The 56717-nt window shown below is 56.1% G+C and carries 54 protein-coding genes, 4 tRNA genes and 1 pseudogene (1 of these 59 running past the window's edge); 25 read left to right on the top strand and 34 right to left on the bottom strand.

Annotation, left to right across the window (positions count from 1 at the left end):
- The 3 genes from E8M78_RS08125 to E8M78_RS08115 all read right to left on the bottom strand — a co-directional run.
- Positions 1-342, bottom strand: partial view of an RNA methyltransferase gene (locus E8M78_RS08125; RefSeq protein ID WP_137134593.1) — the beginning only. It extends 486 nt beyond the left edge of the window; 342 of the gene's 828 nt are visible here — the first part of the coding sequence; its start codon is at positions 340-342; the stop codon falls past the left edge of the window.
- A gap of 87 nt (positions 343-429) precedes the next feature.
- A complete protein-coding gene (locus E8M78_RS08120; protein ID WP_137134592.1) occupies positions 430-942 on the bottom strand; it encodes a hypothetical protein in 513 nt (170 codons plus the stop codon).
- A gap of 101 nt (positions 943-1043) precedes the next feature.
- Positions 1044-1574 (bottom strand): hypothetical protein, encoded by a 531-nt coding sequence (locus E8M78_RS08115; protein ID WP_137134591.1) that lies wholly within the window; start codon positions 1572-1574, stop codon positions 1044-1046.
- Positions 1575-1746: 172 nt separating this feature from the next.
- Between E8M78_RS08115 and E8M78_RS08110 the strand changes: the two genes are divergently transcribed.
- The 3 genes from E8M78_RS08110 to trmFO all read left to right on the top strand — a co-directional run bounded on the left by E8M78_RS08110 (position 1747) and on the right by trmFO (position 5245).
- Positions 1747-2961: an NADP-dependent isocitrate dehydrogenase gene (locus E8M78_RS08110; protein WP_137134590.1), complete on the top strand. Its 1215-nt coding sequence runs from the start codon at positions 1747-1749 to the stop codon at positions 2959-2961.
- Positions 2962-3097: 136 nt separating this feature from the next.
- On the top strand, positions 3098-3724 hold the full coding sequence (locus tag E8M78_RS08105; protein WP_137134589.1) for a glutathione S-transferase family protein: 627 nt from the start codon (positions 3098-3100) through the stop codon (positions 3722-3724).
- A 66-nt stretch (positions 3725-3790) separates the two neighbouring features.
- The gene (trmFO, locus tag E8M78_RS08100; RefSeq protein ID WP_137134588.1) at positions 3791-5245 is read left to right on the top strand and encodes a methylenetetrahydrofolate--tRNA-(uracil(54)-C(5))-methyltransferase (FADH(2)-oxidizing) TrmFO; all 1455 of its coding nucleotides are present in this window, start codon (positions 3791-3793) and stop codon (positions 5243-5245) included.
- Here the strand turns inward: trmFO and E8M78_RS08095 are convergent.
- From E8M78_RS08095 to yajC, 5 genes are all read right to left on the bottom strand, one after another.
- Positions 5207-5677 (bottom strand): hypothetical protein, encoded by a 471-nt coding sequence (locus E8M78_RS08095; protein WP_348640111.1) that lies wholly within the window; start codon positions 5675-5677, stop codon positions 5207-5209. The genes trmFO and E8M78_RS08095 overlap by 39 nt on opposite strands.
- Positions 5678-5788: 111 nt before the next feature.
- A complete protein-coding gene (locus tag E8M78_RS08090; RefSeq protein WP_137134587.1) occupies positions 5789-6631 on the bottom strand; it encodes a phytoene/squalene synthase family protein in 843 nt (280 codons plus the stop codon).
- Between the two features lie 31 nt (positions 6632-6662).
- Positions 6663-7049, bottom strand: coding sequence for an Mth938-like domain-containing protein (locus E8M78_RS08085; protein WP_137134586.1), 387 nt, complete (start codon positions 7047-7049; stop codon positions 6663-6665).
- A 2-nt stretch (positions 7050-7051) separates the two neighbouring features.
- Positions 7052-9619: a protein translocase subunit SecDF gene (secDF, locus tag E8M78_RS08080; protein WP_137134585.1), complete on the bottom strand. Its 2568-nt coding sequence runs from the start codon at positions 9617-9619 to the stop codon at positions 7052-7054.
- 72 nt (positions 9620-9691) lie between these two features.
- Positions 9692-10042: a preprotein translocase subunit YajC gene (gene yajC / locus E8M78_RS08075; RefSeq protein ID WP_137134584.1), complete on the bottom strand. Its 351-nt coding sequence runs from the start codon at positions 10040-10042 to the stop codon at positions 9692-9694.
- 198 nt (positions 10043-10240) lie between these two features.
- On the opposite strand from yajC, the gene E8M78_RS08070 reads away from it, so the two are divergent.
- Positions 10241-11113 (top strand): ATP-binding protein, encoded by an 873-nt coding sequence (locus tag E8M78_RS08070; protein WP_137134583.1) that lies wholly within the window; start codon positions 10241-10243, stop codon positions 11111-11113.
- 63 nt (positions 11114-11176) lie between these two features.
- Here E8M78_RS08070 and E8M78_RS08065 read toward each other — a convergent pair whose 3' ends face one another.
- From E8M78_RS08065 to E8M78_RS08000, 14 genes are all read right to left on the bottom strand, one after another.
- Entirely contained in the window at positions 11177-12742 is a 1566-nt protein-coding gene (locus tag E8M78_RS08065) for a peptidoglycan DD-metalloendopeptidase family protein (protein WP_246658268.1), read from the bottom strand.
- Between the two features lie 195 nt (positions 12743-12937).
- The gene (locus E8M78_RS08060; protein ID WP_170973365.1) at positions 12938-13579 is read right to left on the bottom strand and encodes a protein-L-isoaspartate(D-aspartate) O-methyltransferase; all 642 of its coding nucleotides are present in this window, start codon (positions 13577-13579) and stop codon (positions 12938-12940) included.
- Positions 13580-13587: 8 nt separating this feature from the next.
- Positions 13588-14355 (bottom strand): 5'/3'-nucleotidase SurE, encoded by a 768-nt coding sequence (surE, locus tag E8M78_RS08055; RefSeq protein ID WP_137134580.1) that lies wholly within the window; start codon positions 14353-14355, stop codon positions 13588-13590.
- 3 nt (positions 14356-14358) lie between these two features.
- Positions 14359-15642 carry a serine--tRNA ligase gene (serS, locus tag E8M78_RS08050; protein ID WP_137134579.1) on the bottom strand — a complete coding sequence of 428 codons (1284 nt, stop codon included), beginning with the start codon at positions 15640-15642 and terminating at the stop codon, positions 14359-14361.
- Positions 15643-15739: 97 nt separating this feature from the next.
- The gene (gene tatC / locus E8M78_RS08045) at positions 15740-16570 is read right to left on the bottom strand and encodes a twin-arginine translocase subunit TatC (protein WP_137134578.1); all 831 of its coding nucleotides are present in this window, start codon (positions 16568-16570) and stop codon (positions 15740-15742) included.
- Positions 16567-17469, bottom strand: coding sequence for a Sec-independent protein translocase protein TatB (gene tatB, locus E8M78_RS08040; RefSeq protein WP_137134577.1), 903 nt, complete (start codon positions 17467-17469; stop codon positions 16567-16569). The genes tatC and tatB overlap by 4 nt, the downstream gene beginning before the upstream one ends.
- 42 nt (positions 17470-17511) lie before the next feature.
- Positions 17512-17721, bottom strand: coding sequence for a twin-arginine translocase TatA/TatE family subunit (locus tag E8M78_RS08035; RefSeq protein ID WP_062554642.1), 210 nt, complete (start codon positions 17719-17721; stop codon positions 17512-17514).
- Between the two features lie 41 nt (positions 17722-17762).
- Positions 17763-18875, bottom strand: a complete 1113-nt coding sequence (locus E8M78_RS08030) for an ABC transporter ATP-binding protein (protein WP_137134576.1) — start codon at positions 18873-18875, stop codon at positions 17763-17765.
- Between the two features lie 29 nt (positions 18876-18904).
- Positions 18905-19597 carry an SMC-Scp complex subunit ScpB gene (scpB, locus tag E8M78_RS08025; protein ID WP_246658272.1) on the bottom strand — a complete coding sequence of 231 codons (693 nt, stop codon included), beginning with the start codon at positions 19595-19597 and terminating at the stop codon, positions 18905-18907.
- Positions 19598-19604: 7 nt separating this feature from the next.
- Complete coding sequence (locus E8M78_RS08020; RefSeq protein WP_170973364.1) at positions 19605-20450, bottom strand: ScpA family protein; 846 nt, start codon at positions 20448-20450, stop codon at positions 19605-19607.
- 70 nt (positions 20451-20520) lie between these two features.
- Positions 20521-21537 (bottom strand): beta-N-acetylhexosaminidase, encoded by a 1017-nt coding sequence (gene nagZ, locus E8M78_RS08015; protein WP_137134574.1) that lies wholly within the window; start codon positions 21535-21537, stop codon positions 20521-20523.
- Between the two features lie 213 nt (positions 21538-21750).
- The gene (locus tag E8M78_RS08010; RefSeq protein WP_137134573.1) at positions 21751-24663 is read right to left on the bottom strand and encodes an SPOR domain-containing protein; all 2913 of its coding nucleotides are present in this window, start codon (positions 24661-24663) and stop codon (positions 21751-21753) included.
- A 67-nt stretch (positions 24664-24730) separates the two neighbouring features.
- Entirely contained in the window at positions 24731-26488 is a 1758-nt protein-coding gene (gene argS / locus E8M78_RS08005; protein ID WP_137134572.1) for an arginine--tRNA ligase, read from the bottom strand.
- A 61-nt stretch (positions 26489-26549) separates the two neighbouring features.
- Positions 26550-27767 (bottom strand): deoxyguanosinetriphosphate triphosphohydrolase, encoded by a 1218-nt coding sequence (locus E8M78_RS08000; protein WP_137134571.1) that lies wholly within the window; start codon positions 27765-27767, stop codon positions 26550-26552.
- A 143-nt stretch (positions 27768-27910) separates the two neighbouring features.
- Between E8M78_RS08000 and erpA the strand changes: the two genes are divergently transcribed.
- Together erpA and xth are read left to right on the top strand one after the other, a co-directional pair.
- Positions 27911-28243 (top strand): iron-sulfur cluster insertion protein ErpA, encoded by a 333-nt coding sequence (gene erpA, locus E8M78_RS07995; protein ID WP_137134570.1) that lies wholly within the window; start codon positions 27911-27913, stop codon positions 28241-28243.
- Positions 28244-28315: 72 nt separating this feature from the next.
- A complete protein-coding gene (gene xth, locus E8M78_RS07990; protein ID WP_137134569.1) occupies positions 28316-29104 on the top strand; it encodes an exodeoxyribonuclease III in 789 nt (262 codons plus the stop codon).
- Between the two features lie 27 nt (positions 29105-29131).
- Here xth and exoR read toward each other — a convergent pair whose 3' ends face one another.
- The 5 genes from exoR to E8M78_RS07965 form a co-directional block, all read right to left on the bottom strand.
- Entirely contained in the window at positions 29132-29899 is a 768-nt protein-coding gene (exoR, locus tag E8M78_RS07985; RefSeq protein WP_246658271.1) for an exopolysaccharide production regulator ExoR, read from the bottom strand.
- Positions 29900-30539: 640 nt separating this feature from the next.
- Positions 30540-31772: an OmpP1/FadL family transporter gene (locus E8M78_RS07980; protein ID WP_137134567.1), complete on the bottom strand. Its 1233-nt coding sequence runs from the start codon at positions 31770-31772 to the stop codon at positions 30540-30542.
- A gap of 354 nt (positions 31773-32126) precedes the next feature.
- A complete protein-coding gene (locus E8M78_RS07975; protein WP_137134566.1) occupies positions 32127-35042 on the bottom strand; it encodes a valine--tRNA ligase in 2916 nt (971 codons plus the stop codon).
- 109 nt (positions 35043-35151) lie between these two features.
- Positions 35152-35958 carry a DUF2497 domain-containing protein gene (locus E8M78_RS07970; protein WP_137134565.1) on the bottom strand — a complete coding sequence of 269 codons (807 nt, stop codon included), beginning with the start codon at positions 35956-35958 and terminating at the stop codon, positions 35152-35154.
- Positions 35959-36230: 272 nt separating this feature from the next.
- Positions 36231-36884, bottom strand: a complete 654-nt coding sequence (locus tag E8M78_RS07965; protein ID WP_170973363.1) for a protein-L-isoaspartate O-methyltransferase — start codon at positions 36882-36884, stop codon at positions 36231-36233.
- 175 nt (positions 36885-37059) lie between these two features.
- Between E8M78_RS07965 and E8M78_RS07960 the strand changes: the two are divergent.
- The 5 genes and pseudogenes from E8M78_RS07960 to E8M78_RS07940 form a co-directional block, all read left to right on the top strand.
- Positions 37060-37251: pseudogene (locus E8M78_RS07960) on the top strand (hypothetical protein); the annotation flags it as partial.
- A 133-nt stretch (positions 37252-37384) separates the two neighbouring features.
- Positions 37385-37861, top strand: coding sequence for a BA14K family protein (locus tag E8M78_RS07955; RefSeq protein ID WP_137134564.1), 477 nt, complete (start codon positions 37385-37387; stop codon positions 37859-37861).
- Positions 37862-38005: 144 nt separating this feature from the next.
- Positions 38006-38079, top strand: a tRNA-Cys gene (locus E8M78_RS07950).
- A 99-nt stretch (positions 38080-38178) separates the two neighbouring features.
- Positions 38179-38418: a DUF982 domain-containing protein gene (locus E8M78_RS07945; protein WP_062554658.1), complete on the top strand. Its 240-nt coding sequence runs from the start codon at positions 38179-38181 to the stop codon at positions 38416-38418.
- Positions 38419-38738: 320 nt separating this feature from the next.
- Complete coding sequence (locus E8M78_RS07940; protein WP_137134563.1) at positions 38739-39380, top strand: exopolysaccharide biosynthesis protein; 642 nt, start codon at positions 38739-38741, stop codon at positions 39378-39380.
- Between the two features lie 25 nt (positions 39381-39405).
- On the opposite strand, the gene E8M78_RS23790 is transcribed toward E8M78_RS07940, so the two are convergent.
- On the bottom strand, positions 39406-39696 hold the full coding sequence (locus tag E8M78_RS23790) for a hypothetical protein (RefSeq protein ID WP_137134562.1): 291 nt from the start codon (positions 39694-39696) through the stop codon (positions 39406-39408).
- Between the two features lie 235 nt (positions 39697-39931).
- On the opposite strand from E8M78_RS23790, the gene E8M78_RS07930 reads away from it, so the two are divergent.
- The 6 genes from E8M78_RS07930 to sseA all read left to right on the top strand — a co-directional run bounded on the left by E8M78_RS07930 (position 39932) and on the right by sseA (position 44778).
- A tRNA-Asn gene (locus E8M78_RS07930) sits at positions 39932-40006 on the top strand.
- A gap of 201 nt (positions 40007-40207) precedes the next feature.
- Positions 40208-40282 (top strand) — tRNA-Asn (locus E8M78_RS07925).
- Positions 40283-40752: 470 nt separating this feature from the next.
- Positions 40753-40959 carry a hypothetical protein gene (locus E8M78_RS07920; protein WP_137134561.1) on the top strand — a complete coding sequence of 69 codons (207 nt, stop codon included), beginning with the start codon at positions 40753-40755 and terminating at the stop codon, positions 40957-40959.
- A 577-nt stretch (positions 40960-41536) separates the two neighbouring features.
- Positions 41537-42574, top strand: a complete 1038-nt coding sequence (locus E8M78_RS07915) for a cysteine synthase A (RefSeq protein ID WP_137134560.1) — start codon at positions 41537-41539, stop codon at positions 42572-42574.
- Positions 42575-42587: 13 nt separating this feature from the next.
- Positions 42588-43325, top strand: coding sequence for an alanyl-tRNA editing protein (locus E8M78_RS07910; protein WP_137134559.1), 738 nt, complete (start codon positions 42588-42590; stop codon positions 43323-43325).
- Between the two features lie 31 nt (positions 43326-43356).
- Entirely contained in the window at positions 43357-44778 is a 1422-nt protein-coding gene (gene sseA, locus E8M78_RS07905; protein ID WP_137134558.1) for a 3-mercaptopyruvate sulfurtransferase, read from the top strand.
- A gap of 122 nt (positions 44779-44900) precedes the next feature.
- On the opposite strand, the gene ald is transcribed toward sseA, so the two are convergent.
- Positions 44901-46019 carry an alanine dehydrogenase gene (gene ald, locus E8M78_RS07900; protein WP_137134557.1) on the bottom strand — a complete coding sequence of 373 codons (1119 nt, stop codon included), beginning with the start codon at positions 46017-46019 and terminating at the stop codon, positions 44901-44903.
- A gap of 150 nt (positions 46020-46169) precedes the next feature.
- Between ald and E8M78_RS07895 the strand changes: the two genes are divergently transcribed.
- From E8M78_RS07895 to E8M78_RS07880, 4 genes are all read left to right on the top strand, one after another.
- Positions 46170-46631, top strand: coding sequence for an Lrp/AsnC family transcriptional regulator (locus E8M78_RS07895; RefSeq protein WP_137134556.1), 462 nt, complete (start codon positions 46170-46172; stop codon positions 46629-46631).
- A 103-nt stretch (positions 46632-46734) separates the two neighbouring features.
- Positions 46735-47064: a PilZ domain-containing protein gene (locus E8M78_RS07890; protein WP_137134555.1), complete on the top strand. Its 330-nt coding sequence runs from the start codon at positions 46735-46737 to the stop codon at positions 47062-47064.
- A 413-nt stretch (positions 47065-47477) separates the two neighbouring features.
- Positions 47478-47831: a PilZ domain-containing protein gene (locus E8M78_RS07885; protein WP_137134554.1), complete on the top strand. Its 354-nt coding sequence runs from the start codon at positions 47478-47480 to the stop codon at positions 47829-47831.
- A 164-nt stretch (positions 47832-47995) separates the two neighbouring features.
- On the top strand, positions 47996-49984 hold the full coding sequence (locus E8M78_RS07880; protein WP_137134553.1) for a bifunctional 2',3'-cyclic-nucleotide 2'-phosphodiesterase/3'-nucleotidase: 1989 nt from the start codon (positions 47996-47998) through the stop codon (positions 49982-49984).
- A gap of 170 nt (positions 49985-50154) precedes the next feature.
- Here E8M78_RS07880 and E8M78_RS07875 read toward each other — a convergent pair whose 3' ends face one another.
- Positions 50155-51123, bottom strand: a complete 969-nt coding sequence (locus tag E8M78_RS07875; protein ID WP_137134552.1) for a LysR family transcriptional regulator — start codon at positions 51121-51123, stop codon at positions 50155-50157.
- Between the two features lie 123 nt (positions 51124-51246).
- Here E8M78_RS07875 and E8M78_RS07870 point away from each other — a divergent pair, with 123 nt between their 5' ends.
- On the top strand, positions 51247-51861 hold the full coding sequence (locus E8M78_RS07870; RefSeq protein ID WP_137134551.1) for an FMN-dependent NADH-azoreductase: 615 nt from the start codon (positions 51247-51249) through the stop codon (positions 51859-51861).
- Positions 51862-51940: 79 nt separating this feature from the next.
- Here E8M78_RS07870 and E8M78_RS07865 read toward each other — a convergent pair whose 3' ends face one another.
- Positions 51941-52264 carry an HlyU family transcriptional regulator gene (locus tag E8M78_RS07865; RefSeq protein ID WP_137134550.1) on the bottom strand — a complete coding sequence of 108 codons (324 nt, stop codon included), beginning with the start codon at positions 52262-52264 and terminating at the stop codon, positions 51941-51943.
- Between the two features lie 71 nt (positions 52265-52335).
- Positions 52336-53586 (bottom strand): threonine ammonia-lyase, encoded by a 1251-nt coding sequence (ilvA, locus tag E8M78_RS07860; RefSeq protein WP_137134549.1) that lies wholly within the window; start codon positions 53584-53586, stop codon positions 52336-52338.
- 101 nt (positions 53587-53687) lie between these two features.
- On the opposite strand from ilvA, the gene E8M78_RS07855 reads away from it, so the two are divergent.
- On the top strand, positions 53688-55142 hold the full coding sequence (locus E8M78_RS07855) for a TrkH family potassium uptake protein (protein WP_137134548.1): 1455 nt from the start codon (positions 53688-53690) through the stop codon (positions 55140-55142).
- Between the two features lies 1 nt (position 55143).
- Here E8M78_RS07855 and E8M78_RS07850 read toward each other — a convergent pair whose 3' ends face one another.
- Both E8M78_RS07850 and E8M78_RS07845 read right to left on the bottom strand, forming a co-directional pair.
- Positions 55144-55578: a DUF4174 domain-containing protein gene (locus E8M78_RS07850; protein ID WP_170973362.1), complete on the bottom strand. Its 435-nt coding sequence runs from the start codon at positions 55576-55578 to the stop codon at positions 55144-55146.
- Positions 55579-55641: 63 nt separating this feature from the next.
- Positions 55642-55726: transfer RNA gene (locus E8M78_RS07845), tRNA-Leu, on the bottom strand.
- Between the two features lie 152 nt (positions 55727-55878).
- Here E8M78_RS07845 and E8M78_RS07840 point away from each other — a divergent pair.
- Positions 55879-56133 carry a hypothetical protein gene (locus E8M78_RS07840; RefSeq protein WP_137134547.1) on the top strand — a complete coding sequence of 85 codons (255 nt, stop codon included), beginning with the start codon at positions 55879-55881 and terminating at the stop codon, positions 56131-56133.
- Between the two features lie 99 nt (positions 56134-56232).
- Positions 56233-56646 carry a response regulator gene (locus E8M78_RS07835; RefSeq protein WP_246658267.1) on the top strand — a complete coding sequence of 138 codons (414 nt, stop codon included), beginning with the start codon at positions 56233-56235 and terminating at the stop codon, positions 56644-56646.
- Positions 56647-56717 lie beyond the last annotated feature (71 nt).

The raw sequence follows: 56717 nt of genomic DNA, 5'->3' as shown, positions 1-56717 counted from the left end.
CCGCTCCCGCAACATCGTTGCGGCAGTGACTGGTGAACGAACATGTTTGAAGCCGTCCCGCTGGCGAGCTGTTGTTGCAAATACAAAGTTCAGATCCGATACCGCTTCTTCAAGTGTGTCGTAGACCTTCGTGCCTTCGATAACATGGTCTGCCTTGGCAGCAGCGGCCTGCGCTTTCTCACTCGGCCAGCCATCCCGCGGATTGACGAGACGAAGTTCCACCAGACCGAAGTTTGCCATGGCACGCGCAACCATGCCGATGTTTTCGCCCAGTTGAGGCTCAACGAGGATGATAGCCGGGCCTTCTGCCAGAAGTTCGCGCTCGCTGTTTGTGCCTGCCATGGTAACCTTGCCGTGTTGATTTTCCGGCGTTCACTGGCACAAGAAAGCCGGAAAATCAAAGGCAACGATTCAACAAACGCGATTTGCCTAGTTGGCCGCCATTTCCTTCAACTGCTGGCGAAGCGACATCGTGGTCTTTCCGTCCTTCTCGACGTGGCGAATATCATCAACGAAATACCATTGCGTGGGGACGGCATATCCCTCTTGCACGAGATCGAAATCGACACGGCGAATAGACTTGTCACCGAAGCAGCCCATGGCGGAAAACTCCACGCGGACGGTGACTTTCTTGCCCTTCTGCTGGCCTTGCTTGTAGGTCACATTCTTCAGCGGGCAATTGTCCTGGCCGCCGATCACCGGATCGTAATCCAGCAGCATTTCCCCGTCCTTCTCCTTGGTCTTCAGCATGGCCGCCACCATGTCGCGCGTGAAAGCGAGACTGTAGAGCGCCATGAGTGAATTGGGATCGAAGTATTCACCCTTCCCTTTGACAGCGACTTCCATCACCGCCTTGACCGGATCGAGCGGCTCGTTGGCTGAGGCTGCGGCCGCGCATCCAAGAAGCGATGCGGCAACATAAGCAATTCGAAGATAACACATGCAAACTACCCCTGAACTGGCGCCACAGACACCCTTCAGGAACCAAGGCCGATCACATCCAGCGCATGCTGGCTATAACCGGCCTCGCCATGAGCGGCAGATCATTGGCCCTTGGCGATAGCCTGCATCTCTGCAAGGAGTGAGTCCTTCTCGCCATCGCCAATCCGATGGATGTCATCAATCACCGTTTTGCCGTTTTCAGTAATGATGTCAAAGCTGACTTCGCTCACACCGTCCTTAATCTGGGCATCATCAATGCAGGTCCACATCTTGAAGGAAACCTTGACTTCCGTGATGTTGTTTTGCTGCGCAGCGGGTGTGATCTTGATGTCCTGCAGCGGGCAGCCATCTTGCGAATTTGTAATGACATCATAGCCAAAGGGATCTCCCGGCTGATTGTTTTCCGTATCATAGGCCGGATGCTTGGATGCCTCTTTGTAGGCATCCTGGAAGCGCTTGCTGTAGAGCTTCGAAAGCGGCTCCTTGTCGAAGATGTACTTCCACTCCTGATCAACGCTCTCCCAGTTGAACTTGGTCATGTCCATCACCTGCTTCACGGGATCGGTGACATCTGCCGCAAAGACGTTGGTTGCCAAACCGGAGGCGAGCAGGACGATCGGAAGCATGCGCATGAGTAGAGAATCCTAAAAGCAGAAAGATGGCGCACCGTAGCCCTCTTCCACCTTTTGGCAATGGCAAATCGTTTGCCAGCGCTTTGCACTGCGACGCGTCAATGCTATAGCGCACCAGACCCGTTCACCACAGTTGGGAACTTCCGTCTCCCGCAGACAAAGAGGCAGGTATATGAAGAAGATCAAGGTCGCAAATCCAGTCGCTGATCTCGACGGCGATGAAATGACGCGCATCATTTGGCAGCTTATCAAAGACAAGCTGATCCACCCCTATCTCGACCTCGACATCGACTATTACGACCTCTCTGTTGAAAACCGCGACGCGACGAACGACCAGGTTACTGTTGATGCGGCAAATGCCATCAAAAAGTATGGCGTTGGCATCAAGTGCGCAACGATCACGCCTGACGAAGCACGCGTGAAGGAATTCAACCTCAAGGAAATGTGGAAGAGCCCGAACGGCACGATCCGCAACATCCTGGGTGGCGTTATTTTCCGCGAACCTATCATCTGCAAGAACGTTCCGCGCCTTGTTCCGGGCTGGACCCAGCCGATCGTTGTTGGTCGTCACGCCTTTGGTGACCAGTATCGCGCAACGGACTTTAAGTTCCCCGGCAAGGGCAAGCTGACCATCAAGTTCGTCGGTGAAGACGGCACGGTGATCGAGAAGGAAGTGTTCAACGCTCCTGGCGCCGGCGTCGCCATGGCCATGTACAACCTGGATGAGTCGATCCGCGAGTTCGCGCGCGCCTCCATGATGTATGGCCTGATGCGCAAGTGGCCGGTTTACCTGTCCACCAAGAACACGATCCTCAAGGCCTATGACGGTCGCTTCAAGGACATCTTTGAAGAAGTCTATGAGACCGAATTCAAGGATCAGTTCAAGGATGCTGGCATCACCTACGAGCACCGCCTGATCGACGACATGGTTGCTTCCGCTCTCAAGTGGTCCGGTGGCTATGTCTGGGCCTGCAAAAACTATGACGGCGACGTACAGTCCGACACGGTTGCCCAGGGCTTCGGCTCTCTGGGTCTGATGACGTCCGTTCTTCTGACGCCGGATGGCAAGACGGTAGAAGCAGAAGCCGCACACGGTACGGTTACGCGTCACTATCGCCAGCATCAGAAGGGCCAGGAAACGTCGACGAACTCGATCGCCTCGATCTTCGCCTGGACCCGTGGTCTCGCACACCGTGCAAAGCTCGATGACAACGCCGAACTGGCTCGCTTCGCGTCCACGCTGGAAAGCGTTTGCGTGGCCACAGTCGAAGACGGCTTCATGACCAAGGATCTGGCACTGCTCATCGGTCCGGACCAGCCTTGGCTCTCCACCACCGCATTCCTCGACAAGATCGACGAGAACCTGCAGAAGGCCATGGGCGCGTAAGCCCATCCTCTTCGTGGACAAGTTCGGACCCGGTCGCGGCGCGGCCGGGTTTTTTTATGGGCAAAATCGCGCCTTGTCACAGGTTATACTGGCCGATACTATTGGAACATATAAGGAACAAACCTGGAGGATCAACATGGCGGATCTCACTCTCTATACAAACCCGATGTCTCGCGGGCGGATTGCGCGCTGGGCGCTTGAGGAGATCGGCGCTGACTACGATGTCAAGGTCATCGCCTATGGCCCGGATATGAAGGGGCCGGACTATCTGGCGATCAATCCGATGGGCAAAGTGCCAGCACTAAAACACGGCGACACGATCGTAACCGAATGCGCAGCAATTTGCGCCTATCTCGCCGATGCCTTCCCCGCGGCGGCAATTGCGCCAGTACTCTCCAACCGTGGAGACTATTACCGTTGGATGTTTTTTGCAGCCGGTCCGCTGGAAGCGGCGGTCGCCAATCGAAATCTGGGCTTCGAGGTACCGAGCGATAAGGAAGGTATGGTCGGCTACGGCTCCTACACTCTTGTCCTGAACGCACTGGAACAGGTGGTATCCAAATCGCAATATATTGCTGGAGATCAATTCACCGCTGCAGACATCTATATCGGAGCGCATCTGATGTGGGGCATGCAGTTTAATAGCATTGAAAGGCGCCCGGCCTTCGAGGCCTATGTGAAGAACCTGGTGAACCGCGCGGCCTACAAGCGTGCGAACGAACTGGACGATGCACTGGCTGCGCAAACGCAGAAGGCCTCATGATCCATGGAGCGCGACGAGCGCCGTTTCCATTTGGCTCTTGTCGCGCTCCATGATAATGACGCGCCCATGACAAATAGCTCTATTTCTCCTGTTCATGTGGTTGGCGGCGGGCTGGCCGGATCTGAGGCATCGTGGCAACTCGCGCAGGCTGGGGTGCCGGTGATTCTGCATGAAATGCGCGGCGTGCGGGGAACCGACGCTCACAAGGGCGATGGACTGGCAGAACTTGTCTGCTCCAACTCATTCCGTTCGGACGACGCGACCGCCAATGCAGTGGGTGTCATCCATGCTGAAATGCGTCTGGCGGGTAGCCTCATCATGGCCTGCGCCGACAAGCATCAGGTTCCCGCCGGTGGCGCTTTGGCCGTCGACCGCGACGGATTTTCTGAGGCCGTAACAAAGGCGATTGAGGAACATCCACTGATCACGGTCGTGCGTGAAGAGGTTGAAGGTCTGCCGCCTGCGGACTGGGGCCTCACGATCTTCGCGACCGGACCTCTCACGTCAGCATCGCTCGCAGCCGCTATACAGGCTGAAACCGGCAAGGATTCACTCGCTTTCTTCGACGCCATTGCACCCATCGTGCATCGCGATTCCATCGACATGGATATCTGCTGGTATCAGTCGCGCTACGATAAGGTCGGTCCCGGCGGCAACGGCAAGGACTACATTAACTGCCCCTTGGACAAGGAGCAGTATGATGCCTTCGTCGACGCCTTGATTGCGGGCGATACGGTCGGCTTCAAGGAATGGGAAGGCACTCCATATTTTGACGGCTGCCTGCCCATCGAAGTTATGGCAGAGCGCGGCCGCGAGACGCTGCGTCACGGCCCGATGAAGCCCATGGGTTTGACCAATGCGCATAATCCAACGGTTAAGGCCTATGCGGTCGTACAACTTCGCCAGGACAATGCACTGGGCACGCTCTACAACATGGTCGGCTTCCAAACGAAGCTGAAATACGGTGCCCAGGCCGAAATCTTCCGCATGATACCTGGCCTCCAGAACGCGGAGTTTGCCCGCCTTGGCGGCTTGCATCGCAACACCTATATCCACTCGCCAACGTTGCTGGATCACACGCTGAGGCTGAGGAGCCGCCCAACACTGCGGTTTGCGGGCCAGATCACAGGCTGCGAAGGCTATGTGGAGAGTGCGGCGATTGGCTTGCTTGCCGGCCGCTTCGCAGCGGCTGAGCGAACCGGTCACGAAATCTCGACGCCGCCTGCCACGACCGCTCTTGGTTCATTGTTGAACCACATTACCGGGGGTCACCTTGTCTCCGAGGATGAGCCTGGAAAGCGCTCTTTCCAACCGATGAACATCAATTTCGGCCTGTTTCCTGAACTTGAGCCCGGATCAATTGTCAAACCAGAAGGCGTTAAGCGCTTCAGGGGCAAAGACAAAACGATCATGAAACGTCAGTTGATGGCACGACGTGCGCTTCAAGACTGCGCGCATTGGCTCGGCGTCAATCTCCCGGTGTCAGATCGTGCTGGAGTCGAGATTCCCGTCGAAGCTTGAACCAGCCTTCGGGGTCGCAAGTAGATTACCGAGCAGCCAGAGCGATACTTCGGCGGCATCTTCCGTGGTTGCAAATATGAACGTCCCGTTTTGGCTGGGCGCATCGAGAAATTCGATCTCAAAGCCCCTGCCCGTGGCAAGCGGCGTGACGCGTGCGCTACCCGGTTCAATAAGGTGACATGAAAAATGCCGACGATGGTTGCGCATGATGCCGGCTTTGTTTTCATGAGTACGCACGAAGATCGCGTTACCATCCACCGTTTGATGCAGGCTGCGGATGGCTTCGTTGGGAAAGGCGCGACCAAATTCCAGTATCGCAAGCCCGGTGTCGTGCAGGCTGTCTTCGTCGTCTTTGGCCATTCGGGTGACGTAATAGGCGACGGCGACCAGGGCCAGGCAGACGAGACCCCAAATGATCAAACTCAGACTCATGCCGGTATCGCTCTCATAATTGAATCAGGTCTGCTGGCTGCAGCTTATGCCTCTGGAAAATAGATTCCGTGGCTTGCGCGAGTGTGGATCAAACTGCGTGGCAGACATTGATCAAATACGATTGCGGACGAGGCCTCTAAGCATCCGAATCTGGCGCAGCCATTGGGGAGAAGGAGAGTGTTCGATCAGAACGCTCCCTGCTTTACGGTCAGCATGAGCCAGAATCGACGGCACCAAGGTAACCGGGAGAAATGCAGGCATCAGGCTTTTCGGAATAACACCAGCCGAACGCGCCTTACTCAGATGCTCGTGTCCAAGAGCGACGAAGGCACGGATCGCATTGTCCAGCCTTTCCCCGCCTTCGGCCTGTAGAAAGATGTCCCGGTCAAGTCCGGTCGCGCGCAGGATATCTTGCGGAAGATAAACCTGCCCCCGGCGCCGATGAATTGGCATCAGCAACAGAATGCCAGAGATAGCTTGGGCAACACCGGCATGGCCCGAAATTTCGCTGATACCAGTTGCTGCATCACGATCTAGAATCATCGTCGCAAGCTGCAACAAAGCCGAGGCGGTTTCACCGGCATAGCCCTCAAGGGAAGACCGGTCCGGCATGGGATCGTCATACAGATCGAAGATGCGCGCATCGAGCATATTCAACAAAGGCTGACGCGGGAGATCGAACGCTTCGATTGCCTTCAGCAACCCTCCTGCCACAGGATTGGCAGCCGCGTCTCCCTTTGCATCCCCTTCAAGGAGATCACGCCACCATTGCAGTCGAATTTCGCCTGCCAGCGGCTGCTTGGTAAGCTCTCGGATACGGGCGATCTCTGCATTGAATGCATAGAGGGCTGCCAGGAAACCTCGCTTTTCCGCGGGTGACAGAAGACAAGCCAGATACCGATCCCGATCAGTATCGCGCAAAGTGGTGAGGCAGATTTCCAGCGGATCGCTCATCGTCTCGCGCACCATGCGTTAAAAGCAGTAATCAGATTGCAATCAGGGCTGCAGCGACCGGGCGTGATTCGCTCAGCATGATGTTATACGTGCGGACCGCCGCGCCGGTTCCCATCGGATCGGACGAAATTCCCCTGGCACGCAAGGCAGCCTTCAGCGGCGCCGGTATCGGACGGATGTCACTACCGGTGCCAATCAGCAGAAATTCAAAATCGCCCGCCTCTGCCAGAACACGATCAAACAACGAGACATCAAGTAGCGCTTCTTCTGTCATCTCCCATCCGTAGATGCCCGAGGGAAGACAGAGAAGCGATCCGCGATGAGACATGTCAGCGAAACGAAACCCACCGTTGCCATAGGCGTCGATGGGAGCCCGCCCCGGAAAATGCGCATCGCGGATTTCAACGTTCCTTGCCACCGTTAAACGCTCGGCTTTCCGTTGGGTACACTATCGGACTTCTTACCTTTGTCGTCGCCCGTATCCTTGTTGAAGGCATCGGGCCGCAAGCGGAAGGCAATCAGGATCGGTGCCGCGATATAGATGGACGAGAATGTGCCAATGGCCACACCGAAAAGCATTGCAAAGGTGAAGGAACGAATGACCTCGCCGCCGAACAGATAAAGTGCGGAAAGTGCAATCATCGTCGTCAAGCCGGTCAAGACCGTGCGGGACAGCGTCTGGTTGATGGAGATATCGATAAGCTCGGTCAGCGGCATCTTCTTGTAACGCCGCAAGTTCTCTCGCATTCGGTCGTAGACGACAACGGTGTCGTTCAGAGAGTAGCCGACGATGGTCAGGATCGCCGCAATACTGGTGAGATTGAACTCGATACCAGTCAGAACAAAGAGGCCTATTGTCAGGATCACATCGTGCATCGTTGCGACGATCGCACCGACTGCAAACTGCCATTCGAACCGGAACCAGATGTAGACCAGAATGAAGAGCAGCGCGATACCAACGCCCAGCGTCGCACTGTAGGATAGCTCGCCCGACACTGCGGGACCGACGACTTCCACGCGGCGGAATTCGTAATCGGCGCCAAGCTCATTGCGAATGCGTTCAAGAGCGGATTGCTCTGCATTCTCACCCCCCTCCTGCGCCTGCACACGCACCAGAACGTCTTGCGTACCACCAAAGCCCTGCGCCTGAACCTCTCCAAGGTTCAACTGATCAAGTCGCGCGCGAATATCACCGATGTCGGCATCGCCCTGCTTGGCCTTGAGTTCGATGATCGAACCGCCCTTGAAGTCAATGCCGAGATTCATGCCAACCGTCGCAAATGCCAGAAGCGATGCGATGGACAGGGCAGCCGCAATCCCGAAGTTATACTTGCGGATCGACATGAACGGCAGGCCACGCCCATCGAAAACGCCGGTCCGAATTCCCTTCGGCAGCGCCTTCGGCTTCGAACGGCGGATCCACAGCGAGAACATCCAGCTTGTGAAGGTGAAGGCTGTGAAGACCGTGGTGATAATGCCGATTGCAAGCGTAACGGCAAATCCTCGGACCGGACCGGAGCCGAGATAGAATAGAACCACTGCTGCGATCAGAGTTGTGAGGTTAGCGTCAATGATCGTCGCGAATGCTCGCTGGAAGCCACTGTCGATGGCAGGAATAATTGATCGCCCGCTTTTGACTTCCTCACGAATGCGCTCGTAGATGAGAACGTTCGAGTCGACTGCCATACCCATCGTCAATACAATACCGGCAATACCAGGTAGCGTCAGCGTTGAGCCGATCATGCTCAGAACTGCCAGGATCATCACGATGTTGACTGCGAGCGCGACGTTGGCCAGGAAACCGAAAAAGCCATAGAAGGCAAACATGAAGAAGGCGACGGATGCGGCGCCGATGATACTTGCGATCACGCCAGCACGGATGGAGTCCGCACCGAGACCCGGACCGACCGTGCGTTCTTCAACCACAGTCAGGGTCGCAGGCAAGGCGCCAGCGCGCAGAAGAACGGCCAGATCGTTTGCACCCTGCACTGTGAAGTTACCGGAGATCTGGCCCGATCCGCCGACAATTGGCTCACGAATGACCGGAGCAGAGATAACCTGATCGTCGAGAACAATTGCGAAGGGACGACCGACATTCTGCTGTGTTGCCTGCGCAAAACGCTGCGCACCGCGCGAGTCGAAGCGGAATGTCACAACAGGTTCATTGTTCTGCTGATTGAAGCTCGCCTGGGCGTCCACAAGGTTCTCACCAGACACGAGTGCACGGCGCTCAACCAGATAGGGAACTGCAGGATCATCCGTGGAATACATGATCTGCGAGGCGGCCGGAGGGCGGCCATTCAAAGCTTCCTGAACCGGCATGGACGTATCGACCATGTGGAAAGAAAGCTTTGCAGTCTGGTTCAGCAGCGCCTTCAGACGCTGAGGATCCTGCAGACCTGGCACCTGCACAATGATGCGGTCGGTGCCCTGACGCTGGATCAGCGGCTCTGTCGTGCCCAACTCATCAACGCGGCGGCGAACGACCTCAATCGACTGCGTCAGGGCAGACGACATGCGGTACTCGATACCGGCATCCGTCAGATTAAGGCGAAGCTGTCCGTTACCTTCATCCTGAAGCGTTACTTCGGTGATCGTACCACCAAAATTTCCAGCTGACACGGGGTTGGTCAACGGCTGAAGCGCCGTCTTGGCAGCATCCAACTGCGCGACATCCGTCAAGCGCACCTGGATCTGCTGGCCGGTACCACTCAGGCCGGTGTAGCGAATATTGCCTTCGCGAAGCACGTTTCTGACATCGCCGACGATAGTCTCAAGACGCTCCTTCAGGATGTCCGCACGCTCGATCTTGAGCATGATGTGCGAACCACCCTGGAGATCGAGGCCGAGCGTAATCTTTTTGATCGGAAACCAGTGCGGAAGCTTTGCCAACTGCTCATTACTGAAAAGGTTGGGAACCGCTATCAGCGCGCTGACTGCGATGACGAACCAAATAAAAAGCGTTTTCCAGCGGGAGAAGTATAGCATGGAACTCTCGACACTCTGATTTCAAACGAACGGGCGCGCTATGACGCGCGCCTCGCTCCGGATAAGATAAAATTAGGCGGCTTCAGTCTTGACCGGCTCGCCCTTCACGCGGACCTCAGCGACGTAGGAACGCATCACGCGCACGCGCACCCCATCCGCGATTTCCACTTCGAGTTCATTGTCATCGACAACCTTGGTGACTTTGCCGGAGATCCCGCCACCCATGACAACCTGATCGCCGCGACGAATGTTCGAAAGCGTTTCCTGCCGCTTCTTCATCTGCGCGCGCTGCGGGCGGATCAGGAAAAAGTACCAGACCACCATGAGCGGCGCGAAGAGGAAAAGCATTTCGAGGCCGGAACCGAAGGCGGATCCAGCGGGTGCAGCGCCCTGGGCTTGGGCGAATGCTTCAGTAATGAACATCTATGACTCCCAGAAATTCGGAACGAGGCACCCCGTTTCGAGCGGCCGGACTATAGTTACCCTTGGCACAAAAGCAACAGATCGACCGACACGTAGAGTACCGAATTCAGGGCTAATACCCTTTCGGCCTGCAAAACGCCATGCTAACCCGCTGCAAAACATGCTCTGAAAGACCAGAAATCGCGCCTGGAGGATCAAATGTCCGTGGATAATGCTGCTGCTCTGCTCGCGGAAATCACACGACTGGCAAACGCGCTGGAAAGACTTGCGGGGCCTCCGCCAGCTATCAATGATTGGTCAGCTGCGGATTGTTTCGTCTGGCAGCCTGTCAGTCAGCGACTTCATCCGGTACGCAAGCCGAACCGGGTTGCCCTCAAGCTCATACGCGGCGTCGATCACGTGCGGGATATTCTGCATGAAAACACACAGCGCTTCGCGGAGGGTTTTCCGGCAAACAATGTCCTTCTCTGGGGCGCGCGTGGCATGGGAAAATCGTCGCTGGTTAAATCCGTACATGCCGACATCAATGCAAGCACCGACCCGGATTTGAAGCTGATCGAGGTTCATCGCGAGGATATCGCTTCACTGCCTGCCCTCCTCGATCTTCTGAAAGAAAGCGGAAAACGTGTGATCGTTTTCTGCGACGACCTGTCCTTCGACCACGATGATACCGCCTACAAGTCGCTAAAGGCGGCACTTGACGGCGGAATCGAGGGACGTCCCGACAATGTTCTGTTCTATGCAACATCAAACCGGCGCCACCTCCTGCCACGCCATATGATGGAGAATGAGCAGTCGACGGCGATCAATCCATCCGAAGCGGTGGAAGAGAAAGTCTCGCTGTCGGATCGGTTCGGTCTCTGGTTGGGCTTTCACAAGTGCAACCAGACCGACTATCTCGCGATGATCGATGCCTATGCCGAGCACTTCGAACTGGGAATCACGCAGGATCTTCTTCACGCCGAAGCGCTGGAATGGGCAACGACGCGTGGGGGGCGTTCTGGTCGCGTCGCTTGGCAATATATTCAGGATCTCGCTGGGCGACTGCGCAAACCTCTCGACCGCGCCTGAACGCAGAAAGCCCGGCCTGTCCCTCAGGACAGCCGGGCTTCCGAGCTCTCGAAACGCACTACTCTATTCGAGATAAGTCGAAGGGTTGACCGGGCTTGCGTCCTTGCGGACTTCGAAGTGGACCTGCGGACGCTTGGCATCACCACTCATGCCGGAAGTTGCAATCGTCTGGCCGCGCTGGATTTTCTGGCCACGAGACACCGAGATGTTCGATGCGTGACCGTAGACCGTCACCTTGCCGTCGTCGTGGCGGATCAGGACCGTATTGCCAAGTTGCTTGAGACCGTTACCAGCGTAAATGACGACGCCATTTTCCGCAGCCTTGATCGGTGTGCCTTCTGGAACAGAGATATCAATGCCGTCATTACGGCTACCGTTCACGTTCTGGCCGAATGAAGCGATGACCGCACCGGTGACCGGCCAGCGATATTTTCCGATACCGGTGGAGCTTGGCGCAGGCGTCGTGTTGTCCATCTTGTTCTGAACATCGCTCAAGCTGGCGGTCTGTGCAGCCGCGGGCTTTTCCTGCGCCTTTGGCTGGGCAGCCTCGGCCTTTGCGGCAGCAGCTTCCGCCTTGTCAGCGACAGCTGCCATGGGCTTGTCGGCTGGCTTGCTCGGGATAGAGGCGGTCTTGACCGCATCTCCGGAACCACCGACCTTCAGCGTCTGGCCAACCTTGAGATTGCCATCCGTAATGCCATTCATGGCCTTCAACTGATCGATCGGCGTATTGGTAGCACGTGCGATCTTCGCGAGGCTGTCTCCTGCCTTTACGGTGTAGGACCCTGCTCCTGGATGACCGCCTGATGCGGGCGGCGTCAACTTGCCTACCTCGGCCTGCGCCTTGTCACGCAGCGGAGGGGCGCCCGGCACCACGGCAACCTTCTGGCTCTGATCGGCAGGTCCTGGCTGCGGACTGTTTTTCGGCAGATCAATAGCACCTGCCGCCATCTTCGCCGGGTTGCTGCGATTGGCGTAAGTAGGAATCACGACGATCTGACCGGGGACCAGGCGACCATTATTTGCCTTGAGGATTTCCTGCTCCGGAACGCCGTAACGCTTGGAAAGCGTAGCCGCAGTTTCGCCCGGACGAAGTGTAACCTTCGGAGCGTTGCCGACAGACCAGCCATTCGCTGCCGGTGTGGAGCCAGTTGTAACCGCATCGCTCATGACAGCCGGAGCCTGCGCTTTCATTGCAGGTGCGGAAGAGATGCGCGGCGGCATCGGCTGCGCCATGGCCTCCTGGCGGGTTTGCATGTCACGGGCAGACGGCAGAGGCTGCGCTGTCGGCGGGGCAAGCTGCGCGCGCTGGATTGGCGCAGAAGAAACAGCACGGACCGGCGATGCACTCGCAACCGGGTAAGCACCGGAGTTTTGATAACCCTGATTGGTAACGGGCGCCCGCGCCGGTGCAACAGAAGCAGACTGGTATCGGCCACCTGTGCCAACATCCTCGGCAGGAATTGGAGGCGCACCATAGGCACCGCCGCCCTGACGCTGCGGAATAGATGCCGTTGTCAGGTTATCCTTATCAAAGATACCCGTAAAGCGAGACGCGTCGGAACTGCATCCCGTTGCTGCACTCGCCAGAAAGGCCGCAACGGCAACGCGTACGGCTGACTTTCTCATGTTCGACGAACTCTTCAAACGCATGACCCGACCTACACAACGACAGTACTCAATGTAGGTATCATTAAAGCGCGTTAGTCTTACTGACCGGTTAAGGCGCGTCCGCACGATTCACTTTTTTCGCAATTTGCTAACCATGAATACGCAAGCGTTCCGCAGGGCTTATACCAAATGCGGAACTTTCTTAGCCGAAGCTCACAAATATGAAGCGATATGCGGCACAAGCGGGAGATAACTCACCGGAAAAAGGTCTTCACGTTCAAAACGGCTGCCGGTTTTCGTCAGACGAACCATCATGCAGTTCTCTTCATCAACAACCATAGGGGCGATCATCGATCCCCCATGAACCAACTGATCAGCATAGAAACGTGGAACGGCAGTAAATGCGGCAGTTGCAATGATCCGGTCGAAGGTACCCTCACCCTGCATGCCATTCATGCCATCCGCCTGCCGCACGATAGCGTTACGCAAACCAAGCGAATCGACACGTTCCTGGGCAGCGGCGATCAAGGTTCGAAAGCGATCCACCGACAATACGCGCTCGGCTATGCGCGCCATAACTGCCGTCAGATAACCGCTGCCTGTGCCAATTTCCAAGACACGATGACCAGGCTTCAACTGCAGTTTAGACAGAATGCGAACCGCCTGATCAGCGCCCTCCATGAAGGAGCCACAGTCGATCGGAATAGAACGGCTTGAATAGGCCTCGTTGACGAACTGCGAGGGAACAAACTCGGTGCGCGGTGTCTGTTCGCAGGCTGTGAGAAGATCGAGGTCCGTTACGCCTTGCGCCCTCAGGCGAAGGACCAGAGAGGCAAAACCTTCCCTCTCGATCATCGCTGTCTTCAACGAGAAACTCCCAAAGCGGCGGATAGGTTCTTCAATGCGGCATGATCTGTCAGATCAAGTTGCAAAGGTGTAACGGAAATACGATTTGCACGTACTGCAGCGATGTCGGTCCCTTCCAGGAAACGGCCTTTCCGGTCGCTGAATCGCAGCCAGAAATAAGGATTTCCGCGGCCATCCTGACGCTCATCCACAACCAGTGCGAAATCCGTCTTGCCTTGGGTCGTCACATCAAGCCCCTCAACTTCCCCTTCCGCGCAGGCGGGGAAATTGACATTCAGAAAGGTTCCTTCCGGTAAAGCGATCGGGAGAAGCTTGCGCACCAGATCCGCGCCGTGATGCGAGGCCACCGACCAGGGAATGAACCGCCCCTCTGCATCATGCCTGTAGGCCTGACTGAGCGCGATTGATCGGACACCCTGGATCGTTCCCTCGATTGCGGCTGCAATCGTGCCGGAATAGGTCACATCATCTGCGAGATTCGAACCAGCATTGACGCCAGATAGGATGAGGTCCGGCTTGTCTTTGAGCACGTGCCGGATACCCATGATGACACAATCGGTCGGCGTTCCACGGACTGCAAAGTGCTTGTCAGAGACCTTCCGCAGACGCAGCGGATCGGACAGGGTTAAGGAGTGGGCAAGGCCGCTCTGATCTGTCTCAGGCGCTACGATCCAGACATCGTCCGAGAGACTGCGGGCGATGCCCTCAAGCACCCGCAGTCCTTCTGCGTGAATCCCGTCATCATTGGTGAGCAGGATCCGCATTGATCAGGCGCCTTTTTCGATGCGGGTCAATCCACCCATGTAGGGCAGAAGAACGTCCGGAACTGTGACGGAACCATCTTCATTCAGATAGTTCTCAAGAACAGCGATGAGGCAGCGACCAACCGCCGTGCCAGAGCCGTTCAGCGTATGTACAAATCTGGGGTTCTTGTCGTCCTTGCTGCGATAACGCGCATTCATGCGACGAGCCTGGAAATCACCGCAGACCGAGCAGGACGAGATTTCACGATATGTGTCCTGGCCCGGCAACCAGACTTCCAGATCATAGGTCTTGCGCGCGCCAAAGCCCATGTCACCCGTGCAAAGCGTAATCGTCCGGAAATGAAGGCCGAGACGCTTCAGCACCTCTTCCGCACAAGCAGTCATTCGCTCGTGTTCGGCGATCGAGCTTTCCGCATCTGTGATAGAAACAAGTTCACACTTCCAGAACTGGTGCTGGCGCAGCATGCCGCGCGTATCACGACCAGCGGAACCAGCTTCAGAACGGAACGATGGTGTCAATGCCGTGAACCGAAGTGGAAGCTTTTCCTGATCAAGAATCTCGGCGGACACAAGGTTGGTGAGCGTTACCTCAGCCGTAGGAATAAGCCAACGCCCGTCGGTCGTGCGGAACAGATCCTCCGAGAATTTCGGCAATTGGCCAGTGCCATACATTGCTTCATCCCGCACCATTAGCGGGGAAGAAACCTCGGTATATCCGTGTTCGCGCGTATGCAGATCCAGCATGAACTGGCCAAGTGCGCGTTCGAGACGGGCCAGTTGGCTGGTCAAGACCGTGAAGCGGGAGCCGGACAGCTTGGCTGCTCGATCGAAATCCATGTAGCCTAAAGCTTCGCCGATTTCGAAATGCTCCAAGGCAGGATGGTTCCAGCCCGGCTTCTGGCCGACGACCCGCGTCACCACGTTATCGGACTCATCCTTGCCGACGGGCACATCGTCCAGTGGAATGTTCGGGATGCGCGAGAGCACGTCTTCCAGCGCAGCAACAGCTGCACGCTCTTCCTGCTCGATAAGCGGCATCGTTTCCTTGAGCGAGGCCACTTCCTGCTTCAATTGCTCGGCGAGCTCGGTATTTTTCTGCGCCATCGCCGCGCCGATTTCCTTGGAGGCGGCATTGCGACGCGACTGCATATCCTGCAGTTTCTGGATCGCGGATCGGCGCGTCTCGTCAAGCGCCAGAATTGCCTGCGCCTGCGGCTCGGCACTCCGCTTTTGAAGTGCCTCATCGAGGGCTGCCGGGTTATCGCGTATCCACTTGATATCGAGCATGGTCGTTCCAGATCATCTGCGGGTTATGGCCGCGACGTCCGCCCCGGCCTCGTTGTTTCCAATCCGGCCGGAAATGCTGCGATGCCGGAACTGATCCTCAAGCCTTCTCGGACGTCGTGACAGATGAAGCAGATTCGGTATCAGCCAAGGCTGTTTCCTCCTTCCGCTTCCTCTCGACGAGTCGAGCAGCATAGATGGAAATCTCGTAGAGAAGGATCGTCGGCAGTGCAAGGCCGATCTGAGACAGCGGATCCGGGGGTGTTAGAACTGCCGCGACGACAAACGCGATGACAATTGCGAACTTGCGCTTCTCGCGAAGCCAATCGCTTGTCAACAAACCGACCCGCGCCAGCAGTGTCGTCACAACCGGTAGCTGGAAGACTAGTCCGAATGACATAACCAGCGTCATGATCAGCGAAAGATATTCCGAGACTTTCGGCATCAGCGAGATTGCGACATCCCCCTCGCCCGGCGCCTGCTGCATGGCCAGGAAGAACCACATGACCATTGGTGTAAAGAAGAAATAGACGAGTGCACCGCCAAGCAGAAACAGAAGTGGGGAAGCGACGAGAAACGGCAGGAAGGCCGCCCGCTCATTCTTGTAAAGCCCGGGCGCAACAAACTTGTAGAGCTGTGACGCGATGATCGGAAACGCAATCACCAGCGCGCCAAACATCGCTACCTTCACCTGCGTGAAGAAAAATTCTTGCGGCGCCGTATAAATCAGCTCTGATTTTGCAAGATCGAGGCCAGCCCACAGGACGGCCCACTTATAGGGTACGACCAGCAGGTTGAAGAGTTGCTTGGCGAAGAAGAAGCAGACCAGAAACGCCGCGAAAAAGGCAGCGAGCGACCAGATGAGCCGCGTGCGTAATTCCATCAGATGCTCGATCAACGGCTGAGGCTTATCGTTGTAATCGCCGTTCATGCTTGATCCTTGGATGCAGACGTCTTCTTCTTGCGTGCACTAGGCGCAACTGTTTTGACGTCGGACGCAACATCGACAGTCACAGTTCTCTTCGAATCGCCTTTTCTTGTCGGAACCGGGTTTCCGGAGGCAACCTCACTCACATTCGCAGCAGGTTTTCTTGTGCGTGTTCGTTTGACTGCCACCTCATCCGCCCCGTTTCCAGAAACGACAGCAGGCACGGCTGGTGCGACCAGCTTCGGTGTTGTTGATTTCCGAGACCTTGGGGGCTTGGCAGCCTCCAGCGCAGGCACCGGAGAAGCAGACGGGGTTTCAGGCTGTGTTTTTGTCAGCCCTGCTCCAGAGACCACAGGTGAATTGCTTGCGCCAGAGGCAGACGCCGCAGGCGGGGCTGAAGGTGCTGCAGCAGCACCGACCACCGTTGACGGCTGTGACGTAACGACGGAAGAAGATACCTGAGCAGACGTAGCAGGAACGGTCGGCGGTGTGAGAGGCGGGGTGTCCGGCAGGGAAAACGCAGGCGGCGGAATCAGATCATCGACGGACGTCGTCGTGACGGTATCCGTGCCAGCGTCGGAAGTATTCGCCCCGGAAAGCTCGGTCGCTTTCTGCAGATCATTGCGGATCTCGTTTCCCATTTCACGCAGAGGATTGATCGCCTCGCGTATTGCGTTTGCGGGATGAAACCGCTTGGCATCATCAATTGTCTGCCGCACACCATCCATATCCGCCTCTCGCAAGGCTTCATCGAACTGAGTGCGAAAATCTCCGGCCATCTTTCGCAAGTTGGATGTCATCTTGCCAAATGCGCGAAGCATAGGCGGCAGATCCTTGGGGCCAACCACGACGATCAAGACAACTGCAATGACCAGCAGCTCTGTCCAGCCGATGTCCAGCATGGGCTATACTCCCGCCACGGAACGCATATGCGTTCCGGCGACTTACTTTGTTTCTTCGCGCTGGTGATCGACAGTCTTGGCAGGCGTCGCAGTCGGCGTCGCGTCCTTGTTCTCGTCTTCGGACATGCCCTGCTTGAAGCTTTTGATGCCCTTGGCGACGTCGCCCATCAATTCCGGAATCTTGCCGCGCCCGAAGAAGATCAGCACGATGACCAGAACGATCAGCCAGTGCCACACACTAAAAGAACCCATAACTCACTCCCGTAATTGCGCGTCTAAACGATGTAAGATGTTTAGGAATATTTTTCAAACACCAAAATGTCCTCTGGCGCAACGTTCACAACCACGTCAGTCAGACCTTCCGAAAGTTGATCGGCACGGATACGTGCGCGAAGCGGCTCATCAAGTCCCTCCACGGCCAGCGTCAACAGTTCGACCACTCCGAGAAAGCGGCGTGTGATGATGCGGGCGGGCACACCGGGTCCATCGGCGCGCACGAAAACTGACGATATCCTCACCGCGATCTCCACCTCCTGACCATCGGTAACTGGACCGGAATCGCTTGTTCCGAGCGGAGTTTGCACGCGACCAGATGTAACTCTTCCCGTCAGAACATTGATCTCGGAGAAGAAACCGGCCGCAAACAGCGATCGTGGTTTCCTGTATAGATCCTGCGACCGGCCGAGCTGGACCAGTCGACCGTTACTGAGCAGAGCAATGCGGTCTGCCATTCTCATGGCTTCCTCCGCATCGTGTGTCACGACGATGGCTGTTGCGCGGCTTTGTCGCAACACATCAAGCGTATCAGCCCGAATCGAATCCTTCAGCCGCGAATCAAGCCCGCTGAAAGGTTCATCCATCAATAAAACGCCAGGACGCGGAGCCAGCGCCCGGGCCAACGCGACCCGTTGCTGCTCGCCGCCAGAGAGCGCGTGAGGAAACTTTTGCGCATAGTGCGCAAGACCCACCCGCTCAAGCGCCACCATCGCCTCGGCTGAGGCCTCCGACGAAGGAAGCGCGGTCAACCCGAACTTGACATTGTCGAGCACTGAAAGGTGCGGGAAGAGTGCATAGTCCTGAAACATCAGGCCAACGCCGCGCTTTTCTGGCGGAACAAAGCACTGAGGACCTGCCATTTCGCGACCGTCGATACACACACGCCCGCGCGTCTGCGTCTCGATACCAGCCGCGATCCGCAGCAGCGTCGTCTTGCCAGACCCCGATGGCCCCAACAGGCACAGCACTTCGCCCGGGCGCGCCTCGAGGCTTATACCGCGAATCGTTTCCTTGCCGTTATAGTGGTGGTGGATATCTTCGAAGGTCAGGCTTGCGGCAAACGTGACCCCGGCAGTCCGGCGCAGAGAAGCCCCGCCACCTCGTTGCTTTACATCTGTATTCAACGGCATGCCTTCCGTGACCTCAGCTCTCGCAATCGCTAATCGTCCGCTGTGCCACCGGGCGTCAAGAGACCGAGTTCCTCCAGATCGAGCTGGGTGATCGGGTCCTCGTCCTCGGCCAACTCATCAGCAGACGATGGCAGCGGTACACGAAAATCAGGCGGAATTCTTCCTTGCAAGAGCCCCGCGCCTTTCAATTCCTCGATACCCGGCAGGTCTCGGATTTCTTCCAGTCCAAAGTGATCTAGGAAACGTGGTGTGGTGCCCAGGGTGACAGGACGGCCGGGCGTTCTGCGGCGACCACGAAAGCGCACCCATCCTGCTTCCATCAGAACATCCAGGGTTCCGCGAGATGTTTGCACGCCACGGATCTCCTCGATCTCAGCGCGAGTGACCGGCTGATGATAGGCAATGATCGCCAAAACCTCCAGCGCTGCGCGAGAGAGTTTGCGCGATTCCGTATCATCCCGGCGAATCACGAAAGACAAATCCGCAGCAGTACGAAATGCCCAACGGTCTTCGACGCGAATGAGGTTGACGCCCCTGCTAGCGTAAAGACGGACCAATCTCGCCATCACCCTGCGCAAATCGACAGTACCGGGAAGTCGTTCGAGCAGGTATGCTTCCGAAACGGGCTCAGCTGACGCGAAAATCAAAGCTTCAGCTGTACGTTCCGCTTCCAACTCAAGGCGCGAAATTTCCTCCGGGTTATCGTGCGTGTTACCCGCCATCTCGACGTCAGTTATCGACATCAGGCTTCTCCCTCATTTGGGCCTGCAGACGTGAGTTCAGCGGACTTCTCAGATACAGACTGCCGAATACCGACTCCTGCCTCATCTCCAGCTTTCCCTCACGCACCAGTTCAAGCGATGCGGCGAATGCACTTGCGGTCGCAGTCACGCGATCGCTCGGAGGAAGGAACTCGACTAGATGAGCCTGAAGCGAAGTCCAGTCACCGATTTCACCCAGCATTGAGGTGAGCAGTTCCCTCGCCTCCACCAGCGACCAGACTTTGCGACGTTCGATTGTTACTTGCGTGATTGCCTGGCGTTGTCGCAAGTTGGCATAGGCGTGAAGGAGATCGTAGAGTTCGGCTTCGAACGTCTTGCCTGCCCTATCCGGCAGATGCTCTGGCGCTCCGCGAGCAAAAACATCTCTGCCCAGCCGGTTCCGGTTGACAAGGTGACTTGCAGCTTCGCGCATAGCCTCCAGACGCTTGAGACGAAATGCGAGCACCGCTGCCATCTCTTCGCCTGAAGGACCATCTTCCTGCCTCGACTGCTGGGGAATCAACAGTTTCGATTTGAGATAGGCGAGCCAGGCAGCCATCACCAGATAGTCCGCGGCAAGCTCGATACGAACACGACGAGCACTCTCGACGAATTCCAGATATTGCTCCGCAAGTGCAAGGACGGAAATGCGCGCAAGATCGACCTTCTGATTGCGCGCCAGGTGCAGCAGAAGGTCGAGCGGCCCCTCGAAGCCACCCACGTCGATCACAAGCGCCGCCTCGCTGACGCCTCGCGCCTCACTATCCTGCCAAAGCTTGTCCATCGGAATGGAGGTCTGCTTATCGACGGCCATCGCTATACTCGCGCCTGTGGGAGAAGCCCCTCCTCCCGCTGAGCGATGCTAGCAGAAAAAGCGGAACGGTTTACGCTGCTGGTATAAGCGACCAGAACTCGGCACGCAAATCCGCCTCGCGGGATGTGTCAGCCGGGGTAAAGCCTGCCAGTGCAGCTTCAGCCCTCTTTAGACTCTTGCCGGACAGAAGAGGAACTTCGCGCACAACCTGCGTCATTTCCTCCATGACGCCGTTGCAATGAAGGACAATATCACAGCCGCCGGAAATAATGTTGGCAGCACGCTCGCCCAGTGTGCCTTTCAGCGCGTTCATCGAACTATCGTCCGATAGAAGAAGACCATCGAAGCCAATACGGCCACGAATGACTTCATCAATGACCTTGCGCGATGTCGTTGCGGGGTTTTCGGGGTCGATCGCCGTGAAGACAATGTGAGCACTCATCCCCATGAGCTCATCTTTCATCTGCCGGAACGGCAGAAAATCGTGCGCATCGAGTTCATCGATTGATGCCGATACCACCGGCAGGTCGTGATGGGAGTCGACCATCGCACGGCCATGGCCTGGCATGTGCTTCATCACCGGCAACATGCCGCCAGCCTTCAGACCGTCCGCTGCGGCTTTACCAACGGCTGCGACAGTTGCCGTGTTTTCTCCGTAAGAACGGTTACCAATGGCGGGTGTCCCTCCGGGCACAACAACATCGAGAACGGGCAGACAGTTGATGTTGATGCCAAGCTTGGTCAGATCGAATGCATGGAGACGCGACATCAGCCATGCAGCGCGCAATCCCCGCGCCTCATCTTGCTCATAAAGCGCACCGAGCACCGAACCCGACGGATAGTTTTCGGCCATGGGCGCACGGATACGCTGAACGCGCCCGCCTTCCTGATCGATCAGCACCGGCGCATCCTGACGTCCAACCGCATCCCGCAATGACTGAACAAGATTGCGGATCTGGGCCTGGTCCTTGAGATTGCGAGCAAACAGGATGAAACCCCAAGGTTGCTGATCGCGATAAAGGGCGATTTCTTCGGCGGACAATTCCGTTCCAGCACATCCCAGGATCATTGCCTTGCAGTTGCTCATCTTTTTTCCTCTCCGAGGCCGTTCTGGATGTCGTACATTAAAGCGTGCCGCAATCTTTCAGATTCGCTCCTGACGCTTTAACTCTTTGTTTTGTCGCATGTCGTTATCGCAAAACCGCGGTACACTTTTGCGTGGACCATGCTGTAGCGGGCGATGGCCCCGACGGAAAACGGGGCGTTTCCGCCCCGTTCAAACTGTGAGAAATGAGGGTAATCAGCGTGCAATCAGGCAGCTACCACCGGCAGCACGGAGCTTTTCGCACAGAGCGGCGGCATCGTCCTTAGAGCTGCCCGCCGGGATCCGAACACGATAGAAAGTGCCTTTCCCAGCGATTTCAGCCTTGGCGATATCGACACCGCGGCCCGCAATGATATTGCCGAACTTGGCAGAAAGGTTCTTGTAGGACTTCTGGGCATCCGCTTCGGAAGGAAGCGAAGCGACCTGAAGGAAGTACCCACCCGTGCCGCCTGTCTGGGCCGCCGGTGGAGCGGCAGCAGCAGCCGTGGCTGCAGGAGAAGCAGCGGCACGGATTGCACCCTGATCGCTGACAGCTGCGACAACCTTCACCGGCTGCTCGGCAGGACGTGCAGCCGGGACAGGCGCCTGCGTCTTGTTCGTCTGGGTCGACGAGGTCGTCGTAGGAGCCGGACTTGCAGGTGTGGAAGCGGCTGCTGACACCGGCGCAGCGACAGCCTGGCTTGCAGACGTCGCCGCCGTCTTTGTCGGCTCAGCCAGTGCTGGCGCCGCCGGAACCTTCTCGGTCTTGACGGCCGTCACCGGAACCTGCCCGGCTTTGGCAGGAACTTCCTTGATTTGCTCTACCAAGGTCCCGTCTGGGCGAACAACCATCGTCTTGACCTTGCGCGGCATAACCGCCAGCTGATCCTGACCGGCTGTGGCGGCCGCCACCTGCTGTGGCAGCAAACGCGCATCCTCTGTTTCACCGACGGGCGTCGAAACGGACTCAATGCCCTCGCCCTCGGTTTCCATAGGCAAGGTCTCCAAGGTCTTCTGGACCACATCAACCGGCTGCTCGTCAGAAGAAATCAGCGAAGGCTGCTTCGGCGCATCCAACGTACCGGTCGCTACGCGATCATAAACTGCCTTGTCCTGGTTCGGAACAACCTTGCCACCCGGACTTTCAGGCGCAACCTTGACCGGTTGCGTATCGGCAGCAATGACCACCGGCCCGCCGTCACCTGTCAACTTCGAATCGTGGCTTGCGTAAAACGCGTAGCCGGACAAACCAAGGATAGCAACGAAGCCTGCCGCTGACGCTGGCAGCATCCAGTTCAGCCGCTTGCGGGGTGCCAGATAGATGGCATCGTCATCCATCTCCTCCTGCCGCGCAGCCCGCGCCGGGAAAGGTGTCTGGAGACTGCGACGAAAATCTTCCTCCAAAGCACGCTCAAAATCGTCGAGACCATCGGAAGGGCGTGCCGCGGATTTCGTGTCAGGAGAGGGTACAACCGAAATGCTGGAGGTCGCGCTGCGCGCACGTTGCGCAGCAACAGAGACCGGCTGCGGTCCAGCATTTGCCTGCGTCAGGAAGGAAGCAAGCTCCGCATCCAGATCGATGTCGAATTCCGAGTGCTGAACCGGCTGCTGTTCCGGCTCATGGACCGGAAGCTCGGGTACATTGAGGTCCGGAACCGTCTCCGGCATTTCATCCGTATCGGCCAGCAGCGCGGGATCGAAAGCCTCACCATCACCAGCCGTTTCATCGATAACCGCCTGGGGAACAGAACGGACGGGAGCGTCTGGCTTCACTGCATGAGCCGAGACCGGCGGACTCTGAATCGGTGCACCTACACCCATGGCGGCTGCAGCGCGTGAGTTTGCCAGGAAGGCTGGAACCGCAGCGACGCTGGACGGCGTTGGACGGAATTCCTGACGCGGTTCGAATGCAGCAGCGAACGGCGCTTCCGCTTCGGGTTTCGGCGCTGGATTCTGAATTGCGCCAGCCGCTTCAGCACGCGGCTGAACCGCAGGGATTGGCGGGACCGGCCGTGCTGGAGCTGCGGCAGTATCCGGCTCATCCATCAGATCCGAAAGATCGAACTCAATCTCATCGAGAGCCAGTTCAAAGTCATCATCCAGATTGGAACCGAACGCAGGCTCTTTTTCCTGTTTACCCAAACGGCCTTGGTCGGCAAAACGTTCGTCGACGACCGCAAAATCCGGGAGCGGCGCTATAGAGGTTACGGGAGGCAGTTCGGCGGACAGACGCGCCTGGGCCGCACGATCCTCGTTGCGGAAAGCCTCAACCTGCGGCAGTTCCGCCGCTACTGCCTGACGTGAAGGCTGCTGCGCCGCCATCGCGAAGGCAGCCACACGCGCCAGCTCTTCTTCCCACACCGAACTGTCGACCTGTGGTGAAGCAGAGGCGGCAACAGATCCATGCGTTGGATTGGGCGAAGCACTTGCCGGTGCCGGTTCCGCCAGACGCGGCTCATGCCGGGGCACCGAGGCTGGGTTGAAGTTTGCCAGAGGCATCCGGAAGCCGGGCTCGTAAGCCCGAGCCGGAGGCCGCGTCGCTTTGGTCGGACGCGCCTCGACCGGCATCAGTGATGTCTCAAGCTCGGAAATCAAATCGTTATCGAGACCGGCCGCATCCACAGGCGCAGCGACAGCAGGGGCCACATCAGCGACCGGACGCAACACAGTCTCTGACTCGAACGCACGCAAGGGCGAAGCCTCGGAAAACCTTGGCGCCGCTCCGATTTGATCAACCCCATGAGCCCGAGACATGGGATCGCGGCGATCGAGCGCATCAAATTCCTCGTCATTGAACGGGTCAGCCACCGGTTCACTCACGCGCGCCGAAACCGGGCCAGCGGATGGCGTCATGGATGGTTCGGAACGAGCGACGGGCGCCCCTGCCGGGCGGGACAGAACTGGCTCCGCAGAAACCGACGTACGAGTATCCTGGTAATCCTCAAGCTCGCGAAGTAATTCGTCCTCGAGATTGAATGCTGGCTCTCGACGCGGTGGCTGTTCTGCCACAGGCCGCAAGGGGGACCGCTCATCATAGCCCGCAATGCGCGCCAGTTCCGCAAGCGGATCATCATCCGCAAATACGTCAGGCGCGCCATTACGGCCATAGGCCACGTTATTGTTTGCCATACCCTTGTCCACTTACCTACGCTAACCACTGCTCATGCCAGCGCAATATGGGTAAATGGTGGCGTGACTATCGCATTTCATCCGGTGCTGCAGTGCCAGTAATGGCAAGCCCGGACTTCAATACGGACGCGACGGCGCGCACCAACCCAAGTCTGGCGATACTGGATTCTCGGTCGTTATCCTTAACAAACCGTAAGTCAGGGTTATCTTTGCCCTTATTCCAGTGCGCATGGAAGGAACTTGCCAGATCATAGAGGTAAAAAGCAAGCCGGTGAGGCTCCTGAGCCAGTGCCGCGGCCTCGATTATGCGCGGAAACTCCGCCAATTTGGCAATCAGCTGCATTTCGGCCGGGTCTGATACACCTGAAACTGTTGCCGCAAGGTCAAGTGATTCGGTATCGAGGTCCGGAAAAGCTTCTCTTGCCTGGCGGAAAACCGACATGCAGCGAGCGTGGGCATACTGGACGTAGAAGACTGGATTGTCCTTGGACTGTTCGGTCACCTTGGCGAAATCGAAATCCAGCGGCTCAGAGTTCTTCCGGTACAGCATCATGAAGCGAACCGGATCGCGACCGACTTCATCCACCACTTCACGCAGCGTTACGAAGTCTCCCGAACGTTTGGACATCTTCACCGGCTCGCCATCGCGGAACAGCTTCACGAGCTGGCACAGCAGAACCGTCAGCTTCGCAGAGCCACCGGACACGGCCCGGGCAAGCGCTTCGAGACGCTTTACATAGCCACCGTGATCGGCACCGAGAACATAGATCATCTCGTTGTAGCCGCGGTCGAACTTGTCCTTGAAGTAGGCCACGTCCGCCGCGAAATAGGTATAGCTGCCGTCGGACTTGATCAGCGGACGATCGATGTCGTCACCGACATCCGTCGAGCGGAACAGCGTCTGCTCGCGGTCTTCCCAATCTTCCGGCAACTGGCCCTTCGGCGGCGGAAGCGTCCCGCGATAGACATGCCCTTTGAATGTCAGATCGTTGATTGCCTGACGGATACGCGCCGCGCCATCGGCATGCAGACCGCGTTCCGAATAGAAGATGTCATGATGGACGTTGAGAGCATCCAGATCCTCCCGGATCATCGCCATCATAGCGTCGATGGCGCGATCCTTGACGATCGGCATCCACTCGTCCTGCGGCATGTTATGCAGCTTAGTACCAAATTCCTTGGCGAGTGCCTGGCCGACGGGAACGAGATAATCTCCGGGGTAGAGACCTGGGGGGATTTCACCTACCGTTTCCCCCAGCGCTTCCCGATAACGAAGGAAGACCGATCTTGCCAGCACATCGATCTGGGAGCCGGCATCATTGATGTAGTATTCCTTGATAACCTCGTAGCCCGCAAATGCCATGAGGTTGGCGAGAGCATCACCTACGACAGCGCCGCGGCAATGTCCTACATGCATCGGTCCGGTAGGATTTGCCGAAACGAATTCGACATTGACCTTGCGCCCTGCGCCGACCGCGGAGCGCCCATAGCCTTCGCCATCACGGATGATGCTGGCGAGCAGTCGCTGCCAGTAGGCGGAAGACAAGCGAATATTGATGAAGCCCGGCCCGGCAACCGTTACGTCTACGACATCTGCATCCTTCTTAAGGCGCTCCGCAATAATATCTGCCAGCGCGCGAGGATTCGTACCCAGCGGCTTTGCAAGCACCATCGCCGCATTCGTCGCAACATCGCCATGGCTTGGATCGCGAGGCGGCTCGACAGTCAGACGATTGAAATCGACACTTTCGCGCTTTTCACGAATGAGATCGATGGATTCAAGTGCCTCTTTGATCCGAACTTCGAAATCGGCGAACAGGTTCATGGTGCTGCATCCCAGCAAAAAGGGCGGAAAGGCCGCCAATCAATTGGTTTCGGTGGGGTGCCTAACGCAAATCAGGGGTGCGGTCAAACAGGCGCATATGGGCCTTCACAGCATAAGTGTCGGTCATCCCTGCCAGATAGTCGCCTACATGGCGTGCGCGTGCCGCTTCGCTGAGCCCGGCTATGTGACTGACCCAATAGTGGCTCTGCATCTCTGACGGGTCCTGCATATAGGCTCCGAACAGATCCGTTACGATCTGCGCCGCCCCAGCCCGAATCCGCATGATTTCAGGATGTCGGTATATGCGCGAGAACAACAGCTTCTTGATCGACTTGTCCGTTTCCGCCATTTCATCCGAGAAGGTCGCGATGGCATGATCCGCGGCACGGATGTCGAGCACACTTTCCGGTTTCAGATCCTCAAGGCGTCGCTGCGCCACACCGATCACGTCTTCGACCATATGTGTGATCTGTCGGCGCATGATCTCGTTCGCAAAGCGGGCAGGCTCCAGATTCGGATACTTCGTCCTCACCTCCCGCATCATTGCCGCAAGGAAGGGCACATCTTCCAGCATGTCGAAGGTCAGATAGCCGGATCGCAGTCCGTCATCGATATCGTGCGTGTTATAGGCAATGTCGTCGGCAATGGCCGCAACCTGCGCTTCGAGACTGGCGAAACTTGCAAGTTCGAGATCATTGATCTCGCAATAGTCGAGAATGGGTTGTGGAACGGGACCGCGTGTCCCGGTCGCTGAATGATCCATCAGGGGACCATTGTGTTTGACCAGACCTTCCAGGCTTTCCCACGTCAGGTTGATGCCATCGAACTCAGCGTATCGCCGTTCTAGCTTTGTGACGATGCGCAGCGATTGGGCATTGTGATCAAAGCCGCCGTAGGGCAGCAGAACCTCATGCAGAGCGTCCTCGCCAGTGTGTCCAAAAGGCGTATGACCGAAATCATGAACCAACGCCACGCCCTCAGCCAGATCCTCGTCGATCTTCAAGGCTCTGGCGAGTGCGCGGGCGATCTGTGCCACCTCGATCGTATGTGTGAGGCGGGTTCTATAGTGATCGCCATCCACCCCGATAAAGACCTGCGTCTTGTGCTTCAGGCGGCGAAACGCAGTGGTATGGACAATACGGTCACGGTCCCGCTGGAATTCCGACCGCGTCAGACTGGAATTCTCTGGTACCAGGCGCCCCCGGCTCTGCCACGGGTCGGAAGAAAAAATAGCCCGTTCGCCGCTGCCAAAACCCAGAATACGTGTATCGACTGACATGATCCATCCGTTTTGCGCATAACATGCAGACGCGAAGCACCATTGACGCGCCCTTCAACCCTTCATACCTATACAGCGAAGCAACGCAAAGCGATTGCAGCGATCTCCGGGCCTTGACCCCGGCCAGAAGGCAAGAATAGACCATGACAGATGCACCAGTAACCGTTTCCGAATCCGCCGCCCGGCGTATTGCCGAGATTGTATCTGCCGATGCTGGCAAGAAAGCATTGCGCGTCTCCGTCGAAGGGGGCGGCTGTTCCGGCTTCTCCTACAAATTCGACGTCGTGGACGCTCAGGAAGAAGATGATCTCGTGATTTCGAAAGATGGCGCCACGGTGCTGATCGACAGTCTTTCGCTGGTGTACATGACGGGGTCGGAAATCGACTTTGTCGATAACCTGCTTGGTCAGTCGTTCCAGATTAAAAATCCAAATGCCGTGGCGAGTTGCGGCTGTGGAACGAGCTTCTCGATCTGAGATCGATCGTCGATTTCCACTTTCATTGATTGCGCCTTGAGTTAAAACAGCAGGGCAATCGGGAAAGTCATAATGAAGATCGCCACCTGGAACATAAACGGGATCAAAGCCCGCATCGACAACCTGCGCCAGTGGCTGAGTGATTTCTCCCCTGATATCGTTTGCCTGCAGGAGATAAAGTCGGTCGATGAAGGATTTCCAAGACTGGAAATCGAATCGCTCGGCTATCACGTTGAAACCCACGGCCAAAAGGGCTTCAACGGCGTCGCCATCCTATCAAAGCTGAAGCCGGAAGATGTGACGCGCGGCCTGCCGGGCGACGATAACGATGAACAGTCTCGCTATATTGAGGCTGTGTTTTCTGTACCTTCCGGCGTTGTGCGGGTCGCCTCCATCTATCTTCCCAATGGCAACCCAGCCGATGATCCGGTCAAATATCCTTACAAGCTGGCGTGGATGGAGCGATTGAGGCTCCATGCAGCAAACCGTCTGCTTCTGGAGGAGCCGCTGATTCTTGCTGGCGACTACAACGTGATTCCAGAGCCGCACGACTGCTATGACCCCGCGGCCTGGGCTGCGGACGCGCTATTCCTTCCTGCGACGCGTGCTTCGTTTCGCCGGCTGGAAAATCTAGGGCTTGTTGACGCCGTCAGAGCAACGACAGACCAGACCAAGCTTTATACATTCTGGGATTATCAGGCCGGTGCCTGGCAGAAGAATAACGGCATCCGCATCGATCATTTGCTGCTGTCACCGGAAGCGGCCGACAGACTGGTCAGCACGTCCATCGAGAAGCAGGTCAGGGCTTGGGAAAAGCCTTCGGATCACGTGCCGGTCGTCGGTACATTCAACTTCGCCTGATACCGAACATTCTGTCGGAGGCGAGATTCAGTCGCCGCCGTCTTCCACGTCGAACTGTTGGGCTAGCACGATGGCGCTACGGCGGTCCTGCTCGGTTGTCAGCGAAAATGCATCTTCCTGCAATCGCTGCATCCAGGAACACTCGTTCTTGCTGCAACGATCCAGCGCGGCAGTCATGTAAGCCAGACCTCGCACCGACTGACCTTCCTGGAACAGGAGGTTGCCGAACACAGACATCGCGCCGGCATGCCCGCCTTTGCGTGCTTGGTTCAACCACTTCTTTGCCTGCAGAACGTTGCGAGCTCCGCCCTCACCCGTTAGCATCATCTGGGCGAGCTGGAACTGCGCCTCTGCCACGCCAAAAGTCGAAGCAACCTGGAAATACAGCTGACGTGCCTGAGACAGATCCGTGCGGATCGGAGACCCAGGAATACCGTGACGATAGTAGTCAGCCAAAGCCAGCAATGCATTGACAAAAAAGCCGGTATCTTCCGAGCCGGGCTCGATGCCCTGGCTGGCGATCTCGTTGTAGATCTTGAAGGCCTCATAATCATTCTTCGCGACGCCGTCGCCGAAGGCATACATATTGGCAAGCGCCCATCGTGATCCGGTATGCCCCTTTTCCGCAGCATAGCGATAGGCTTCGACCGCATCCTTTTTCTGGCCGTTCTTGTAGGCCTTGAAACCGAACTTGAAGAGGTCGAACGGGCCTGACTCTTTGGTCACACCGGAACTGATATCGAAAGCGACAGCAGTGCGGGCAGGCGCGAACGCCAAAACCAGCCCGAGCGTCATCAGCCCAAAGGATACCTTGGAAAACATCAGCATGTTTACGCTTCCTTAACTATGCTGATGATTGAAGCTGACATGGCAAAAATCGACGAACATGTTTCTCGATGACGAAGAGAACCGCGGCTGATCACCATTATCATGCACCTACTCCGAACAATTGCTCCGGTGCACTCATCAAAGACACTTGAACCGGATCAGCTCGCCTGCCTTGCAGACGGGCAGCGATCGAGAGCATAACATGCGTTTTCGGCAAGACTGCGGCTTCCGCCGAACTCCGAATTCCATTCCCTTTTGAAGTCGAGCACAACGCCCGCTTCGCTGGAAAACTTGGATTTTCCTTCGAGAAATCGCCCATGTTACTCCGATACGCGCCCCGCCCCCGCAGGTCCGCTTTCTTTCTGCCTATCTCGCTGCGCCTCGTTTGTGGCGGGAAATGGACAGAAGTTGATGCTCAAGAATGTACAATCGAACGTCGTAAAAATCTGTTGCTGAATCGTCACAAAATCGGACACTCGAAACATCGTTAGCAGGTTATTTGTGACCGCAACCTCCGTTAACGTTAGTCATAATCCTAAGCCGCAAATGAAAACGCCCCAGTTCGCCGGGAACCGGGGCGCGCATTCTTGATGACGTTATCAGAATATCAGAACTTGACCTTGACCGAGGTTGAGACAGCCGCAACCAAGTCATTGCCAAAGGAATAGGTCGCGTCCGTACCATAACGCACGCCGTTAATGGTGGTGCTGCTGGAGGTACCCGAGGTGAGAATGCCCAGAAGGCCTGCCAGACGAAGCTCAACATTCTGCGTCGGAGAATAGGATACGGCAGCACCGACAGACCATGTATCCGTCTGCGTGCCGAAGCCCTGGCTCGTCCCACGATCCCATGTCAGGCTAACAGCGCCGCTCCACTGATCGTTGAACTTGTGGCCGATACCGCCACTGATGGTCCAGCCATCCCGGTAACCGAGATCAAGCGACGTGACCTGAGTCGCACCATTACAGACCGGCGTACCAACAACGCACAACGGAATTGTTTGCAGCTGGCTCCAATCGACCCACTTGACCGAACCGAACGCCAGCCAGTCTGGAGCGATACCAGACTGAACCTTAAGCTCGAGGCTGTCGGGCATCTTCTGCGCACCATAAACGTTCAACACGCGACCGTTGACCTGCGACAGATTTAGCGTGCCGGAAATATCGTCGAGGTTGACTTCGCTGTTATACACAAGGCTTGCGCGGAAAGCGTATTCTGGAATCTCATAGGCAACGCCAGCGCGCCAGCCCCAAGCGCTGTCTTTCAGATCAAGACGACCGATACCGTTCCCAACAACACCGGTGAACCCTGCCGGAGCCACAAGCCTTTCCTTGAAGCCGCTCACTTCCTGATGGAAGCCGCCGCCGATCACGCGCAACTGCCCTGGACCAACATCAAAACGATAAGAGCAGGTGACGGCATAGTTGTCGCTCTTGATCTTTGTTTCGGTGTTTTCATTGGCGCCGCGCCAGTTACGACCGGGCTTGGTGTGCGCACCCCAAGGCTGCGAATAGTCGAACATGCAGTCCGCCGCATCGCCGATCGCCGCCTTGATGCCCACGCGCGGAACCCAATAGCCTTCCGAGTCGTCAGCAGTCGTTGTTCCACCGTTCAGACCGTTCGACCCCAAGCCATCCGTACGATCGATATCCTGAACATTCTTCAATTTCCGCTGAGGGGCGACATAGGTTGTCGAGGACTCCACGGCGACCGATGAACGATCGAACAACAGGTCGATGTTGTAGCCGCCGCGCTCGAGGCCGCCTGCCAATGCACTCGTGTTAAGAGCACCGACCGCCGCCGCAGCCAGAAGGCCCTTTGTAAGATGAGTTCTTACCATAATTCTCCCACTCCCAGGTAAGTGACCATCGCACAGCCTAATTGTCACAGTTTAAAACACAACTTCGACACATTCCCGCCATTGTGAAGAATGTGCAGAAAAATTTACGTAAGCTCGCAAGAGGCAGTCAAAAATGACTAATTCATCACATTATTTTTCTAATTAATAAACAGATAGCCCCATTAATGTAGTCGATTATTCTCACTGTGAGCTGAATGTGGCCCGCAAGCAACATTGCGTGAATTCGCGCAAACGGCGCAAAGTTAACACCAATTCCAGGCGAATTCGTCAAAATGAAAACAAAAGGCCCCGGCGCGGAACGCCGAGGCCTTGGTTTAACGATAACGGAAAGAATCAGCCTGCTTCGGCAATCCGCTGAAGTGCCGTCTTCAGGCTCGTCTGCTGCAATTGCATCTCGCTCAAGCGTTCGCGCTCGGCTGCCACAACTTCCGGATCGGCATTAGCGACAAACTTCTCGTTGGCGAGCTTCTTTTCGGCACGATCAATATCGGCCTGCACCTTTCCAAGCGCCTTCTCGATTCGTGTCTTCTCGGCACCAAGATCAATCAGACTTCCAAGCGGAAGACACGCAGTTGCCTCTGCGATCACGACCTGGGCTGCGCCGCGCGGCGCGGTATCGGAAAGCTCAATCGTTTCGACACGCGCCAGGCGCTCAACTGCAGCCTGATGCCTCTGCAAACGACCCTGGGTCAAGGCAGAGGCACCAACCACGATCAGGGGAGCCTTGGCCGATGGTGGCACGTTCATCTCAGAACGAGCCGAGCGGATACCCGTGACAAGATCGACCAGCCAGTTGATTTCCGAAGCTGCCGCGTCGTCAGCGAAGTTCGGAGCAGGCCAATCAGCGTGACACAGCAGACCGTCACGCTCGCTTGTGTGAGCCCAAAGCTCTTCCGTCATAAATGGCATGAACGGATGCAGAAGCTTGTAGGTTTCTTCCAGCACATAGGCCACGCAAGCCTGGGCCTCGAGCTTGGCTGTCTCATCCGTTCCAGAGAAAATCGGCTTCAGCAGTTCGAGATACCAGTCGCATACCTGATTCCAGACGAAGCGGTAGAGGCTGCCTGCAGCATCGTTGAAACGCTGCGTTTCGACTGCAGTCGTTACCTCAGCGATTGTGGAGGAAAGTTCCGTCAGGATCCAGCGATTGACCGTCAGCGTTGCAGCGTCGGGAACGAACTTCGGATCGCGCTTGACGCCATTCATTTCCGCGAAACGGGTCGCGTTCCACAGCTTGGTGCCGAAGTTACGATATCCTGCTATGCGAGCCGGGTCCAACTTCACGTCACGCCCCTGCGCCGCCATGATCGCCAGCGTGAATCGCAGTGCATCGGCCCCGTATTCGTCTATCAGCTCAAGCGGATCGATGACGTTTCCCTTGGACTTCGACATCTTCTGCCCGTTCTTGTCGCGCACAAGTGCGTGCACATAGACGGTGTGGAAAGGTTCGACAGGATTGCCGTCCTCATCCTTCATGAAGTGCAGGCCCATCATCATCATGCGGGCGACCCAGAAGAAGATGATGTCAAAGCCGGTGACGAGCACGCTGGTGGGATAATAGCGCGCAAGCTCAGGAGTTTGGTCCGGCCAGCCGAGCGTCGAGAACGGCCATAGCGCCGACGAGAACCACGTATCGAGAACATCTTCGTCACGAGTGAGGATTGCGCCGGGATCGAAATTTTCGAGCTTTTCCTGAACCCAGGCCTTCCACGGTCCTTCGTGCGCCAGATAGTGCTGGACTGCTGCGTCCAGCGCTTCCTCTTCCGTCTTCTCGACGAAGACCTGACCATCCGGTCCATACCAGGCCGGAATCTGATGGCCCCACCAGAGCTGGCGCGAAATGCACCAGGGTTGAATGTTCTCCATCCACTCGTAATAGGTCTTGTCCCAGTTCTTCGGAACAAAGTTCGTGCGTCCTTCGCGAACCGATGCGATGGCGGGCTCGGCAAGAGTCTTGGCATCCACGAACCACTGATCCGTCAGCATGGGTTCGATGACGACGTTCGAGCGGTCGCCGAATGGCTGCATGATCTTCTTGTTTTCAACGTAGGGCACATCATTGCCCTCTGCGTCCTTGGTCGTCACGGCAAGACCGTCCGCGTTGATGGCAGCAACGATCCGCTTGCGCGCCTCATAGCGATCCAATCCGCGATATTCTTCCGGAACCAGATTGATGTCGTCAACCTCCGCCTCGCTGGGAAGCCTGCCGGACTTCGTGATGGCAAGTGCCTGCTCTGCACAACGGGCATAGGGCTCGCCATCCTGTCGCATCTGCGCCTGGGTATCCATCAGGCGGTAAAGCGGAATGTTGTTCCGGCGCGCCACCTGATAGTCGTTAAAGTCATGCGCACCGGTGATCTTGACCGCGCCAGAACCGAACGTCGGATCCGGATACTCATCAGCGATGATCGGTATCAAACGGCGATGCTCTTTTGGACCAACAGGAATTTCGCAGAGTTTTCCAATAATTGGTGCATAACGTTCATCCGATGGATTAACAGCTACCGCACCATCACCGAGCATGGTTTCAGGACGCGTTGTCGCGATGGCAATATAATTGCGCTCTTCCTGGAAGGTTACATTGCCATCGGCATCCTTTTCCACATAGGTGTAGGTTTCCCCACCGGCCAGTGGATATTTGAAATGCCACATGTGGCCATCGACTTCGCGGTTCTCGACTTCGATGTCCGATATCGCGGTTTCGAATTGCGGGTCCCAGTTGACCAAGCGCTTGCCGCGATAGATGAGGCCCTGCTTGTAGAGGGTTACGAAGACCTCAAGCACAGCTTTCGACAGGCCTTCGTCCATGGTGAATCGCTCGCGTGACCAATCGCAGGACGCGCCAAGCCGCTTCAACTGGTTGAAGATCAATCCGCCCGATTCAGCCTTCCATTCCCAGACCTTGTCGATGAAGGCTTCGCGGCCGAGAGCCCGACGACCGGGTTGCTGTGCTTCCGCAAGCTTACGCTCCACAACCATCTGGGTCGCGATCCCCGCATGGTCCATTCCCGGCTGCCAAAGCACGTCCTTGCCGCGCATCCGCTCGAAACGGACCATGATATCCTGCAGCGTGTTGTTCAGGGCATGGCCCATATGCAAGGAACCCGTCACGTTTGGCGGAGGAATGACGATCGTGAAGGTTTCCGCGTTCGGCTTTGCGTTCGCACCGGCGCGAAACGCATCGGCATCATCCCATGCGGCTGCGATCTTCGGTTCTACAGAGGCGGAATCATAAGTTTTTTCGAGCATTTTGGGACCAAAACCTGGAGTTCTCGTTGCTGGCTGTAAATAGGACTGCCAGATGCGAGTCAATAAAAAAGCCGCCTCAACGGCGGCTATCGAGGGTGACAGGATCCGTTCACCGCCGCGGGCCGCGCGCTACGCGCTCGATTTCCTCGCGCACAAGCCGCTCGACCAGTGTCGGCAAATTATCGTCCAACCACTCACGCAGCATGGGACGCAGCATCTCTTTTGCCATATCTTCAACGGTCTCGCGCTCGATACCATTCACGACCTGAGCAAGATCGTTGAAAGACCGCGCAATCTGCGCACCTGCCTCTTCAGATAACAGCGAGGTGGCCTGTTCAATGCGGGCCGGCAACGTCTGTTCGCGACTTTCGTGCGCTTGAGCATTCGCAGCGTCGCGGTAGATCTGGTCCCGCTGAGCAGAAGGATGCTCGATCGGCTGGACCTGAACGGGGCGCACTCGCTCTGCATTCACATAGGGGGGGTGCTGCACGGCCTGGGGAGCTGGACGGTGCATTTCCGGTTGAGGGGCCGCTGAATGAACTGCCACTCCAGCGTCGGCAGGTCGCGCAGCCCCGGCACGAACCCTGGCTGCAACATCTGCCAGAGATAGTGACTTTTCGCTAACATGCAGCGGCTCTGCCGCAACTTCTCTCATTTCCATGACCGCTCTCGAATGCTCAGCGTGAACAGGTTCCGCATAGGACATGCCTGGGTCATTCGCAGGGACCTGGGACATGTAGCCATCGTCATAGTCCGACTCGACATCGAACTCTTCATCATCATCTAAATAAGAAGAATCTTGCGCGCCCCTGGCCGACTGGCTTTCGCTGATCGGATCATTGCTTTCGATGATCCGGCGGATGGATGCCAGAATCTCTTCCATGGAGGGTTCACGCGCGACGTTTGGCTGAGCCATTTTTATCCCCGATCTGAAAGTCGAGCCCGCATCACACTTATGCTCGCAGGCAACGAATCATAATTGATTCTACGCGAGGGGATGCTGTGTCACAATTACCGGAGATAGATTGATCAACCGGATGCACAGGTTTCTCAAGGAAACACAGGAGCTTCAGCTCAGAGGAAGCTAAAAATCTCAACATCAGCAGACAGATGATCTGCTGCTTAGCCGCCACACGCCGTAAGGGTACTACTATACGACAAGGGCGACCCGAAGGCCGCCCAGTTTGATCAGAAAACAAATTCCTTGGACTTTCGGAAGCCCGGCAACGGCTTTACCGACGTGTTGAAGTGCGAAGCTTCGGAGATGACGCCATGCTCCTTGATGAAAACTCTGGCGGTTGAGGCGTTCCCATATCCGAGAACTGCAACAAGGCGGCCACCATCCCGCAATTGGGAGAACAAAGTTTCAGGAACTTCTTCAACGGAACCGTTGATGAAAATCAGATCATAAGGCGATTCTGCCGCATAACCCTTTTCGAGCTCGCCCGTAACCACCGCCGCATTGTCACAACCCAAGGTAGCGATGTTTGTAGTGGCGGCAGCGCTCAGTTCCGTATCGCTCTCGATCGCAACGACCGTGCCGGCAATATGCGAGAGGATTGCGGTCGCGTAGCCTGTTCCGCAGCCGATTTCCAGAACGACATCGTCCTTGGTGACCTTTGCAAGCTGCAAGAGCTTGGCGAGTGGAGAGGCCTCCATCAGGTAGCGACCATTGCCGATCTGAATATCGTTATCGATATAGGCCAGAGCCCTCGACTTTTCCGGTACGAAAGCTTCGCGCGGAACATTGTAAAATGCGCGCAACACGGAGTGCGACGTCACGTCGGTGGTCCGTATCTGGTTTTCCACCATCTTGGTCCGCGCTGCTTCAAAATCAATCATCGGGCTCGCCTCGTGAAAGCGTATATCTGGCCCCGTATTACTGGCGAGCAGCACAGCTTTCAAGACCGTTGGCGCCCCTCTCTCGCAATTCCACCGACTTCCGCGCCGAATTCGGGGGAACAAAGCCTTTATCGACGGGTTATTTTCTCAACCGACAAAGACATAGGAGGCAAGGATGCCCACGACATTGCCGACAGATAATCCCGTCGATTCTCCGAGAGGCCCTACCCCGGCGCCGGGCGTGCCTGATCGTGTTCAGGAAAAACCACCTCTTACCCCCGCGCAGGATCCGGCCGATACAAAAAACCCGAATGATCCGCCGCTCAATCCAGCGTTATTACCGATCGGTGATCCGGCAGGAGCCGCTTCACAAAGTAAAAAACACTCTTCCCTTTCCTCGATCCGCAGAACATGCGGGTCTTCTTTTTTAGAAGCACAAAACGGAACCGAAATACACGGGAAGCGTTACTTTGCAGAATCAGAATTTTGAGGTGATTAAGATGAAAAAACTGATGGTCATTGCAATCTCTCTTACGACTGCCTTCAGTGGAGTTCCTGCTTTCGCCGGACCGACAGGTGCGGTTTCCTTACCTGCGATCCAGACGGAAAACGCGGAAAGCATCGTCAACGTCGGATGCAACAATGGAACCAACTGCCCGCAAATCAATCCTCGCTGGGGTAATGGCCACTACTACCGTGGTGGCGATCGCTGGGAAGGGCGTCGCCATTACCGGGATTGGGACAATCGCCGTCACTATCGCGACGGCTACTACCGAGATCGTAGACACGGTAACGCAGGTGCGGTCATTGGTGGACTGGCTGCTGGCGCACTGATCGGGGGCCTTATCGCCTCGCAGCTCGCCGCACGGTCGTATGGAGGTTCGCACGTTGAATACTGCGCGTCCAAGTACCGCTCTTACCGTGCATCCGACAATACCTATCAGCCGCTCAATGGTCCCCGCCGCCAATGCCGGTGATTGATCGGCGGGCGTCTCGTTCATCACGGGGCGCCGGCTTATCGTATGATGTGTGAAAAAAGCCGATGCAGAGGTCTATCCCTCTTGCGCTCTTTCTCAATTCATTCTAAACGCCCGTCACCACTTCAGAAAACACATCGGAATGGCCTCGTGGCGGAGTGGTGACGCAGAGGACTGCAAATCCTTGTACCCCGGTTCAATTCCGGGCGAGGCCTCCATTCCAAACTTCAGAGTATTAACAGTTGACGACCGCGGTTGCGCAGGCACCTCGTGGTGAATACTCATATCGAGACGAAATTCCCGAAGGCGACGAAACGATGGAATGGAACAAAGGCGTTACCCTTGCGCTTGATGGGCCTGGGCAGTATCGCACAATCACCACTTTGCAAGAAGCCTCCTGGGCGCTGATCGAGGATTGGCCGCTCGAAGACGGTGAGGCTCTGGACAAGGCGCTGATAGTTTTCGAAGCGGCGATGAAGGGCAAAAAGACGGCTGAGGCCGCGCGTCTCGCCTTCATTGCAGCTGCGATCGAGGCTGGTATCGACATCAAATCCTGAATTCGACTCGCAGATGATCTCGGGACGGTTTCCCGTGCACAATGCATGCAACTCTGATAGCATATCTGCGTTCAGCTTTTGGAGGAGCAAAGGCGGGACGACTGCATGCGTTGGAGGAAATCGTCATGCATTACCTGACATTCGTAACAGCTATAAACCCTTATGTTCTGGCGGCCTTGGGAATGGTGCTGATATGCGGTGCCGTTGACTGGTGGCGTCATACACACTGAAGCGTGAAGAAAGGCGTGTATGCGCTCACTTCGGGACGGACGATAAGTTTGTTATGACAGGTTTTGCATCAGGACCTGCCGGAGCGAACTTTGCGTACTGATTCTGCCTTCAACGATACGAACCAGCCTATGACGATGACACTGGAGACCCTCATAAACGGCATTGAGGGAGACACCGTCACTCTTCGTCAACTGATGCATGCGGTTGGCGAGCAAGGGCTTTTGCTCATCTGTGCCCTCGCCTCTCTCCCCTTTCTAATCCCGGTTTCCATTCCGGGGGTCAGCACTGTGTTTGGAGCCGCAATCATACTCATCGGCATTGCTGTCTTTCTAAATCGCCTGCCTTGGCTTCCAGCGCGAATCCTAGACAAGGAACTGGAAACAGCGCGACTGGTACCGACACTGAGGAAAGGCGTTAGAATTGTTTCCAGACTGGACACCTACATCAAGCCTCGCTTTGCCTCGTTCACGGGATCCACATTCGCAAACCGCATCAACGCGCTGGCAATTGCCGCCGGGGGTCTACTGCTAATGTTCCCATTGGGTCTCATTCCCTTTTCGAACACACTGCCCGGCATTGCGATCCTGCTGACGGCGCTTGGCATGATCCAGCGCGATGGCGCGGTCGTCCTTGGGGGCTACATCTTCCTTGCATTCACGACGCTCTATTTCGGTGCTTTGGGGTTCTTTGCGCTTCGCGCCGGAAATGGCCTTGCCTCCATGCTCGGTTAATCAACCAGCTCTTGGCCGGCTAACGTTAGGTTCGGCGTCGCCGACTCCACCAGACCGCAAACTTTCGTCTCCTGCGACGCACGAATGCCAAGTCGTGCGACAGGACCACGAGACCAAGGGGCACCATCCAGAACCCGAGGATTGGTAGAAATCCAAGGCAGCCTCCCGCCACAAGACTGGCGCCAATTGACACACGGCCTGCACGCGACCGTGGCATCGGCATGTGGAAGCGACCGAGATGAAGCCGGCCGGTCCTCGTGTCTATTCCGAATCTGCTTTCCGCGTTTTCTTGTTTCAAATCTTCACCAGTTGGCATTCGGATCGCATTCTCTTCGTTCTGGGCCTAATTGTGCATCATCATGGTTTGCTGCCATTGAACGTATTCGACTGAAGAAAGCTCCGAATTCCATGTCCGTTTTGGGTTATCATTGCCGGTCGCAGATGGTGACTCGGTGTGGATAAGACAAGCCACATCCATTTTTTTCAAAAAAAGCGCTTGGCAAATCGTGCAGTCATCGGTAATACCCCGCTCACGCCGCGACGAGCGGTGTTCCCTGGTAGCTCAGCGGTAGAGCACTCGACTGTTAATCGATAGGTCGCCGGTTCGAATCCGGCCCGGGGAGCCAGTTTCTCAGCTAAGGCTGAATGCAAAATGCCCGCCAGTGATGGTGGGTATTTTCATTTTTAAAGCTTTTCAGTGTCGATTTCATTCTTCAACAGAACGAATTGCCTGTGACGCGACAATATTTATGACGGCCACGTGAAATCGTACTTGGCAAAACCGTCAACCTTCGTTATGACGCCGCTCACACCGCGACACGCGGTATTCCCTGGTAGCTCAGCGGTAGAGCACTCGACTGTTAATCGATAGGTCGCCGGTTCGAATCCGGCCCGGGGAGCCAGTTTCTCAGCTAAAGCTGAATGAAAAATGCCCGCCCCTCAAAGGCGGGCATTTTGCTTTTCGAGCGAAATCGATTTCATTATTTGTTCGGCGCGGTCTGCGTCGGCGTCTGGCCTGCATTGCCAGAATTTTGGGTTTGGGGCGCCGGAATTGTCGCCTGCGTCGTAGAGGCTGTTGTTGACGGATCGGTGCCTGGGCTGCCGCTCGACTGGGACCAAATGATGCCCGCTATCAGAAGCAGAGCAACCAGCGAAAGCCACAAGCCTGCTCGTCGGTTTCGACTGCTTGTCTGTGGCAGTTCTGGTCCTTGATCATTCGGGCTATAGGCCATGTCAGGTACTCCTTTCGATCATAATGATCTTCAAACATCCTAACTGGGCCAACGTTCCCCCACCTCCTGACTTGGGAAGATTCGTTGACAGCAATGTTTGCTTGAATTAGAACAAAAGAAGAACATTGATGGAGACGAGCATGAACAGTGCAGAACAGGCCGTCAAAAATGCGTTGGCTGCCGTTGCGACCGCCAGAGCGCTTCGCCAGCGAGATGCAGACGAGAGACGCAAGACGTTTCAGCGCATCCAGCTTGCCAGCCAGAAGCCGCTCTACACTCCGCGTGGCGTGCAGTTGAGACTGGATTTGACCGAGCAGGCATCATCGCATTCGCAAAAACCCAGTTAATTTTTTGGGGAACGGGTTTGCTGGTCGGATGTTCTTTTTTCGGGTGTCGGAAAAGCCTGAAAAAAAACGAGGAGGAAGCACATGCTTTCGAAACTGCTTAGCGTATCCGTTATTTCCCCTTGGTCTTGCTACTGGCGCGATCGCGCAAACGGCGGTCACTCCCCGTGACCAGACCATGATGAACACAGGCAATAACACCCGCGCCGGAACTTCCGGCTCCAACAGCGCCACAGGCACCGTGGTAGACCCAGGCATGACCTACATCCACCAATCGCGATAGCGGCAACAAGCCCGCCGGCGAACTGACAGTTCAAGACAGCCCCTGCGCAGCACCTTCAGCCACGCCAACCGAAGGTTCGAGCACTAGCCCGGTGAACCGTACTCAGTGCTGACGAAATTTCAGAGGTATGACAAAGGGGTGGCCTTGGCCGCCCCTTTTTCTTTGTGACAAAATGCACACAACGAATCTTAGGTGTGAAATTTCACTAAACATGCAAATTGCGGGAATGTATTGCTTGCTGAATTTTGGTGGCAGTGGAAAAAAGCACCCTATTCCAGCCCATTTTGGAGATCCGTAATGACCGTCCACCCTTCCGTGCTCAGTGTAATCGGCAACACGCCTTTGATCCGTCTCAAGGGCGTTTCAGACGCGACCGGTTGCGAGATCCTGGGGAAGGCCGAGTTTCTCAATCCTGGGCAGTCGGTAAAGGACAGAGCGGCTCTTTTTATCATTCGCGATGCGGAGAAAAAGGGCTTGCTTCGTCCAGGCGGCGTCATCGTTGAAGGAACTGCTGGCAATACCGGTATCGGTTTGACGGTCGTTGCGAAGGCTCTTGGATATCGGACAGTCATCGTCATTCCCGAGACTCAAAGCCAGGAAAAGAAAGAGGCTTTGAAACTTCTCGGGGCGGAACTCGTCGAAGTGCCTGCTGTTCCTTACAAGAATCCGAACAATTACGTAAAGGTATCCGGGCGTTTGGCCGCTGAACTGGCCAAAACCGAGCCCAATGGCGCAATCTGGGCAAATCAGTTCGACAATGTCGCAAACCGCGAAGCGCACATTGCCACGACTGCGCAGGAGATCTGGCAGCAGACGGATGGAAAAGTCGACGGTTTCATCTGCGCCGTGGGTTCGGGCGGTACGCTTGCAGGAACCGGCATCGGCCTGAAGGAGAAGAATGCTTCCATCAAGATCGGTCTCGCTGATCCGGATGGTGCGGCTCTCTACAAGTTCTACACAGAGGGCGAACTGAAGTCCGAAGGTTCTTCCATCACGGAAGGCATTGGCCAAGGTCGCATCACCGCCAATCTCGAAGGATTCCGGCCCGACTTCTCCTACCAAATCAGTGATGCTGAAGCCCTGCCCTATGTGTTCGACCTCGTGGAGCAGGAAGGCCTTTGCCTCGGCGGTTCCTCGGGCATCAATATCGCCGGAGCGGTGCGCCTGGCGAAAGAGCTTGGCCCGGGCCACACCATTGTGACCATCCTCTGCGATTACGGAAATCGCTACCAATCGAAGCTGTTCAATCCGGACTTTCTCCGGTCGAAAGGCTTGCCGATACCACAGTGGCTGATACAAAAACGCGAGATAACTGTCCCCTTCGAACAGGCATGAGTGAGACTGCAGCATGACAACGAAAGCCCTCTTCCGTGACGATTTCTATCTGGCCACGGCAGAGGGAACGGTGACAGCCGTTCATCCGGATGGCACGATCGAACTGGACCAGACTTGCTTTTATGCAACCTCCGGCGGCCAGCCGGGGGACACGGGTTTCCTGGAACGAACGGATGGATCGCGAATCCAACTCGGTCAGACACGGCATGGTGAAAGCAAAGAAATCATCCTGCATGTTCCACTGGAGGAACAGCCGCGCCCGGAGGTTGGAGAAACCCTCGTTCTGCATGTTGATTGGGCGCGCCGCTACAAGCTCATGCGCATGCACACGGCCTGCCATCTCCTTTCCGTGGTGTGCGAGTACCCGATCACAGGGGCAGCGGTTGGCGAAGAGGAATCCCGTGTCGATTTCGACATGAGTGATACAATCGACAAGGACGAAATTACAGCCAGACTGGTGACCCTGGTGACAGAGAATCACCCGGTATTCACGCGGTGGATTACGGACGACGAGCTCCTGGCCAATCCCGGTATCGTGAAGTCCAAGAACGTTCGGCCACCGGTCGGACTGGGACGGGTAAGCCTGATTTGTATCGGTGAAGACTCGAGCGTTGACAGCCAACCCTGCGGCGGCACACATGTCTCTGAGACCCAGGAGGTCGGAGCGATTCACATCGCCAAGATCGAGAAGAAGGGTAAGGAGAACAGACGCTTTCGCATTCGTTTCGGAGTTCCGGAACAGAGCGCATAAGCATCTCCTTGCATAAATGAGGAGACTGAGCATGGGTGTCGAGAAAAGCCGTTTCGTGGTTTCGGGCGATTGGGTTGAGAAACAGCTGGGATCTTCCGGCTTCAAGACCATTGACGCGTCCTGGTATCTGCCGATGCACAAGCGCAATGGCGCCGAAGAATTCGTCCAGGGTCATATCCCCGGCAGTGTTTTCTTTGATCAAGACGCCATTGCGGATCACTCGACCGGCTTGCCGCACTCCCTTCCCTCACCTGAGTTTTTTGCAAAGGAAGTCGGAAACCTTGGCATTAGCGACACAGATGTCATCGTTGTCTATGATGGTCCGGGCTTTTTCTCGGCACCGCGCGTGTGGTGGATGCTGCGCGCTATGGGGGTGGAAAAAGTCTATGTTCTCGATGGCGGGTTGGACGGCTGGAAGGCTGACGGGCGACCTTTGGAGAGCGGAACGCCGGAGCCGGCTCCAGTGACGTTCACACCTCGCTTCCGTGGACGCCGTGTCACGACATTCGACGAAATGCGATCTGTTGTCGACAAGGGATCTGCCCAAATCATTGATGCTCGCGGCGCAGGACGTTTCACTGGTGAGGAAGCAGAACCAAGGCCGGGGATGCGATCCGGCCATATGCCGGGAGCGCGCAGTCTTCCTGCCGCGAGCCTCTCTGATAGAGGCCATCTGAAGGATCTCGACACGCTCCGTGCTATGATGGAGGAAGCAGGCGTTGATCTCGCCAAGCCGGCTGTCACAAGTTGCGGGTCGGGCGTGACCGCTGCTGTGGTGACGCTTGCGCTCGAATCGCTCGGTCATACCAACAATTCGCTTTATGATGGCTCTTGGTCCGAATGGGGCGGACGCGATGACACGCCGGTGGTCACAGGTCCCGCCGAGCCGCTGGAGAAGCCTGACCATGGGCCGATTCGGGCCCACGTGACACGGTTGGAGATGACGGCGCCTCCTCGCCAGAGCCTGCCGATGCCGGTCAACCTGCAAACAGCCCTCATTCGTACCCAGGATATTCCGCTTCACTACTATCGCTACCTTTATCGGCAGATCGGCAAGCGCTGGCACTGGTACAAGCGGTTGCGCATGAGCGACGACGACCTTTCAACAATCCTGCGTGACCCGAAGGTTTCAGTTACGGTTCTTTACGTCAACGGCGCACCGGCAGGCATGTACGAGTTGAACCAAATAGACGGCGATGTGGTCGAATTGTCCTACTTCGGTCTGTTCGAACATGCGTTAGGCCTAGGGATCGGCAAATGGTTTCTGCTTCAGGCGCTCTATTCCGCATGGCAAACCAGCCCGCGGAAGGTGACTGTGACCACCAATACGCTCGATCACCCGCGCGCATTGCCTCTTTATCAGATGATGGGTTTTACGCCTGTTGCCACAAGTGATGCCTGGGTTGAACCGCTGTCGGATGCGGAATTGCTTGCATTCGGCAAACGCGATTGAGCACATCTCGTCCGATCCAATTGGTGTGAGGTCGGAGGCTTGATGGTTTGAGACGGTATGAAATCAACAGCCGCCATGGCTTTCCCCCTGACCATGGCGGCTGAAACGTAGCTGATTTTGTTTTATGCTACGTTGAGGAGGGTCTCAGCCGAGGCCACGTCATAACCAAGTGCGTCGGCCACCGGTTTGTTCGTCACGCGTCCTCGATGAACATTCAGTCCATTACGCAGGTGCCGATCTTCTGCAATTGCTCTCAAGCCACGATCCGCCAGTGCCAGACCATAGTGGAGAGTGGCATTGTTGAGCGCGTGCGCGGAGGTTACCGGAACAGCGCCCGGCATGTTGGCGACACAATAATGGACTATTCCGTCAACCTCGTAGGTAGGATCAGAATGGGTCGTCGCATGGGAGGTTTCGAAGCAGCCACCCTGATCGATAGCCACATCCACGATAACCGCACCCTTCTTCATGCCCGTCAGCATTTCACGGGTCACAAGTTTGGGTGCCGCTGCACCCGGAATAAGGACAGCACCAATCACGAGATCCGCAGCGAAAACCTCTTCCTCCAGAGCATCGATCGTGGAGTAACGGGTATGAACGCGTCCAGAGAAAAGATCGTCAAGCTGACGCAAACGAGCCAGCGAGCGGTCGAGGATTGTTACATCGGCTCCAAGGCCAACAGCCATCCTCGCCGCATGCAGACCAACAACACCGCCGCCAATGACCGCAACCTTGCCCGGTAAAACACCCGGAACTCCGCCCAGCAGAACGCCCCGTCCACCGTTGGCTTTCTGTAGCGCAGTGGCACCGGCCTGAATTGCAAGTCGGCCTGCCACCTCAGACATCGGGGCGAGAAGCGGCAGTCCGCCACGATCATCTGTCACCGTTTCATAAGCGACGGCCGTCACACCCGAGTTCAGGAGTCCCTTCGTCTGCTCCGGATCCGGCGCAAGATGAAGATAGGTATAAAGAATCTGTCCCTCGCGCAGTTGAGCCCATTCGGTGGGCTGCGGCTCCTTGACCTTCACCACCATATCCGCTCTTTCGAACACCTCTTGCGCGGTTGCAGCGATCCGCGCACCAGCAGCGATGTAGTGGCCATCATCCGCACCAATTCCGGATCCTGCCTGGGTCTCGATAATAACCTCGTGGCCATGGGCGATGTATTCACGGACCGCACCGGGCGTCAGGCCGACCCGGTACTCATGATTCTTGATTTCCTTCGGACAACCGATACGCATCTGATCTCGCTCCCATTCATCACAGCTCCCGACTGCGATTGTGGAATTTCAACAAAGAAACCACGCAATGTCCTTGCGAAGATGAGATCGGAGTCCTACCGTTATCGTAGCTTCGTGCGTGTTTAAGCACATTTTTCGTGGATTCTTCACATGAACGCGTTGGACGCAATAGATCTTGCCATCGTCAAGGCTCTTCAGGCCAACGGTCGCATGTCGAATGCAGAGTTGTCGCAGAAGGTTGGGCTGTCGGCGTCGGCCTGTTCCAGGCGTCTGGATCTGCTGGAAAAGAACGGCGTCATCAGCGGCTACCATGCTCGTCTCTCCAACAAGGCGTTGGATTACAAGATGATGGCAATCGTGCACATCTCTCTGTCTGGCCAAGGCGCCAAAACCCTGAACGAATTCGAAACAGCAGTGAAACTTTGTCCGAATGTCCTCGTCTGTTACCTGATGTCTGGAGATTACGACTATATCCTGCGGGTTGCGGCAAAGGATCTGGAAGATTACGAACGCATCCATCGCGATTGGCTTTCGGCGCTACCGCATGTGGTAAAGATCAATTCGAGTTTCGCCCTTCGCGAAGTGATCGACCGACCCAATGTCGGCCTCTAAGGCAACTCGACGAGAAATACCTGATTGGTCGGCGATCTCGCTAACAAAGAGGTAAGACTTGGTCTGACATTGTGTCCATATCGACCCGCCACGAGACAGTTTCATGTTGCTTCATCAGGCTATCAAGGCACGGCACACTGCGCGTCATCGTACCCGCATCATCGCCACGATACGCTATGGCGAACACGATCGTTCGGGTCAGGTCATCAACCTCTCGGCATCCGGCCTCGCAATCCAGCTGGAGAGACCTCTTTTCGCTTCCGCTGGGTCTCGCATACGCGTTACCTGTGATGCGCTTGGAATGCTGGAAGGCAGTGTGACGTGGTCAGAGGGTGTACGCATCGGCGTACAGTTCGACCGGTCATCCAATGCCTGGGCAAAAGTGGCATCCTACTTCCGCTTCTATCATACACCGGCCCGACCCAAGCGCTGACTTCAAAACATACGAGACATAGAATCCCGCCAGGGTGGCTGACGCTCCGGATCTTGCTGCGCGCTCCAGACTTCGCTTGATCTCCGGTTCCGACTTTGTCCCAGTGTACGAACTCTTGGGACCATGCTTCCGATCGGACATTGCACCACGCCACGGCCGACGTCGAATCCAGGATCGCTGACTGGTGACGGGGCGAGCAATTGGCTACAGTTCCAAATTTTACTAACCAATAAAGCACTCAAAGACAACAACTACCGATATTATATTTCGCAAATCCATCGAAATCGAAAGTTTAAAATCAGTCTATTTCCCCTTTATACGCTGATATACCGCACGATATTCAGAAATTTTTAATAAAAATTGCAGGTTCTTACTTTCATAGACCTTTCGTTTTCAAAAGAAAATCAAAAGATATGGAAAAGAAAAATTATGATAATCGCAAGAATGAGCGCCTCAAATGCCAGTTCAATGGCTTTCTTTACTTCATCGATGAAGTCGTCGAGGTACGTGTCGCCGATATTTCGCGCACCGGCCTCTGTCTGACACTCAAGAGCTGGGTTTCCGCTACACCAGGCTCGACAGTCCGCCTTCGGACCAGCGAGTTGGGCATGGTCGAGGGTACGGTGCGTTGGTATCGCTCTGGTCGCATGGGGGTTCATCTTGCCGAAACGTCGAACACTGCAGCCCAGGTGGCTTCGTATTTCCGGCATTTCCATAAGCCAGCCGTGCCGGATGCAGCGGGACAACTGGGTCGAAGGCGAGTGTAAGTAGCGTGGTCGCGTTGCCAATTGCCTCAACTCGGGCAGATTGCGATCTCAAGACTTATGAATATTCGAAAGATAAGGATTGCAAAAACATCCGTCATTTTCCTGATGCGTTGCCATGACATTGACCCTACACTCGCACCGCCAAACGACTGAGGGAGAGCTCCATGTCATTCCTGTTCACCCAAACCAATGTGACGCGCCGATCGCTTCTGGGCGGCATCGCCGCTGGTTCTGCACTCGTGATGCTGCATCCCTTCGCAGCGCGCGCACAGGCAAATCAGGCACATCTACGCATCATGGAGACCACTGATATTCACGTGAATATCATGCCCTACGATTATTATGCCGATAAGCCAAACGACACGCTAGGTCTGACCCGCACGGCAACCTTCATCGACAAGGTTCGTGCCGAAGCATCCAACTCAATGCTGATCGACAACGGCGATTTGCTGCAAGGCAACCCGATGGGCGACTACATGGCCTATGAAAAGGGGATGAAAGCGGGTGATCTTCACCCGGTCATGAAGGCGATGAACGCCCTGGGTTATGATTGCGGCACACTCGGCAATCATGAATTCAATTACGGGCTTGAATTCCTTTTCAACACCTTGAATGGCGCCAAGTTCCCAATCGTATGCGCCAATCTCACCAAGGGTCAAATTGCCTCCGACCCGAAAAAGGACGATCTGTTCTTCAAGCCCTATGTCATCATTGAGAAACAGATCAAGGATGGCTCAGGCAATTCGAGCCCGATAAAGGTTGGCTTCATCGGTTTCGTGCCCCCGCAGATCATGGTCTGGGACGCGAAGAACCTGGAAGGCAAGGCACAGACACGTGACATCGTGCAGGCGGCCAAGGCTTGGGTGCCCGTCATGAAAGAAGCAGGAGCGGACGTGATCATCGCTCTTTCGCACTCCGGCATCGACGGCACCGGACAGTCCGAACGTATGGAAAACGCATCGCTCTACCTTGCAGGCGTTGAGGGCATTGACGCGATCTTCACAGGCCACCAGCACCTCGTCTTCCCAGGCCCCAAGGATTTCGAAGGCGTTCCGGGTGCTGATATCAAGAAGGGAACGTTGCAGGGCAAGCCTGCCGTCATGGCAGGTTTCTGGGGGTCTCACATGGGCCTGATCGACCTTCTGCTTGAGAAAGACGGTAACAAGTGGAAGGTGGTCGATTTCACCACCGAAGCCCGGCCAATCTATCATCGCGACGAGAACCGCAAGGTAATCGCAGACGCGACGGATAAGCCAGAGATCGTCGCCGCCGTGAAGTCGGAACATGAGGCCACACTTGCTTATGTTCGCCGGCCGGTTGGAAAAACTTCAGCGCCACTCTATTCCTATTTCGCCCTCGTTGCGGACGACCCTTCTGTCCAGATCGTATCGATTGCGCAGACCTGGTATGTGAAAAACCTTCTGAAAGATGGCCAGTACAAGGATTATCCGGTGCTCTCCGCGGCTGCGCCGTTCAAGGCTGGTGGACGCGGCGGTCCGGAATATTTCACTGACGTTCCGGCTGGCGATATTGCAATCAAGAATATTGCCGACCTCTATCTCTATCCAAACACTGTTCAGGCGGTCCTGATAACGGGAGAGCAGGTCAAGAACTGGCTCGAAATGAGCGCCGGAATGTTCAACCAGATTCCGGTCGGCAGCAAAGATGCACCTTTGCTAAATCCCAAGTTCCCTAGCTACAACTATGACATCATTGATGGAGTAACCTACCAAATCGACCTGTCGCAGCCCCAGCGCTATGACAGTGACGGAAAACTCGTCAATCCAGATGCGCATCGAATCGTGGATCTGAAGTTCGATGGCAAACCGATCGACCCCAAGCAGAAATTCGTGGTCGCCACCAACAATTACCGAGCGGGCGGCGGCGGAAAGTTCCCGGACATCGCAGCCGACAAGGTCATTCTTGTTGCACCCGACACCAACCGCGATGTCATTGTTCGCTACATCATTGAACAGGGATCGATCAATCCGTCAGCGGATGCGAACTGGACCTTCAAGGCATTGCCGGGCACGAGTGCGGTTTTCGAAAGCGGCCCCAAGGGACGGCAGTATTCTGCCGCCGTCAAAGGAGCCAAGATAGAAGACGCAGGCGACGGCGCTGAAGGTTTTGCCAAATTCAGACTGATCCTCTGACCTCAAAAGCAGGTTGCTGCCCTGAAGCCGCCGACAGCGTTTGGCGGCTCTTTTTTTATTGCGGATCCGTCTGCCAGCGCACCCAAGAACCACAGGAATCAGAGGGTGCAGATCAGTTTGTTGTCCTCAGCATTCGAAGATCTTGCCAAGCCTTTCTTCGAGATCAGCCGTCATTCCGCCGCAACGGAGATTTTCTCAGGTTGCGGTCCCGGCAGGAGATCGTCGAGACTTTTACGATTGGGGCATTGTCCCAGACGTTCCGCCAAAGCTGTCTTGAGCCAGGCGCCAGCCGGTCCAGGCGGATCTGCCAGGCGGTGAACTGCATAGAGCGGGTATTCTGTCGTCTCGTAAGCGTCAATTTGCAGAGAAACCAGCCGACCTGTCGCCAGATCCTCGCGGATGAGGGAAGCAGGAAGCCCTCCCCAGCCAAGCCCTCCCCGAATGAGCTGGTGCTTCGTTGCGATATCCCCCACTCTCCAGGTCTTGTAGGAGAGTACATTGAAGTCGCGCCCCTGTGTGATGCCGGATGCATCGGTCACGACGAGCTGGGTTTCTTCACGCACATCGCGCCGGTCGAGCCTCCGCCCGAGTTGCGCCAACTTGTGCTGCGATGAGGCGACCGGAACCATGAATGAATGACCGATCTTTTCTACTGCAAGGCTGTCATCCTGCTTCAGCAAGGCTCCGCCAACGCCGAGGCTCGCGCGGCTTGTCGAGACAAGATCCATGACCATCCCGAGCTCTCCGGATGTAAGCTTCATCGATACGGACGGAAAGCGCCGTCCAAATTCGGCGAGGGCGTCCACGACGGCTTCGATGGGCACCATGTTGCTGATCGCAAGCGAAACCTCGGCTTCGAGCCCCTCCTTCAGGGTCTTGGCACGAGAGCGCATCACATTCAGATCCGACACGATCCTGCGAGCATCGGTCAGCAACGCTTCTCCAGCCTTCGTCAACCGGGTCTGACGTGAGCCGTTTCGCTCGAACAGGCTTACCTCAAGTTGGCTTTCAAGATTGGCGATCGTGTAGCTAACGACGGATTGGGCCCGGTTCAGTTGCTTGGATGCGGCAGAGAAGCTGCCGGTCTGCGCGACTGTCAGAAAAACCTGCAACTGGTCCAGTGTCGGATTTGCGTCCATCTTTTCCCATCCATCTCATCGATAGAAGACTTCGATATTATCGCCATTTTTTCGATGGGCGTCCATCCGTATGTTGCCTTGAAAGCTGGACCAAAGCTGGCCTATCCCAACAGGATTTTATCGATGTCAAACGTACTTCTCATTACCTCAAGCCCACGCGGCACAGAATCCGTCTCGACCAAAGTGGCGACGGACCTCGCCTCGGCCCTAGCGGCAAATTCCGGCGCGCAGATCGTGACCCGTGACCTTGCGGCCTCGCCGATTGCGCACCTCGACACTGTGACAACAAACGCCATCCGAAAGGCGCCAGCCGACCGCAACGCTGAGGAAGCTGCTGCCATCAAGATTTCCGACGAACTGGTTGCCGAGCTTCAAGCCGCCGACAAGATCGTCATCGGCACCGGGCTGATCAATTTCAACATCTATTCCGGGCTCAAGAGCTGGATCGATAATGTTGCCCGCGCAGGTGTCACCTTCAGCTACTCCGCTGAAGGCCCGAAGGGTCACCTGACCGGCAAGAAGGCATACATCGTTCTGGCTTCGGCGGGCGTGTATTCCGAAGGTCCGGCAGCACCGCTCAACCACGCCGTACCATATCTCAAAACGGTTCTCGGCTTCCTTGGCATCACGGATGTGGAAGTGCTGAATGTCGAGGGTCTCGCATTCGGTCCCGACGCTGTGGCCAAGGCTCTGGCTGCTGCTGAAACCCGCACCAAGGAACTGGCCGTCGCAGCGTGATGCGCAGTCAGCAATGGCTAAAAGTGAAAGGGCCCGCCAGTCCGGGCCTTTTCTGCATTCAAAAACCTGTGATGCTGACTCAAGTGGTGCGCGACTCGGCGCCGTCAGCAAATAGAGACGGTCCGTTCTGATCAATGATCTGGCGTGCTTTCCGGAAAGTACATTCCAGAGCGTCTTCCTGCGATGTGAACATGTCCGCGCGCACGAAGGTTCTGACCAGTGTTCTGCCTTCAACCTGCTTCTCAATCCTTCCGGCAAGGCGCAGTTGCGACCCCTCACGGATCGGCTCCGCATAGATGGTGCAACCAGCATGCTCCTGCGGATCGGCTGCAACGGATGCCGACCTGCTCCCCTCACCTCCGCCAGAAAAAATGCTCGCGATTTTTGAGAAGATTGAGGCCATTCGTATTTCCTTCGTTGCTCAGGTCTTTGTGTCGTTTCGGTGTTGGCACCGTTTGCGTGGCGCCCATGTCATCATATAATGAGGTTTGCGAGAATTTCATTCTCCGTGATGTCTTCGAAGCCAAGCCCGGCACTGTCAAATCGCTCGATCAAGCCAACGAAGTTTTCAGATGCAGTCGTCTCGATGCCGATCAGGATAGAACCAAAGTTGCGCGCAGATTTCTTCAGGTATTCGAAACGCGCAATGTCATCGTCGGGTCCCAACAAATTGAGGAAATCTCGGAGTGCGCCCGGACGCTGAGGAAGCCGGAGAATGAAGTATTTCTTCAGTCCAGCGTAACGCATTGCACGCTCTTTCACATCCGGGAGCCGTTCGAAGTCGAAGTTGCCACCGGAGACGATTGCGACAACGGTTTTTCCTTCGAGCTGCTTCGAATCCATGGCCGACAAGGCGGCCAGGGAAAGAGCGCCCGCCGGTTCCAGAACAACGCCCTCTATGTTCAGCATATCGATCATGGTCACGCAGATCGCGTTTTCAGGAACGACCATGACCTGCTCTGCCGGAAACTTCCTGAGAGCTTCGAAGTTCAGGTCTCCGATGCGGGCGACAGCTGCACCATCCACAAAGTTATCGACCTTCGAAAGAGTGATCGCCTCCCCGGCCGCAAGGCTTTGCTTGAGGCTTGGCGCACCTGCGGGTTCAACCATGATGAAGGCATCATCGGCCAGTTCTCCTGCGAAGTATTGGGTTATGCCGGACGATAGTCCGCCGCCGCCGACCGGCATCACAATCAGGTCAGGCGTCATTCCTTCGGGCATCTGCTGCGCAATTTCTGCTGCAACACTTGCCTGTCCTTCAATGATGTCGGCGTCATCGAAGGGCGGAACCATGGCTCCATCAATTTCCTCAACATAAGCTTTGGCTGCCGCATAGCATTGGTCGAAGATATCGCCAATCAGCCTGATCGTAATGAATTCCCCGCCGAACATTCGCGTTTTATCTATCTTCTGCTGGGGAGTGGTTATCGGCATGAAGACCACGCCCTTGACCCCGAAATGCCTGCAGACGAAAGCAAAGCCCTGCGCGTGATTGCCTGCGGACGCGCAGACGAAAACCTTGTCAGTGCCTCCGGCGCCAATCGCTTTCCTGAAAAAGTTGAAGGCGCCCCTGATCTTGTAGGAGCGGACAGGCGACAGATCTTCCCGTTTCAAAAGAATGGTTGCGTTGTAGCGCCGGCTGAGATGCTCGTTCATCTGGAGCGGCGTTTCGGCAAAAATCTGCCGCATTGCTTCTCTCGCCTCATCCACATGCGCATTCAACATTGCAATCCATCCGTTGAAATTCCTGAAAGGCCCCGCTATGCCATAGCTTCGAACCAGACACAAAAGCTTCTTTTGAGCGACAAATCAGCAGGATCCGGCGCTTGAACGCAACCCAACTTCGCGCTTCCCTGTACATCGCTGGCCTCTGCGGCATTTACCTCGCGGCCGCGATGTTTCTCCCTGCTGCCATCGACCTGTATTATGGCAACAGAGACTGGCAGCTGTTTGCAGCATGTGGCTTCATGGTCGGATCATTCTCTCTGGCCTGCACGCTTGCTACACGTGGTTCCACACCAGTCGTTAGCAAGCGACTCGCATTTTTCATCGTGAACGTGCTTTGGGCACTCTTCTCTCTCGTAGGCGCACTTCCCCTTTATCTGTCACCTTTGGGGCTGACCTTTTCCCAATCACTTTTTGAATCGATATCGGCGATCACTACCACCGGATCGACTGTTATCGCTGGTCTGGACAACGTGGCTCCTGGCATCCTTTTCTGGCGTTCCCTGTTGCATTGGATGGGTGGCATAGGGATTGTTGCGCTTGGGCTTTTCGTGCTCCCATTCCTCCGCGTGGGCGGAATGTCTTTTTTCAAACTCGAATCGTCCGACACCGGCGACAAGCCATTTGCCAAGTTGGCGACGTTCACTCGCGCATTTTTGGCCGTTTACGTAGGACTAACCCTAGCGTGCACCATTGCTTACGACATGACCGGAATGGGACATTTCGACGCCTTGAACCATGCTATGGCGACAGTTGCGACTGGAGGCTTCTCAACCCACGACGCCTCTTTTGGACACTTTCAGAGTCTTCCTCTCATGTGGGTTGGCACAGTCTTCATGACAGTATGCAGCTTGCCCTTCTCCATTATGATTCTTTTTGCGGTTCGTCGACGCACAGACACGCTCTTCGATCCGCAGGTAGGCTTTTTTCTTGGCTATCTCTGCCTCTTTTCCTGCCTGCTAGGCGTCTATCATCACGTCCATAATGACGTAGCTTTACCGGTCGCTTTGACCCATTCCTTCTTCAACATCTCTTCAATACTGTCGACCACCGGCTTCGCCAGCGAGGACTACACATTGTGGGGTCCTTTCGCTCTTGGACTGGCGCTCTTTGCAACATTCCTCGGCGGCTGCTCCGGTTCAACTGCAGGCGGAATAAAAGCCTACAGAGTGCTAATCCTGATCGGCGTGATGAACACTGGCTTGAAGAAACTGCTTTACCCGAATGCTGTTTACCCAGTTCGTTATGGGCGAAAATCCGTTGATCCAGATATCGTAAAGGGTATCTTTCTTTTCGTCAGCCTCTACATGGCGATATGGGTTACAGGTTCGCTGATCCTGACGCTTCTGGGATATGATCTGCTGACCGCGATTTCAGCGTCCATTACCTGCCTGTCGAATGTTGGCCCCGGGATCGGACACATTATCGGCCCGGCTGGAAACTTCTCAACGATCTCGGACCCAGCTTTGAACGTCCTGTCAGTCCTCATGCTGTTGGGACGCCTGGAAGTTCTGACGGTACTCGTCCTGTTCATGCCCATGTTCTGGAAGAATTAGGTCACCGCATCTCGGACTGCCGCATCGGCATTGCGTCGATCGTGGAAAACAGTTCCGCAGGTGTGAAGGGCCTACTACTGGACAACTTCGCTCCGCCATCCTTCCCGATCAGGACGGCGCGGAAGCTTCGTCCCTCTGCGCCAAACCGCTTTCTCAGACCGTCCGCGTCGAGCTTCAACTGTGGTTTGTCGATGATGGCTGCGGCGTCTGCGACCACTGATATAATCAGCATGTCTCGCTCCGCCATCGCTTCCTGCGCACCTTTCAGAGCACCCATCTGCTGCACATAGTTAGCATCGTCAGATCGGTCGCTGAAAATGACCAGGATCCGGTGATTCCAACGGAACTGGCTCAATTGGTCAGAGGCAGAATGAGCCATCGTCGCTGTTCCCAACACCGTCATTATCGCCATGATCCAGTTTGAAATAAAAGGCATTGTCGCTCCTCCCGCGTCGATAACGCGAGGAGGAGCAAAAAGGATCAATCTGATCGATAATTTTGGTGCGGACGGCGGGGATCGAACCCGCACAGATTGCTCCGAGAGATTTTAAGTCTCTTGCGTCTACCAGTTTCGCCACGTCCGCGTGCACAGTCTTCATCAAGGCGTTCGCCGAAAAATGCAAGTCCATCGCGGACAAATTTGAAGAGGCACGTTGAACTTCTATTGATGCATACGCTTCCCAACTGCCTGTTCGCTTCCCATATCCGTGGAAAGAGCGACCGGAGCCCCACGACCATGAAAGCACTTTCTGCCGCCATTCTTGGAAGCCTGCTGCTTGTCGGCTGCGCAAGCACCGAGATCGAGCCTATACCGGGAAGCATAACGTATAACGGTCAGCCGCAGACCAAACTAACGCGCTCCCCAATTGGAAGCACGTTTTCCCACGATTTCTACGATGGCACGCGTATCGTGGAAGAGACCTACCAGATACAACCGGACCGTAGCCTCAAGATCGTTCGCAGAGAGTACCGCTCGATCTTTCCGGACTGATCGATTCCCATACCTCCAATTTATTTAGTCACAACTAAAATACTTTCTTGCCGATATGGGGATCAACCCTATCTTGTCGAGATCACAGAGGTTTTAGTGGTGAAGCATCGTTTTCTGATCGTTGAGGACAGCCTTCTGATCGCGATGGATCTGGAAGAGGCCATTTCGCGCAGCGGGCACGAGGTTATTGGCATCGCTCCAGACATGACCGTTGCGCTCAATTATTCCCGAGAAGCGGACATAGCGTTTGTCGATGTACGGCTTGCAGATGGAGAGACCGGCCCTGAGCTTGCCCGGCTGCTGACCGGCCGCGGACTGACGGTCATCTTCGTAACCGGAAATCCGATGCTCGTCGAAGGGCGAGATGCCGGGGCTCTGGGCGTCATCGCGAAACCGCTCACACAGCAGGCTGCGGCCGACGTCATTCAGTTCGTCGTTGACTGGAAAGGCGGAAAACAGAGAAGACCTCCCGCACGTCTGAGGTTGTTTCGACCGTTTCCTCCTGCCGCCTGAAACAAGTCATGACCTCCACCAGAGGTGGAGGTTTGAAACGCTGCGCTTGAACCGCTAGAAGCGGTTTTGCT

This window comes from Rhizobium sp. FKY42, from assembly GCF_005222835.1.
Classification (GTDB): domain Bacteria; phylum Pseudomonadota; class Alphaproteobacteria; order Rhizobiales; family Rhizobiaceae; genus Neorhizobium.
This window is presented reverse-complemented; position numbering and strand designations above follow the sequence as displayed.

What these genes read in the sequence shown, in the direction of transcription:
- E8M78_RS08120 (WP_137134592.1), bottom strand. Translation starts at nt 942, where the DNA reads ATGTGTTATCTTCGAATTGCTTATGTTGCCGCATCGCTTCTTGGATGC.
- E8M78_RS08115 (WP_137134591.1), bottom strand. Translation starts at nt 1,574, where the DNA reads ATGCGCATGCTTCCGATCGTCCTGCTCGCCTCCGGTTTGGCAACCAAC.
- E8M78_RS08110 (WP_137134590.1), top strand. Translation starts at nt 1,747, where the DNA reads ATGAAGAAGATCAAGGTCGCAAATCCAGTCGCTGATCTCGACGGCGAT.
- E8M78_RS08105 (WP_137134589.1), top strand. Translation starts at nt 3,098, where the DNA reads ATGGCGGATCTCACTCTCTATACAAACCCGATGTCTCGCGGGCGGATT.
- trmFO (WP_137134588.1), top strand. Translation starts at nt 3,791, where the DNA reads ATGACAAATAGCTCTATTTCTCCTGTTCATGTGGTTGGCGGCGGGCTG.
- E8M78_RS08095 (WP_348640111.1), bottom strand. Translation starts at nt 5,677, where the DNA reads ATGAGTCTGAGTTTGATCATTTGGGGTCTCGTCTGCCTGGCCCTGGTC.
- E8M78_RS08090 (WP_137134587.1), bottom strand. Translation starts at nt 6,631, where the DNA reads ATGAGCGATCCGCTGGAAATCTGCCTCACCACTTTGCGCGATACTGAT.
- secDF (WP_137134585.1), bottom strand. Translation starts at nt 9,619, where the DNA reads ATGCTATACTTCTCCCGCTGGAAAACGCTTTTTATTTGGTTCGTCATC.
- yajC (WP_137134584.1), bottom strand. Translation starts at nt 10,042, where the DNA reads ATGTTCATTACTGAAGCATTCGCCCAAGCCCAGGGCGCTGCACCCGCT.
- E8M78_RS08070 (WP_137134583.1), top strand. Translation starts at nt 10,241, where the DNA reads ATGTCCGTGGATAATGCTGCTGCTCTGCTCGCGGAAATCACACGACTG.
- E8M78_RS08065 (WP_246658268.1), bottom strand. Translation starts at nt 12,742, where the DNA reads ATGAGAAAGTCAGCCGTACGCGTTGCCGTTGCGGCCTTTCTGGCGAGT.
- E8M78_RS08060 (WP_170973365.1), bottom strand. Translation starts at nt 13,579, where the DNA reads ATGATCGAGAGGGAAGGTTTTGCCTCTCTGGTCCTTCGCCTGAGGGCG.
- surE (WP_137134580.1), bottom strand. Translation starts at nt 14,355, where the DNA reads ATGCGGATCCTGCTCACCAATGATGACGGGATTCACGCAGAAGGACTG.
- serS (WP_137134579.1), bottom strand. Translation starts at nt 15,642, where the DNA reads ATGCTCGATATCAAGTGGATACGCGATAACCCGGCAGCCCTCGATGAG.
- tatC (WP_137134578.1), bottom strand. Translation starts at nt 16,570, where the DNA reads ATGAACGGCGATTACAACGATAAGCCTCAGCCGTTGATCGAGCATCTG.
- tatB (WP_137134577.1), bottom strand. Translation starts at nt 17,469, where the DNA reads ATGCTGGACATCGGCTGGACAGAGCTGCTGGTCATTGCAGTTGTCTTG.
- E8M78_RS08035 (WP_062554642.1), bottom strand. Translation starts at nt 17,721, where the DNA reads ATGGGTTCTTTTAGTGTGTGGCACTGGCTGATCGTTCTGGTCATCGTG.
- E8M78_RS08030 (WP_137134576.1), bottom strand. Translation starts at nt 18,875, where the DNA reads ATGCCGTTGAATACAGATGTAAAGCAACGAGGTGGCGGGGCTTCTCTG.
- scpB (WP_246658272.1), bottom strand. Translation starts at nt 19,597, where the DNA reads ATGGCGGGTAACACGCACGATAACCCGGAGGAAATTTCGCGCCTTGAG.
- E8M78_RS08020 (WP_170973364.1), bottom strand. Translation starts at nt 20,450, where the DNA reads ATGGCCGTCGATAAGCAGACCTCCATTCCGATGGACAAGCTTTGGCAG.
- nagZ (WP_137134574.1), bottom strand. Translation starts at nt 21,537, where the DNA reads ATGAGCAACTGCAAGGCAATGATCCTGGGATGTGCTGGAACGGAATTG.
- E8M78_RS08010 (WP_137134573.1), bottom strand. Translation starts at nt 24,663, where the DNA reads ATGGCAAACAATAACGTGGCCTATGGCCGTAATGGCGCGCCTGACGTA.
- argS (WP_137134572.1), bottom strand. Translation starts at nt 26,488, where the DNA reads ATGAACCTGTTCGCCGATTTCGAAGTTCGGATCAAAGAGGCACTTGAA.
- E8M78_RS08000 (WP_137134571.1), bottom strand. Translation starts at nt 27,767, where the DNA reads ATGTCAGTCGATACACGTATTCTGGGTTTTGGCAGCGGCGAACGGGCT.
- erpA (WP_137134570.1), top strand. Translation starts at nt 27,911, where the DNA reads ATGACAGATGCACCAGTAACCGTTTCCGAATCCGCCGCCCGGCGTATT.
- xth (WP_137134569.1), top strand. Translation starts at nt 28,316, where the DNA reads ATGAAGATCGCCACCTGGAACATAAACGGGATCAAAGCCCGCATCGAC.
- exoR (WP_246658271.1), bottom strand. Translation starts at nt 29,899, where the DNA reads ATGACGCTCGGGCTGGTTTTGGCGTTCGCGCCTGCCCGCACTGCTGTC.
- E8M78_RS07980 (WP_137134567.1), bottom strand. Translation starts at nt 31,772, where the DNA reads ATGGTAAGAACTCATCTTACAAAGGGCCTTCTGGCTGCGGCGGCGGTC.
- E8M78_RS07975 (WP_137134566.1), bottom strand. Translation starts at nt 35,042, where the DNA reads ATGCTCGAAAAAACTTATGATTCCGCCTCTGTAGAACCGAAGATCGCA.
- E8M78_RS07970 (WP_137134565.1), bottom strand. Translation starts at nt 35,958, where the DNA reads ATGGCTCAGCCAAACGTCGCGCGTGAACCCTCCATGGAAGAGATTCTG.
- E8M78_RS07965 (WP_170973363.1), bottom strand. Translation starts at nt 36,884, where the DNA reads ATGATTGATTTTGAAGCAGCGCGGACCAAGATGGTGGAAAACCAGATA.
- E8M78_RS07955 (WP_137134564.1), top strand. Translation starts at nt 37,385, where the DNA reads ATGAAAAAACTGATGGTCATTGCAATCTCTCTTACGACTGCCTTCAGT.
- E8M78_RS07945 (WP_062554658.1), top strand. Translation starts at nt 38,179, where the DNA reads ATGGAATGGAACAAAGGCGTTACCCTTGCGCTTGATGGGCCTGGGCAG.
- E8M78_RS23790 (WP_137134562.1), bottom strand. Translation starts at nt 39,696, where the DNA reads ATGCCAACTGGTGAAGATTTGAAACAAGAAAACGCGGAAAGCAGATTC.
- E8M78_RS07920 (WP_137134561.1), top strand. Translation starts at nt 40,753, where the DNA reads ATGAACAGTGCAGAACAGGCCGTCAAAAATGCGTTGGCTGCCGTTGCG.
- E8M78_RS07915 (WP_137134560.1), top strand. Translation starts at nt 41,537, where the DNA reads ATGACCGTCCACCCTTCCGTGCTCAGTGTAATCGGCAACACGCCTTTG.
- E8M78_RS07910 (WP_137134559.1), top strand. Translation starts at nt 42,588, where the DNA reads ATGACAACGAAAGCCCTCTTCCGTGACGATTTCTATCTGGCCACGGCA.
- sseA (WP_137134558.1), top strand. Translation starts at nt 43,357, where the DNA reads ATGGGTGTCGAGAAAAGCCGTTTCGTGGTTTCGGGCGATTGGGTTGAG.
- ald (WP_137134557.1), bottom strand. Translation starts at nt 46,019, where the DNA reads ATGCGTATCGGTTGTCCGAAGGAAATCAAGAATCATGAGTACCGGGTC.
- E8M78_RS07895 (WP_137134556.1), top strand. Translation starts at nt 46,170, where the DNA reads ATGAACGCGTTGGACGCAATAGATCTTGCCATCGTCAAGGCTCTTCAG.
- E8M78_RS07890 (WP_137134555.1), top strand. Translation starts at nt 46,735, where the DNA reads ATGTTGCTTCATCAGGCTATCAAGGCACGGCACACTGCGCGTCATCGT.
- E8M78_RS07885 (WP_137134554.1), top strand. Translation starts at nt 47,478, where the DNA reads ATGGAAAAGAAAAATTATGATAATCGCAAGAATGAGCGCCTCAAATGC.
- E8M78_RS07880 (WP_137134553.1), top strand. Translation starts at nt 47,996, where the DNA reads ATGTCATTCCTGTTCACCCAAACCAATGTGACGCGCCGATCGCTTCTG.
- E8M78_RS07875 (WP_137134552.1), bottom strand. Translation starts at nt 51,123, where the DNA reads ATGGACGCAAATCCGACACTGGACCAGTTGCAGGTTTTTCTGACAGTC.
- E8M78_RS07870 (WP_137134551.1), top strand. Translation starts at nt 51,247, where the DNA reads ATGTCAAACGTACTTCTCATTACCTCAAGCCCACGCGGCACAGAATCC.
- E8M78_RS07865 (WP_137134550.1), bottom strand. Translation starts at nt 52,264, where the DNA reads ATGGCCTCAATCTTCTCAAAAATCGCGAGCATTTTTTCTGGCGGAGGT.
- ilvA (WP_137134549.1), bottom strand. Translation starts at nt 53,586, where the DNA reads ATGTTGAATGCGCATGTGGATGAGGCGAGAGAAGCAATGCGGCAGATT.
- E8M78_RS07850 (WP_170973362.1), bottom strand. Translation starts at nt 55,578, where the DNA reads ATGCCTTTTATTTCAAACTGGATCATGGCGATAATGACGGTGTTGGGA.
- E8M78_RS07840 (WP_137134547.1), top strand. Translation starts at nt 55,879, where the DNA reads ATGAAAGCACTTTCTGCCGCCATTCTTGGAAGCCTGCTGCTTGTCGGC.